The sequence below is a fragment of the Pseudooceanicola aestuariicola genome (assembly GCF_045763785.1).
In the GTDB taxonomy this organism is placed as follows: Bacteria; Pseudomonadota; Alphaproteobacteria; order Rhodobacterales; family Rhodobacteraceae; genus Pseudooceanicola.
The window spans coordinates 57,672-112,335 of sequence record NZ_JBJGSF010000005.1; the positions used below are offsets into that span (position 1 = coordinate 57,672).

General features: G+C 62.8%; 62 protein-coding genes (2 of these 62 only partly in view). 14 read left to right on the forward strand and 48 right to left on the reverse strand.

What is annotated here, in order from left to right; genetic code table 11:
- A protein-coding gene (locus tag ACI3GR_RS16170; RefSeq protein ID WP_407496042.1) for a metallophosphoesterase family protein crosses the window boundary here: on the reverse strand, positions 1-157 show its start. Its footprint begins 599 nt before the window's first position; the window shows 157 of its 756 coding nt (coding positions 1-157); its start codon is at positions 155-157; its stop codon lies beyond the left edge, outside the window.
- A 79-nt stretch (positions 158-236) separates the two neighbouring features.
- Between ACI3GR_RS16170 and ACI3GR_RS16175 the strand changes: the two genes are divergently transcribed.
- On the forward strand, positions 237-584 hold the full coding sequence (locus tag ACI3GR_RS16175) for an MmcQ/YjbR family DNA-binding protein (protein ID WP_407496043.1): 348 nt from the start codon (positions 237-239) through the stop codon (positions 582-584).
- 95 nt (positions 585-679) lie between these two features.
- Positions 680-1,495: an isocitrate lyase/PEP mutase family protein gene (locus ACI3GR_RS16180; protein WP_407496045.1), complete on the forward strand. Its 816-nt coding sequence runs from the start codon at positions 680-682 to the stop codon at positions 1,493-1,495.
- Positions 1,496-1,511: 16 nt separating this feature from the next.
- Here ACI3GR_RS16180 and ACI3GR_RS16185 read toward each other — a convergent pair whose 3' ends face one another.
- A complete protein-coding gene (locus tag ACI3GR_RS16185) occupies positions 1,512-2,486 on the reverse strand; it encodes a DUF3179 domain-containing protein (protein ID WP_407496046.1) in 975 nt (324 codons plus the stop codon).
- Between the two features lie 81 nt (positions 2,487-2,567).
- On the opposite strand from ACI3GR_RS16185, the gene ACI3GR_RS16190 reads away from it, so the two are divergent.
- Positions 2,568-3,026: a DUF4174 domain-containing protein gene (locus tag ACI3GR_RS16190; RefSeq protein WP_407496047.1), complete on the forward strand. Its 459-nt coding sequence runs from the start codon at positions 2,568-2,570 to the stop codon at positions 3,024-3,026.
- A 157-nt stretch (positions 3,027-3,183) separates the two neighbouring features.
- Here ACI3GR_RS16190 and ACI3GR_RS16195 read toward each other — a convergent pair whose 3' ends face one another.
- From ACI3GR_RS16195 to pdhA, 4 genes are all read right to left on the reverse strand, one after another.
- Entirely contained in the window at positions 3,184-4,545 is a 1,362-nt protein-coding gene (locus ACI3GR_RS16195) for a pyruvate dehydrogenase complex dihydrolipoamide acetyltransferase (protein ID WP_407496048.1), read from the reverse strand.
- 102 nt (positions 4,546-4,647) lie between these two features.
- A complete protein-coding gene (locus ACI3GR_RS16200; protein ID WP_407496050.1) occupies positions 4,648-6,036 on the reverse strand; it encodes a pyruvate dehydrogenase complex E1 component subunit beta in 1,389 nt (462 codons plus the stop codon).
- A complete protein-coding gene (locus tag ACI3GR_RS16205; protein WP_407496051.1) occupies positions 6,026-6,424 on the reverse strand; it encodes a VOC family protein in 399 nt (132 codons plus the stop codon). The genes ACI3GR_RS16200 and ACI3GR_RS16205 overlap by 11 nt, the downstream gene beginning before the upstream one ends.
- Position 6,425: 1 nt before the next feature.
- Positions 6,426-7,457, reverse strand: a complete 1,032-nt coding sequence (gene pdhA / locus ACI3GR_RS16210; protein WP_407496053.1) for a pyruvate dehydrogenase (acetyl-transferring) E1 component subunit alpha — start codon at positions 7,455-7,457, stop codon at positions 6,426-6,428.
- 130 nt (positions 7,458-7,587) lie between these two features.
- Between pdhA and ACI3GR_RS16215 the strand changes: the two genes are divergently transcribed.
- Positions 7,588-7,881 (forward strand): DUF6958 family protein, encoded by a 294-nt coding sequence (locus ACI3GR_RS16215; RefSeq protein WP_407496055.1) that lies wholly within the window; start codon positions 7,588-7,590, stop codon positions 7,879-7,881.
- Here ACI3GR_RS16215 and ACI3GR_RS16220 read toward each other — a convergent pair.
- Together ACI3GR_RS16220 and ACI3GR_RS16225 are read right to left on the reverse strand one after the other, a co-directional pair.
- Positions 7,871-8,170, reverse strand: a complete 300-nt coding sequence (locus tag ACI3GR_RS16220) for an FtsB family cell division protein (protein WP_407496056.1) — start codon at positions 8,168-8,170, stop codon at positions 7,871-7,873. The two genes, ACI3GR_RS16215 and ACI3GR_RS16220, sit on opposite strands and share 11 nt — an antisense overlap.
- A 119-nt stretch (positions 8,171-8,289) precedes the next feature.
- On the reverse strand, positions 8,290-8,598 hold the full coding sequence (locus ACI3GR_RS16225; RefSeq protein WP_407496057.1) for a hypothetical protein: 309 nt from the start codon (positions 8,596-8,598) through the stop codon (positions 8,290-8,292).
- Positions 8,599-8,675: 77 nt separating this feature from the next.
- Here ACI3GR_RS16225 and ACI3GR_RS16230 point away from each other — a divergent pair, with 77 nt between their 5' ends.
- Entirely contained in the window at positions 8,676-9,077 is a 402-nt protein-coding gene (locus tag ACI3GR_RS16230) for a VOC family protein (RefSeq protein ID WP_407496059.1), read from the forward strand.
- 411 nt (positions 9,078-9,488) lie between these two features.
- On the opposite strand, the gene ACI3GR_RS16235 is transcribed toward ACI3GR_RS16230, so the two are convergent.
- Entirely contained in the window at positions 9,489-10,382 is an 894-nt protein-coding gene (locus tag ACI3GR_RS16235) for a fructose bisphosphate aldolase (RefSeq protein WP_407496060.1), read from the reverse strand.
- 145 nt (positions 10,383-10,527) lie between these two features.
- The gene (locus ACI3GR_RS16240; protein WP_407496061.1) at positions 10,528-11,724 is read right to left on the reverse strand and encodes a phosphoglycerate kinase; all 1,197 of its coding nucleotides are present in this window, start codon (positions 11,722-11,724) and stop codon (positions 10,528-10,530) included.
- Between the two features lie 600 nt (positions 11,725-12,324).
- Between ACI3GR_RS16240 and ACI3GR_RS16245 the strand changes: the two genes are divergently transcribed.
- Both ACI3GR_RS16245 and ACI3GR_RS16250 read left to right on the forward strand, forming a co-directional pair.
- The gene (locus ACI3GR_RS16245) at positions 12,325-12,831 is read left to right on the forward strand and encodes a peptidylprolyl isomerase (RefSeq protein WP_407496062.1); all 507 of its coding nucleotides are present in this window, start codon (positions 12,325-12,327) and stop codon (positions 12,829-12,831) included.
- The gene (locus ACI3GR_RS16250) at positions 12,824-13,384 is read left to right on the forward strand and encodes a peptidylprolyl isomerase (protein ID WP_407496063.1); all 561 of its coding nucleotides are present in this window, start codon (positions 12,824-12,826) and stop codon (positions 13,382-13,384) included. Before ACI3GR_RS16245 ends, ACI3GR_RS16250 begins: the two co-directional genes overlap by 8 nt.
- Before the next feature lie 147 nt (positions 13,385-13,531).
- Here the strand turns inward: ACI3GR_RS16250 and ACI3GR_RS16255 are convergent, their stop codons facing one another.
- From ACI3GR_RS16255 to ACI3GR_RS16380, 26 genes are all read right to left on the reverse strand, one after another.
- The gene (locus ACI3GR_RS16255) at positions 13,532-13,867 is read right to left on the reverse strand and encodes a hypothetical protein (RefSeq protein ID WP_407496064.1); all 336 of its coding nucleotides are present in this window, start codon (positions 13,865-13,867) and stop codon (positions 13,532-13,534) included.
- A 204-nt stretch (positions 13,868-14,071) separates the two neighbouring features.
- On the reverse strand, positions 14,072-15,103 hold the full coding sequence (locus tag ACI3GR_RS16260; RefSeq protein WP_407496065.1) for a sensor histidine kinase: 1,032 nt from the start codon (positions 15,101-15,103) through the stop codon (positions 14,072-14,074).
- A 215-nt stretch (positions 15,104-15,318) separates the two neighbouring features.
- Entirely contained in the window at positions 15,319-16,137 is an 819-nt protein-coding gene (gene cysE, locus ACI3GR_RS16265) for a serine O-acetyltransferase (RefSeq protein ID WP_407496066.1), read from the reverse strand.
- A gap of 489 nt (positions 16,138-16,626) precedes the next feature.
- Positions 16,627-20,514 carry a baseplate multidomain protein megatron gene (locus ACI3GR_RS16270; protein ID WP_407496068.1) on the reverse strand — a complete coding sequence of 1,296 codons (3,888 nt, stop codon included), beginning with the start codon at positions 20,512-20,514 and terminating at the stop codon, positions 16,627-16,629.
- Positions 20,515-20,517: 3 nt separating this feature from the next.
- Positions 20,518-20,931, reverse strand: a complete 414-nt coding sequence (locus ACI3GR_RS16275) for an NlpC/P60 family protein (protein ID WP_407496070.1) — start codon at positions 20,929-20,931, stop codon at positions 20,518-20,520.
- Positions 20,928-21,809 (reverse strand): phage/gene transfer agent baseplate hub protein, encoded by an 882-nt coding sequence (locus ACI3GR_RS16280; RefSeq protein ID WP_407496072.1) that lies wholly within the window; start codon positions 21,807-21,809, stop codon positions 20,928-20,930. The genes ACI3GR_RS16275 and ACI3GR_RS16280 overlap by 4 nt, the downstream gene beginning before the upstream one ends.
- Positions 21,806-22,438, reverse strand: coding sequence for a phage distal tail protein, Rcc01695 family (locus tag ACI3GR_RS16285; protein WP_407496073.1), 633 nt, complete (start codon positions 22,436-22,438; stop codon positions 21,806-21,808). Before ACI3GR_RS16285 ends, ACI3GR_RS16280 begins: the two co-directional genes overlap by 4 nt.
- A gap of 177 nt (positions 22,439-22,615) precedes the next feature.
- The gene (locus ACI3GR_RS16290) at positions 22,616-23,278 is read right to left on the reverse strand and encodes an RcGTA-type gene transfer agent tail tape measure protein (RefSeq protein ID WP_407496075.1); all 663 of its coding nucleotides are present in this window, start codon (positions 23,276-23,278) and stop codon (positions 22,616-22,618) included.
- A gap of 3 nt (positions 23,279-23,281) precedes the next feature.
- On the reverse strand, positions 23,282-23,497 hold the full coding sequence (locus ACI3GR_RS16295; RefSeq protein WP_407496077.1) for a rcc01693 family protein: 216 nt from the start codon (positions 23,495-23,497) through the stop codon (positions 23,282-23,284).
- Positions 23,494-23,823: a gene transfer agent family protein gene (locus tag ACI3GR_RS16300; RefSeq protein ID WP_407496079.1), complete on the reverse strand. Its 330-nt coding sequence runs from the start codon at positions 23,821-23,823 to the stop codon at positions 23,494-23,496. Before ACI3GR_RS16300 ends, ACI3GR_RS16295 begins: the two co-directional genes overlap by 4 nt.
- Entirely contained in the window at positions 23,823-24,236 is a 414-nt protein-coding gene (locus tag ACI3GR_RS16305; protein WP_407496081.1) for a phage major tail protein, TP901-1 family, read from the reverse strand. Before ACI3GR_RS16305 ends, ACI3GR_RS16300 begins: the two co-directional genes overlap by 1 nt.
- 22 nt (positions 24,237-24,258) lie before the next feature.
- Positions 24,259-24,669 (reverse strand): DUF3168 domain-containing protein, encoded by a 411-nt coding sequence (locus ACI3GR_RS16310; protein ID WP_407496083.1) that lies wholly within the window; start codon positions 24,667-24,669, stop codon positions 24,259-24,261.
- Complete coding sequence (locus ACI3GR_RS16315) at positions 24,666-25,001, reverse strand: head-tail adaptor protein (RefSeq protein ID WP_407496084.1); 336 nt, start codon at positions 24,999-25,001, stop codon at positions 24,666-24,668. The genes ACI3GR_RS16310 and ACI3GR_RS16315 overlap by 4 nt, the downstream gene beginning before the upstream one ends.
- Positions 24,998-25,594, reverse strand: a complete 597-nt coding sequence (locus ACI3GR_RS16320) for a head-tail connector protein (protein WP_407496085.1) — start codon at positions 25,592-25,594, stop codon at positions 24,998-25,000. Before ACI3GR_RS16320 ends, ACI3GR_RS16315 begins: the two co-directional genes overlap by 4 nt.
- Before the next feature lie 158 nt (positions 25,595-25,752).
- Positions 25,753-26,943 carry a phage major capsid protein gene (locus ACI3GR_RS16325; protein ID WP_407496087.1) on the reverse strand — a complete coding sequence of 397 codons (1,191 nt, stop codon included), beginning with the start codon at positions 26,941-26,943 and terminating at the stop codon, positions 25,753-25,755.
- 17 nt (positions 26,944-26,960) lie between these two features.
- On the reverse strand, positions 26,961-27,497 hold the full coding sequence (locus ACI3GR_RS16330) for an HK97 family phage prohead protease (protein WP_407496089.1): 537 nt from the start codon (positions 27,495-27,497) through the stop codon (positions 26,961-26,963).
- Between the two features lie 45 nt (positions 27,498-27,542).
- Positions 27,543-27,791: a GTA head formation protein, RCAP_rcc01685 family gene (locus ACI3GR_RS16335; protein WP_407496091.1), complete on the reverse strand. Its 249-nt coding sequence runs from the start codon at positions 27,789-27,791 to the stop codon at positions 27,543-27,545.
- Entirely contained in the window at positions 27,784-28,968 is a 1,185-nt protein-coding gene (locus tag ACI3GR_RS16340; RefSeq protein WP_407496093.1) for a phage portal protein, read from the reverse strand. Before ACI3GR_RS16340 ends, ACI3GR_RS16335 begins: the two co-directional genes overlap by 8 nt.
- Positions 28,969-29,048: 80 nt before the next feature.
- Positions 29,049-30,305, reverse strand: a complete 1,257-nt coding sequence (locus tag ACI3GR_RS16345) for a DNA-packaging protein (RefSeq protein WP_407496095.1) — start codon at positions 30,303-30,305, stop codon at positions 29,049-29,051.
- Between the two features lie 19 nt (positions 30,306-30,324).
- Positions 30,325-30,666 (reverse strand): hypothetical protein, encoded by a 342-nt coding sequence (locus ACI3GR_RS16350; RefSeq protein WP_407496097.1) that lies wholly within the window; start codon positions 30,664-30,666, stop codon positions 30,325-30,327.
- Positions 30,667-30,899: 233 nt separating this feature from the next.
- A complete protein-coding gene (locus ACI3GR_RS16355; protein WP_407496099.1) occupies positions 30,900-31,115 on the reverse strand; it encodes a hypothetical protein in 216 nt (71 codons plus the stop codon).
- Positions 31,116-31,293: 178 nt separating this feature from the next.
- On the reverse strand, positions 31,294-32,040 hold the full coding sequence (locus ACI3GR_RS16360; RefSeq protein WP_407496101.1) for a class I SAM-dependent methyltransferase: 747 nt from the start codon (positions 32,038-32,040) through the stop codon (positions 31,294-31,296).
- Positions 32,037-32,642 (reverse strand): hypothetical protein, encoded by a 606-nt coding sequence (locus tag ACI3GR_RS16365; RefSeq protein WP_407496103.1) that lies wholly within the window; start codon positions 32,640-32,642, stop codon positions 32,037-32,039. Before ACI3GR_RS16365 ends, ACI3GR_RS16360 begins: the two co-directional genes overlap by 4 nt.
- Positions 32,643-32,876: 234 nt before the next feature.
- Positions 32,877-33,659, reverse strand: coding sequence for an FkbM family methyltransferase (locus ACI3GR_RS16370; RefSeq protein ID WP_407496104.1), 783 nt, complete (start codon positions 33,657-33,659; stop codon positions 32,877-32,879).
- 273 nt (positions 33,660-33,932) lie between these two features.
- Complete coding sequence (locus ACI3GR_RS16375) at positions 33,933-35,168, reverse strand: CoA transferase (protein ID WP_407496106.1); 1,236 nt, start codon at positions 35,166-35,168, stop codon at positions 33,933-33,935.
- Complete coding sequence (locus ACI3GR_RS16380; protein ID WP_407496108.1) at positions 35,165-35,995, reverse strand: HTD2 family dehydratase; 831 nt, start codon at positions 35,993-35,995, stop codon at positions 35,165-35,167. The genes ACI3GR_RS16375 and ACI3GR_RS16380 overlap by 4 nt, the downstream gene beginning before the upstream one ends.
- A gap of 271 nt (positions 35,996-36,266) precedes the next feature.
- On the opposite strand from ACI3GR_RS16380, the gene ACI3GR_RS16385 reads away from it, so the two are divergent.
- Entirely contained in the window at positions 36,267-36,788 is a 522-nt protein-coding gene (locus ACI3GR_RS16385; protein ID WP_407496110.1) for a GrpB family protein, read from the forward strand.
- A 1-nt stretch (position 36,789) separates the two neighbouring features.
- On the opposite strand, the gene ACI3GR_RS16390 is transcribed toward ACI3GR_RS16385, so the two are convergent.
- Positions 36,790-37,641: a helix-turn-helix domain-containing protein gene (locus ACI3GR_RS16390; RefSeq protein ID WP_407496111.1), complete on the reverse strand. Its 852-nt coding sequence runs from the start codon at positions 37,639-37,641 to the stop codon at positions 36,790-36,792.
- Positions 37,642-37,765: 124 nt separating this feature from the next.
- On the opposite strand from ACI3GR_RS16390, the gene ACI3GR_RS16395 reads away from it, so the two are divergent.
- The 4 genes from ACI3GR_RS16395 to msrB all read left to right on the forward strand — a co-directional run bounded on the left by ACI3GR_RS16395 (position 37,766) and on the right by msrB (position 40,516).
- Positions 37,766-37,969, forward strand: coding sequence for a DUF2061 domain-containing protein (locus tag ACI3GR_RS16395; protein WP_407496113.1), 204 nt, complete (start codon positions 37,766-37,768; stop codon positions 37,967-37,969).
- A gap of 80 nt (positions 37,970-38,049) precedes the next feature.
- Positions 38,050-39,165, forward strand: coding sequence for an alkane 1-monooxygenase (locus ACI3GR_RS16400; protein WP_407496115.1), 1,116 nt, complete (start codon positions 38,050-38,052; stop codon positions 39,163-39,165).
- A gap of 249 nt (positions 39,166-39,414) precedes the next feature.
- Positions 39,415-39,966, forward strand: a complete 552-nt coding sequence (locus ACI3GR_RS16405) for a fasciclin domain-containing protein (RefSeq protein ID WP_407496117.1) — start codon at positions 39,415-39,417, stop codon at positions 39,964-39,966.
- Between the two features lie 94 nt (positions 39,967-40,060).
- On the forward strand, positions 40,061-40,516 hold the full coding sequence (msrB, locus tag ACI3GR_RS16410) for a peptide-methionine (R)-S-oxide reductase MsrB (protein ID WP_407496118.1): 456 nt from the start codon (positions 40,061-40,063) through the stop codon (positions 40,514-40,516).
- Between the two features lie 109 nt (positions 40,517-40,625).
- Here the strand turns inward: msrB and mltG are convergent, their stop codons facing one another.
- The 7 genes from mltG to ACI3GR_RS16445 all read right to left on the reverse strand — a co-directional run bounded on the left by mltG (position 40,626) and on the right by ACI3GR_RS16445 (position 50,674).
- A complete protein-coding gene (gene mltG, locus ACI3GR_RS16415) occupies positions 40,626-41,783 on the reverse strand; it encodes an endolytic transglycosylase MltG (RefSeq protein WP_407496120.1) in 1,158 nt (385 codons plus the stop codon).
- The gene (gene fabF, locus ACI3GR_RS16420; RefSeq protein WP_407496121.1) at positions 41,784-43,046 is read right to left on the reverse strand and encodes a beta-ketoacyl-ACP synthase II; all 1,263 of its coding nucleotides are present in this window, start codon (positions 43,044-43,046) and stop codon (positions 41,784-41,786) included.
- A gap of 270 nt (positions 43,047-43,316) precedes the next feature.
- Entirely contained in the window at positions 43,317-44,369 is a 1,053-nt protein-coding gene (speB, locus tag ACI3GR_RS16425) for an agmatinase (protein ID WP_407496122.1), read from the reverse strand.
- A 61-nt stretch (positions 44,370-44,430) separates the two neighbouring features.
- Positions 44,431-44,916, reverse strand: coding sequence for a cupin domain-containing protein (locus ACI3GR_RS16430; RefSeq protein WP_407496123.1), 486 nt, complete (start codon positions 44,914-44,916; stop codon positions 44,431-44,433).
- A 260-nt stretch (positions 44,917-45,176) separates the two neighbouring features.
- Positions 45,177-45,410, reverse strand: a complete 234-nt coding sequence (locus ACI3GR_RS16435) for an acyl carrier protein (protein ID WP_407496125.1) — start codon at positions 45,408-45,410, stop codon at positions 45,177-45,179.
- A gap of 312 nt (positions 45,411-45,722) precedes the next feature.
- Positions 45,723-47,486, reverse strand: a complete 1,764-nt coding sequence (locus tag ACI3GR_RS16440; RefSeq protein WP_407496247.1) for an ABCB family ABC transporter ATP-binding protein/permease — start codon at positions 47,484-47,486, stop codon at positions 45,723-45,725.
- 374 nt (positions 47,487-47,860) lie between these two features.
- Positions 47,861-50,674 (reverse strand): LysM peptidoglycan-binding domain-containing protein, encoded by a 2,814-nt coding sequence (locus ACI3GR_RS16445; protein ID WP_407496126.1) that lies wholly within the window; start codon positions 50,672-50,674, stop codon positions 47,861-47,863.
- A gap of 107 nt (positions 50,675-50,781) precedes the next feature.
- On the opposite strand from ACI3GR_RS16445, the gene ACI3GR_RS16450 reads away from it, so the two are divergent.
- On the forward strand, positions 50,782-51,342 hold the full coding sequence (locus ACI3GR_RS16450; RefSeq protein WP_407496127.1) for an LOG family protein: 561 nt from the start codon (positions 50,782-50,784) through the stop codon (positions 51,340-51,342).
- Between the two features lie 4 nt (positions 51,343-51,346).
- Here the strand turns inward: ACI3GR_RS16450 and ACI3GR_RS16455 are convergent, their stop codons facing one another.
- The 4 genes from ACI3GR_RS16455 to ACI3GR_RS16470 all read right to left on the reverse strand — a co-directional run bounded on the left by ACI3GR_RS16455 (position 51,347) and on the right by ACI3GR_RS16470 (position 54,138).
- Complete coding sequence (locus ACI3GR_RS16455) at positions 51,347-51,799, reverse strand: host attachment family protein (RefSeq protein WP_407496129.1); 453 nt, start codon at positions 51,797-51,799, stop codon at positions 51,347-51,349.
- Positions 51,799-52,026: a hypothetical protein gene (locus tag ACI3GR_RS16460; RefSeq protein WP_407496131.1), complete on the reverse strand. Its 228-nt coding sequence runs from the start codon at positions 52,024-52,026 to the stop codon at positions 51,799-51,801. Before ACI3GR_RS16460 ends, ACI3GR_RS16455 begins: the two co-directional genes overlap by 1 nt.
- A 149-nt stretch (positions 52,027-52,175) precedes the next feature.
- Positions 52,176-53,300: a Hint domain-containing protein gene (locus ACI3GR_RS16465; RefSeq protein WP_407496133.1), complete on the reverse strand. Its 1,125-nt coding sequence runs from the start codon at positions 53,298-53,300 to the stop codon at positions 52,176-52,178.
- A gap of 238 nt (positions 53,301-53,538) precedes the next feature.
- Complete coding sequence (locus tag ACI3GR_RS16470; protein WP_407496135.1) at positions 53,539-54,138, reverse strand: superoxide dismutase; 600 nt, start codon at positions 54,136-54,138, stop codon at positions 53,539-53,541.
- A gap of 218 nt (positions 54,139-54,356) precedes the next feature.
- Here ACI3GR_RS16470 and ACI3GR_RS16475 point away from each other — a divergent pair, with 218 nt between their 5' ends.
- A protein-coding gene (locus ACI3GR_RS16475; RefSeq protein ID WP_407496137.1) for a DUF1801 domain-containing protein crosses the window boundary here: on the forward strand, positions 54,357-54,664 show its 5' portion. Its footprint extends 97 nt past the window's final position; the window shows 308 of its 405 coding nt (coding positions 1-308); the start codon lies at positions 54,357-54,359; its stop codon lies beyond the right edge, outside the window.

Consider the following 54,664-nt stretch of genomic DNA (forward strand, 5'->3'; position numbering starts at 1 on the left):
CCCCCGCAGGGTCCAACGGCCCGCTGAAGACATCGCCAAGGTTCACCACCTGGCTGATCCCCAATGCCTCGATATCTGCCAGCACCGCCCGCAGCGCCAAGGCGTTTCCGTGGATATCGGCAATAACCGCCAAAGGCTTATCAACTGTCAGGGTCATGTCACCATTACCGCCCCGGACCACCCGCATAACAAGCGCAAACCTTGCGCCCCATCCCGACAATCAACAAACTCACCGCATGAGCCGCGCTTTTGTGCAAACCGTCTGCGCGCCCCTGCCGGGGGCCGAGGTCTCCGATCCTTGGGGCGGCGGCCATGACGCTTGGAAAATCAACGGCAAAATGTTCGCCTGTATCGGTTCACAGGATCAGGGCGTCGCAGTCAAAACCTCGGACCCAGAATTCGCGGCCATGATGATCGGCGCAGGCGACGCCCAGCGTGCGCCCTACTTCCACGCCTCTTGGGTGCTGCTGCCTTGGGGCACGGACGAAAGCCTGATGCGCGACCGCCTGCTGGTGTCGTACGACATCATCCGCGCGGGCCTGACGAAAAAGGCGCAAGCCGCCCTGCCGCCGCGCGCGGATTGATCACATCCTTCGTCGCCGACCGAAACATCGCGAATTTCCGTTGCCTCCCCCCGGCTCTTGGCCAATCCTTCCCCCACAAGTTCAAGGAGCCCCCCATGACCGACATCGGCGAAACCTTCCGCGCCCTGCATCAGCCCGGCAATCCGTTCATTCTGGCAAACTGCTGGGATAAAGGCTCTGCCCGGATGCTGGCCGCGATGGGGGCACAGGCTCTGGCGACCTCTTCGGCCGCTTTTGCCTTTACGCTTGGCGTGCCCGATGGTGACATCACCCGCGATCAGGCGCTGGCCCATGCGCAGGACATTGTCGCTGCAACGCCCCTGCCCGTCTCGGGCGATTTCGAAGACGGTTTTGGCAGCGATCCCGACACCGTGGCGGAAACGGTGAAACTGGCGGCTGAAATCGGCCTCGCCGGGATCTCGGTCGAAGACAACCGGGCCCCTCCCGGCGCGCCCTATGACGCCAAGCTGGCCGCCGAACGCATCCGCGCCGCCGCCTCTGCTGCCCGCGCCCTGCCGCGTGACTTCGTTCTGGTGGCGCGTGCCGACGGGGTGATGAACGGCCACTACGACATGGCAGAGGCGCTGGCCCGACTGAAATCCTTTGACGAGGCCGGGGCCGATTGCCTTTACGCCCCCATCCCGCCCAGCTTCGACGACCTAGAGGCGATCTGCAAAAGTACGACCAAACCGGTCAACGCGCTGGCCTCTGGCCCCTTCGCCTCCTATACGCACGACGATTTCGCCCGCATCGGTGTCGCCCGTATTTCCCTTGGCGGCAGCTTGGCCCGCATCGCGCAACGCCGGATCATGGACGCTTTTGCCGAGATGATCGAAGACGGCAGCTTTGCCATGCTGAAAAAGACCGTCAGCGGCGACAAGGTCGACGATATGCTGCGGCAATACATGTGATGGGATCGCGCGGACCTTAGCGCGCGCCTGTCATCCACTCCCCCTCGGGCCAGAACGCGTGAAATGCAAAGGCGAACATCACGTCATGCACCACGTCGCGGGCCTGCGCGTCGCGCACCCGCACCGACCCGACATCACGTCCCTGCGCCATCTCGCCCGCGTCTAGGGCCGAGGCCTGACCCGCCTGCCAGCTCAGCACCACCCCCGCCTCTTCGATCCGCCCCGCCTGTGCCAGACGCGCCAGCGGCCACGCCCGATCCCCCACGCGCACGACCCGTGACAGCGGCGCAATCCCATCAGGCGGCATTTCGCCGGAATACAGGAACGGTCGGTCTGAACTGTCGTACCGCTCATACGGGTTGCGCCCATAGGGCCGCGCATGGGTCGGCTCGGCCATGATCAGACCATCGGGATGGGCTTTGCGAAACTGCGAATAACCTTCCAGCCAGGATGGCAGCTGCGTCAGCGCCTGCCCGGTCATCTCGCCCACGATCCCCTGACCCAGCGCCTGCTGCCACCAGCTCTCTGTCTGGTGGTCATACATCACCATATCGGAATGACGCAGCTTGCCGGTGACGCCAAAGGTCAGCTCCTGCCCGTTCAACCGCCCGTCAAAAGCGATGGCCGAGTTGCACAAAGGACAGAATGTCACCGTGACCGGCACGCCGCCGATCCGGTCATTCACGATCTCATGCCATGTCATGTAGCGCAGCGGATAGGCCCGCGCGGGCTGTCCGTCCAAGGCAACCGTCAACACCGGCGCCGTGTCGGGCAGATCGGCCTGTACGACAGGGACCATGACCGGATCGCTCAGCGCCGGTATCCCATCCTTGCCCGGCCCGCCCGAAAGGATCTCAGTCCAGCTCTCGACCGCCCGTATGCTGAAATCCGTGTTGGGCCATTCGGTCTTCCAAAACGGCGGCTCAGCCAGGGCCGCGCTCCTGCTCAAAAGCAAGATCACCGCCAGCCAACCGGCCAATCCCCGTCGCATGACACGCACCTCCCTGCCGCCCGCAATGAACCAAACGCCCGCTTGGGTCGTTGGTCTTACATGACCACAGACGGAGGCTCCATGACCAGACGTACCCTTCCCGCTCTCGCAGCTTTGATCCTGGCTGGCACGACGGCGCTGCTAGGCTCCGGCCCCACGAACGCCACCACCCCGGCCACCGGCGCGGATTTTCAAAACCTCGCCCCTGACACTTCCGATCTGTCGGAATATCGCTGGTCGCACCGCCCCGTGATGATCTTCGCCCCGTCCGAGAATGACGACCAATACGAACAGGCCATGGCCGCGCTGCAACTGGCTCAGGCCGGTCTGGCCGACCGCGACATCATCGTGCTGACAGACACCGATCCCAGCGCCAACGGCGCATTGCGGCAAGACCTGAACGCCCAAGGCTTTACCATGCTGCTGGTCGGCAAGGACGGCGGCGTCAAACTCCGCTCTGACGACATCATCCTGCCAGAAGACCTTTTCGCCACCATCGACCAGATGCCCATGCGCCAGCAGGAAATGCAAAGCAACTAAGGCAGCCGCTTGCACGCCTCCCCTCGTTCTTCTGGTCCATAAATACCCTCGGGGGTCTGGGGGCAGCGCCCCCAGCGATTGGTCATAAGCCCCAGCCCCAAACGAAAAAGGCGCGCCCCTCAGGGACGCGCCTTTTTCATTCCGTATAACCAGCGTTTTACGCCAGCATCGCCATCGGGTTCTCCAGCCCCTCGACAATCGCCTGCAGCAACTCGGCCCCAAGCGCGCCGTCGATCACCCGGTGATCCACCGACAGGGTCACCGACATCACCGTCGCAACGCTCACCTGCCCGTCACCATCGACCACAGGCTTCTTCACGCCCGCACCCACGGCCAGAATGGCCCCATGTGGCGGGTTGATGACCGCGTCGAAGTTGTCGATGCCGAACATCCCAAGGTTCGAGATCGCGAAGGACCCGCCCTGATATTCATGCGGCGCCAGCTTCTTGTCGCGGGCGCGCGCAGCCAGATCCTTCATCTCGGACGACAGGGACGACAGCGACTTGCTGTCCGCGTCTTTCAGCACCGGCGTGAACAACCCGCCCTCAATCGCGACGGCCACCGCCACGTCCGACGGCTTTAGCTGCAACACCCGGTCACCGGCCCACACGGCGTTTGCCGCAGGCACCTGCTGCAAGGCCAAAGCACAGGCTTTAATGATGAAATCGTTGACCGACAGCTTCACGCCCCGGCTTTCCAACTGCTTGTTCAACTGACCGCGGAAGGCCATCAGGTTGTCAATCTTGATATCGCGGCGCAGGTAGAAATGCGGGATGGTCTGCTTGGCTTCGGTCAGGCGGGCGGCGATGGTTTTCCGCATCCCGTCCAGCTTGATCTCTTCGAAGTCGCGCCCCTCGTACATCTTCAGCACGGTGTCGGTCGACGGACCCGCAGGCGGCATCCCACCCCCGGTCGAGGCCGCCTTGGGCGCCTCTTCCGCCGATTTCGCGGCACTTGCGGCAGGCGCGTCGGACGCCTTCGCGCTTTCCACATCCGCCTTCACGATCCGACCCCGTGGGCCAGACCCTTCGATCTGCGACAGGTCCAGTCCCTTCTGATCCGCAATCCGCCGGGCAAGAGGAGAGGCAAAGATACGCTCCCCATCCTTGCCCTTGGGCGCGGCGGGCGCAGTGCCGCCCTGATCCTTGACCTGTTCCTCACCGGCGTATCCGCCCGCGGGCTTCTGACCGTCAGCGGGGGCCGCCGGTTCGGTGCCAGTATCGCTGTCGACATCGCGCGGCCCGTCCGACACCTCACCAATGTCATCCGCCGACTCGCCGTCCTCCAGCAGCACCGCGATCGGAGAGTTCACCTTCACCCCCTCGGTCCCGGCCTCGACCAGTAGCTTGCCGATCACGCCTTCGTCCACGGCCTCGAACTCCATCGTGGCCTTGTCGGTTTCGATCTCGGCCAGCAAATCGCCCGAAGAAACGGTATCCCCTTCTTTCACCAGCCATTTCGCCAAAGTGCCCTCTTCCATCGTGGGGGACAGGGCGGGCATCAGGATTTCTGTTGGCATTGGGTCAGCTCCTGTCGTCAGCGCATGTGGAACGGGCGGGAACGAGGGGCCAGCCCCTCGCGCTCCCCGCGGTATTTTCAACCAGAAGAAGAACGGGGCCAATCATCGGTACGTCACCTTATGCACAGCCTCGATCACCTCGTCGGTGGTCACCAGCGCCAGCTTTTCAAGGTTCGCCGCATAGGGCATCGGCACGTCCTTCCCGGCACAGTTCAGAACCGGCGCGTCCAGATAATCGAAGGCGTTGGTCATGATGTAGGCCGACAGGTGGTTGCCGATGGACGCCACGGGGAAGCCCTCTTCGACGGTGATGCAGCGATTGGTCTTCATCACGCTTTTGATCACGGTGTCATAGTCGATGGGCCGCAGGGTCCGCAGGTCGATCACCTCGGCGCTGATGCCATCCTCGGCCAGCTTTTCTGCCGCTTCCAGCGCATAGGTCATCCCGATGCCCCAAGACACGATGGTCACATCCTCGCCTTCGCGCCAAACCTTGGCCTTGCCGAAGGGGATGGTGAAATCCTCCAGCACCGGCACCTCGAAGGATTTGCCGTAGAGGATTTCGTTCTCAAGGAAGATCACCGGGTTCGGGTCACGGATCGCGGACTTCAGCAAGCCCTTCGCATCCGCCGCCGAATAGGGCTGCACCACCTTCAGACCCGGAATATGCGCATACCACGCGCCGTAATCCTGAGAGTGCTGCGCCGCCACGCGGGCCGCAGCCCCGTTCGGACCACGGAACACCATGGGCGCGCCCATCTGACCGCCGGACATATACAGCGTCTTCGCGGCCGAGTTGATGATCTGGTCAATCGCCTGCATGGCAAAGTTGAAGGTCATAAACTCGACAATCGGGCGCAGCCCGCCGAAGGCCGCGCCAACACCGATGCCCGCGAACCCATGTTCGGTGATCGGCGTGTCGATCACGCGCTTGCCGCCGAATTCGTCCAGCAAACCTTGGGTCACCTTATAGGCACCCTGATATTCTGCGACCTCTTCGCCCATGACAAAGACGTTGGGATCGGCGCGCATCTCTTCGGCCATCGCGTCGCGCAAGGCTTCGCGGACGGTCTGGTTCTTCATCTCCGTGCCTTCGGGCCAGTCGGGCGTCTGGTCAGGTTCCGGCGCAGGCGCGCTGTCCTGAACACCGGACTTGGGCTTAGCGGGGGCCTTATCGCTCTTGGCCTCGCCCTCATCCGCCTTGGCCTCGGCCTTGGGCGCGGATGTGTCGATGTCGTCGGCGCTCTCGCCCTCTTCCAGCATGACGGCAATCGGCGTGTTCACTTTCACGCCTTCCGTGCCCTCGTCCACCAGCAGCTTGCCGATGGTGCCTTCATCCACGGCTTCGAATTCCATGGTGGCCTTGTCGGTTTCGATCTCGGCGATGATATCACCCGAGGAGACCGTATCCCCTTCTTTCACCAGCCATTTCGCCAGCGTGCCTTCTTCCATCGTCGGCGACAGCGCGGGCATCAGTACTTCAGTTGGCATGTTGCGCCTCCTCCAGCGGAGAGATCATCCCCACGATATTTCCTTCCCCATCCTCGACATAGGCACAGCGGCCCACACCGGGGTAATCCATCGGCGGCAGCGCCTCGGCCCCGCCATTCGCCAGCGCCCAGGCATAGCTTTGATCGCAATCGGCGACGTCAAAGGTCATGGTCCCGCCACGTACCGGCGATCCGGCGTCGGGCACCGGGCCCATCCGCTTCATCATGCCGCCGGTGACACCGTGATCCATGCCAATGTCAGACCCTTCGATCAGAGCATATTCCATCTCTTCTCCGCCGGGCATGGCGCTGAACGACCAGCCGAACAGCCCTTTGTAAAAGCTCTGCGCACGGCCGCTGTCCGTCACATGTATCTCGAAATGCGGCACGTCAGGCGTCCTCGGTCTCGATGGCATCGCCCTGTGGCAGCACGTCGGCATAGATGTCGGTCCACAGCTCGCTGACATCCGGTTCCGGGCTGTCCTTGGCGAACTCGGCAGACTTGTTAACGATGTCCTTGATCTCTTTATCGATGGCCTTCAGATCATCCTCGGACGCATGGCCACCATCCAGCAGCATCACGCGCACGCGTTCGATGGCGTCCTTCTCTTCGCGCATCTTCTGCACTTCTTCGCGGGTCCGGTACTTGGCCGGGTCCGACATCGAGTGTCCACGATAGCGATAGGTCTTGATCTCAAGGATATACGGCCCCTTGCCCGCGCGGCAGTGCCCCACGGCCTTTTCGCCCGCCTCCTTGACGGCCAGAACGTCCATTCCGTCGACAACCTGACCGGGGATACCGAACGCCTCACCGCGGGTGTAGATATCAGGGGTGGAGGTCGAGCGCTGCTGCGATGTCCCCATGGCGTACTGGTTGTTCTCGATCACGAAAACCACCGGCAGCTTCCACAGCGCGGCCATGTTGAAGGTCTCATAGACCTGACCTTGGTTCGCGGCGCCATCACCGAAATAGGCAAAGGTCACGCGGCCATTCTCAAGATACCGATCCGCAAAGGCGAGGCCTGCACCAATCGGCACCTGCGCGCCCACGATGCCGTGCCCGCCATAGAAATGCTTTTCCTTGGAGAACATGTGCATAGAGCCGCCCTTCCCCTTGGAATAGCCGCCCTCGCGTCCGGTCAACTCGGCCATCACGCCGTCGGGGTCCATGCCGCACGCCAGCATATGCCCGTGATCGCGGTAGGATGTGACGCGCTTGTCACCTTCCTCTGCTGCGGCCTCAAGGCCGACAACCACCGCTTCCTGCCCGATATACAGGTGACAGAAGCCACCGATCAGGCCCATGCCGTAAAGCTGCCCGGCCTTCTCTTCGAAGCGGCGGATCAACAGCATGTCACGATAATAGGATTTCAACTCATCCGCTGAGACATTGCTCTTAGCGGCGGATTTACGGGTCGCCATGGGCCTCCTCCGATCCGATAGTTTAACGTTGAACTATCTCTTAAAGCATTTCGTCGCGTCATGCGAGAGTCAATTTGACAGCTAAGGCGAAAGGCGCTGAAATCGACGCAGATCAGGGGGAATTTGCACAATGTCTGACAAGATCGCCGTGGAAAACGTCAATTCGCCGGGCAAGACCACCAATGTGGACGCCGCCAAATACACTGCCATGCGCGACGCGATGATGACCGGCATGGCCCCCGACACGCCGATGACGGTCAAGGAAATCCGCGCGGGCCTAGACCCGCATCTGGATCAGACACTGTTTCCCGGTGGGGACAAGGCGGGCTGGTGGCTGAAATGCGTGCAACTGGACCTAGAGGCCAAAGGCATCCTGAAACGCGCCCCCGGCAGCCCGGTCAGATTGTCGAAGATCAGCGGATGACGATTTCGTCGGCGCGCATCAGGCCCAGCACGTCGCGCGCCTGCTGATCCAGCAAATCAAGGTCGAGATAATCGTCCGACAGACGGCCCGTCAGGTTTTCCATCCGCGCGATCTGGTCTTCCAGCTCGGTCAACTGCGCGGTCAGGGCATCGCGGTCGGCAATGATTTCAACGCGTCGAAACAGCCCCATCTCGCCCTGCACGGCCGAGAAGGTGAAGTACAACCCCACGCAGAAAACGATTGCGAAATAGATCAGTCCCGAAAACGCGGGATTGCCCGAATTGCTCATGATGCCCCTTCAGACCGCCTCTTCTCGGGCGGTGTCAGCACTATGCCACAAGTGATTCGCCGTGTGAATCCCCTCAATTTACAGCGTTAATCACTTCTGCGTTGTGTGGTGCAGAAGACTCAGGTCCGCGCCTCGTCGCGCTCTTGCTCAGTCTCTGTCTCCGTCTCACCGTCCTGCTCTGATGGCTCATCAGACGCACTGGCGATCTCGGGGTCGTTGTAGTCGCTGGGATCGAAGGTTTCCACGTCATAGGCCTCTTCCCCCTCGGGAATGCCGGTGACATGGGTGGTGCCCGTCTCTTCGTCAAAAACCAGCCCGTAGCTGGCTTTGCCGTCCGCCTTGTAGCGTCGGAACTCGTGATAGCCCGCATAGACAAAGGCGATGACGAAGGGGGTTAGGATTATGGCGGCAAGGACCTGCGCGCTCATGGGATTGGCCTCCTTTCCGGATGTTATGTAGGCTACCTAACGCAATCCCGCGTCCATGCCACCCAAGGACCGCCCCGATGCAGCAATCCATCGCCCATATCGCCTTGGTCGTGCGCGACTATGACGAAGCAATCGACTGGTACAGAAGGACGCTCGATTTCGATCTGGTCGAGGATACCTATCAACCCGACCAAGACAAGCGTTGGGTGCTGATCGCCCCGCCCGGCGGGTCCGGCACCACGATCCTTCTGGCCCGCGCCAGCACCGACCATCAGGCCCGCTATATCGGCGATCAGGCCGGGGGCCGCGTCTTCCTTTTCCTGCAGACCGATGATTTCTGGCGCGATTACACTGCCTACACCGCCCGAGGCGTCACCTTCACCCGCCCCCCGAAAGAGGCCGACTACGGCACGGTCGCCGTCTTCCAAGACCTCTACGGCACCCTCTGGGACCTCGTAGAGTTCAAACCCCGCCCCTGATCATCCTCTGGCAGGAAATATTCCTGCGGTGGTGTGGGGGTGCAAAACCTCCACCAGCTACCGCAAAAGCGGGGTGTCGAACGGATCGCGACCTCGCCGCTCGCTCTTGTCTCGGGCGACCAGCCCGAGACGCGCCCGACCCTCCCCCCGGGAGGGCGCATTGGCGATGTCAGTCGCCGCTCAGCCGACCGAAAATGCTCTTGAGATAAAACGCAGACCACAAGCGCAGCGAAGCGCCCACCCAGGGTCGGGCGCGTCTCTAGTCACTTAATATTAGACAGGCAGGGCTCCGCCCGTTCGCGGCTGAAACTCTCCCCCGGAGAGTTTCCAAGACGCCGCCTACCCCCGGGGCTCCGCCCGTTCGGCCCTCAAATGATCCCCCGGATCATTTGCCGCTGCGCGGACCGGGCCTCACCCCGAAACAGACGCCTGGTAGATCTCGTCGATCGTCCCGGCCAGCGTCGCGTCGAACTCCGCGTCCGACTGCTGCGCCGACAGCCCTTCGGTCAACGCCCGCGAAAACGAAGCGATCATGCCAGTCTGACGGGACAGACGATCATTCGCCTCTTCCCGAGAATAGCCGCCCGACAGCGCCACCACCGTGATCACCCGCGGATGATCCACCAGCGGCTTGTAGAGGTTGTCCACCTCCGGCAGCGTCAGCTTCAGCATCACGTTCTGATCGTCCGACAGCGCATTCAGCTGGGCCAAGATCGCATCGCGCAACATCTCTTCCGCCTCGGCCTTGTCGGAAATGGAAATCGTCACCTCGGGCTCGATAATCGGCACCAGCCCGTGGCCGAGGATCTGCTTGCCCACCTCGAACTGCTGCGCCACGACGCGGTCAACCCCGGCTTTGTCGGCCTTGGAAATCACCGACCGCATTTTGGTGCCGAAAATCCCCTTGGACACGGCCTTTTCCAGCAGCGCATCCAGATCGGGCATGGGCTTCATGACCTGAACACCGCCCTCTTCGTCGGCCAGACCCTTGTCGACCTTCAGAAACGGCACCACGCCGCGCTTGTCCCACAGGTACTGGGCGGTCGGCATGCCGTCGATGTCACCGTCCATGGTGCGTTCAAACAGGATCGCGCCAACAACCTTGTCGCCGGTAAAGGCGGGCGATTTGATGATCCGGGCACGCATCTCGTGGATCAGGCCGAACATTTCATCGTCACCGGAATAGGCGTCTTCTTCGATGCCATAAAGCTTCAGCGCCTTCGGGGTGGACCCACCCGACTGGTCCAGCGCGGCGATGAACCCTTTGGCGCTGGCGATCTGGTCTGTCTGGCTGGTCTTAGTCATCGGCGTGGCCCCGTCCCTGATAAATCTGATGTCTTTTGGCCGCGGCAGTCCCCCGCCCGGCGTCGCAAATGGTTTAGGCGACTGCCTGTCGCCTGACCAGCCCCAAGCGCCTGATCCGGCGCAATCCGGGCTGGCAAATAGGATGTCAGGCCATCTCGCGGGCAGTCAGCGCTGCAACACCGGGCAGCTCTTTGCCTTCCATCCACTCAAGGAACGCGCCCCCGGCGGTCGAGATATAGGTAAAGCTGTCGGCCGCGTTGGCCCCGTTCAGCGCCGCGACCGTATCGCCCCCGCCCGCGACGGAAATCATCTTGCCCGCCTGCGTCAGTTTGGCCGCGCGTGCGGCGGCGGCGTTGGTGGCGATGTTGAACGGCTCGATCTCGAACGCACCCAGCGGGCCGTTCCAGATCAGCGTCTTGGCCTTTTCCAGCGCCTGCGTGATCCGCGCGACGCTTTCGGGCCCCGCATCAAGGATCATCGCATCCTCGGGGCAGGCATCGACGGCGACCGTCTCATTCTCGGCCCCGGCTTTGAATTCCCGCGCGACGACCACGTCGACGGGCAGGATGATCTCGCAGCCCGTCCGCTTGGCCTTGGCCAGAATGTCCCGCGCGGTGTCGGCCAGATCGTGTTCGCACAGCGATTTGCCCACATCCACGCCCTGCGCCGCCAAGAAGGTGTTGGCCATGCCGCCACCGATCACCAGCATATCGACCTTTTCGACAAGATTGCCCAGCAGGTCCAGCTTGGTCGACACCTTGGCGCCGCCGACAACCGCCAGCACGGGACGTGCCGGTTTGCCCAAAGCGGCTTCCAGCGCCTCAAGCTCGGCCTGCATCAGGCGGCCTGCGCAGGACGGCATGTACTGCGCCACCCCCTCGGTCGAGGCATGGGCCCGGTGCGCCGCGCTGAAGGCGTCGTTGCAGTAGACATCGCCCAGGGACGCCAGACGGCGGGCAAAGTCGGGATCGTTGGTTTCTTCGCCGGGGTGAAAGCGGATGTTCTCCAGCATCATGACAGGCGCGGCGTCCTGTTCTTCGGTATGCCGTTCCGCCGCGTCCAGCGTTTCGACAAAGGCGACGCGGTGGCCCAGCTTTTCCGCCAGCACCGGCACCAGAGGCCGCATGGACAGATCCAGAACCACCTTGCCCTTGGGCCGCCCGAAGTGCGCCAGAATAATCGGCTTGCCACCCTGCGCCAGAATGTCCTGCACCGTCGGCACGATCCGTTCGATCCGCGTCGCATCGGTGACACGCCCGTTTTCGACCGGCACGTTGATATCCACCCGCAGCAGCACGCGTTTGCCCTTCAGGCTCATATCATCAAGGGTTTTCCATGCCATGGCAGCGGCTCCTGACTATACGTCCCCGGGCAGAAAGGGCGTTTCGCGCGCCTTGTCGTATGGGGCGGCGGGGGCGTCAACACTGGTAGCGCCCACATGTGACAGATTGATTGCATGGTGGGACAAAGGGCGATGCTGCGTTGAGGATCTGACGCTACATCTCCGCTCGCCCCTATCTAGGGCGACCAGCCAAAGGCGCGCCCCGTTTCCCCGGCAGGGGATCGCACAGCAATCGCCCGAGAGGCGCTGCCGCGGCAGGGGCTTGCAAAGCAAGCGCCCGAGAGCGGGGGACCCTCCCCCCGGTAACAGCCACCTCTCCGCTTACCCCTGTCTCGGGCGACCAGCCCGAGACGCGCCCGACCCTCCCCCCGGGAGGGCGCATGGCGATGTCAGTCTCCGCACAGGCCTCGCTAGATGATTTTGAGATAAAACACAGACCACAGACCGGACGAAGCGCCATCCCAGGATCGGGCGCGTCTCTGTGCACAGACCTCAACCGCCCCCGAGCTCCTCCCGTTCACCCCTATTACCATCCTCCGCTTCACATTTCCCCGCATGCCGCATACACCTTCGTCAAACCTTAAGACCAAAGGACACGACATGGCTGACATCAAAGACCCCGAAAACACCATCCTGATCGAACTGAAGGACGGCACCGTCACGATCGAGCTGCTGCCCGACGTCGCCCCCGAACACTCCAACCGGATGAAGGAACTGGCCCGCGCAGGAGCTTACGACAACGTCGCCTTCCACCGCGTGATCGACGGCTTCATGGCGCAGACCGGCGACGTCCAGCACGCCAACATGGAGAAGGACTACAACCCCCGCATGGCGGGCACCGGCAGCTCTGACCTGCCCGACCTGCCGGCTGAATTCTCCAAACTGCCGCATGACCGCGGCACTCTGGGCGCGGCACGGTCGCAGAACCCCAATTCTGCAAACAGCCAATTCTTCATCAACTTCAGCGACAACCACTTCCTGAACGGTCAATACACAGTCTATGGCCGCGTGACCTCGGGCATGGAACATGTGGATGCGATCACCCGCGGTGAACCGCCTGCGAACCCCGATCGCATGATCAGTGTCAAGGTGGCAGCAGATGCGTAAAACGCCGCTGTCATATCTGGCCCTAATCGCAACCCTCGCCGGTGCGCCTGCACTGGCCACCGGTCTGGACATCCAGATCGAAGGCGAGGCCAACGGCACGATCCACATCGACCTGTTCGAAGACGTCGCGCCCAAGCACGTGGAACAGATCACCGCGATCGCGGAATCGGGCGCCTATGACGGCGTCTGGTTCCACCGCGTGATCGAAGGCTTCATGGCCCAGACCGGCGATGTCGAACACGCCCGCGACGGCGGCGACGCCCGTCGCGCTGGCACCGGCGGCTCCAACCTGCCCGACCTCCCGGCCGAGTTCTCGGACAAGCCCTTCGACCGTGGCGTCGTGGGCATGGCCCGGTCGCAGAACCCCAATTCTGCCAACAGCCAGTTCTTCATCATGTTCAAGGAAGGCTATTTCCTGAACGGCCAATATACGGTCGTGGGTGAAGTCACCTCTGGCATGGATGTGGTCGATCAGATCAAACGCGGCCGTGGGCAAAGCGGCGCGGTCGCTGGCCGCCCCGACCGCATGGTCAAGGTCACAGTGACCGACTGACCCTTTGAAAGGCGCGGGCCCACCCCGCGCCTTTGTTGTTTTATTACGTATTACTCTGGGTCCCGCGCAGTATTTTTCACCGGATAAACCCCTATGTCGTCCAATTTGACCCGGGTCAGCCGCGCCCACTAACACCAACCACCCAGCTTAGTCCTGAATGCGGTCCCACGCGCGGAAACACCATTCTCGGCCGCGGTCCTCCATCATGTAACACCGCTCGAACCCGACGCCGTCGCCGCCACCGTCCGTCACGCGCCGCTGACAGGCGATGCGGGCCTGACGCACACGGGAAATACACTGCCCCAGCGATACGTTCCCCGCGCCATCCCGGTCACGCTTCAGACCAACGATGAAGTCTTCCCAGAAACTGATGTCCTCATCGATGTTCGACGACCGCGACAGGTCTTTGGGCATGGCCTCGTCATCGGCTTGGACGATGGTCGCGGACAAAAGAATGCAGCACAGGGCAGTACGGATGATCACGTAATCTCTCCTTGATATGACGTGCCCACAGCCTAACAGATTACCCGTTCGCAAGGGAGAGTGTCGGCCATCACCCCGATGCGCCACACCCGCAAGCCTCACGTCTTGGCGCCTCCGGCAATGCCTCAATCCCCTGTGAAACAACGAAAAAAAGGAGGCTGAACGCCCCCTTTTCCCAATCGCATAGACCTAAACCCAAGCGCTTTAAATCTGCGTCACATCGAACACGATGACCGTGCCATGCGCCGCGCGGGTGACGCTGATCGACCCGCCCAAGCCGTCGATCAGACCCATCACGATGCGCGATCCCAGACCGCCTTCGAAGGGCCAGTTCACATCGTCGGGGATCCCGATCCCGTCGTCCGAGATCGTGATCCGCAGGTTGTCGTTGTTGGTCTTCACCACCCGGATTTCGACCAACCCGGTTTCCTGTTCGACAAAGGCATGCTGCATGGCGTTGGTCAGGATCTCGGACACCACCAGCCCGATCCGCGCGGCCTTGTCGGTGGCGACCTCCATGGCGGCCACGTCGATGTTCATGCGCACACCCGCGCGCCCGTCCAGATGCGAAATCGCATTGGCCACACGGCCGATATACGCGCCCAGATGGATCGTATCTTCGTTGCCATACCGCTTGGCCGACGACATCTCTTCGTACAGCAACTGCAGGCTTTCGATGCGGCGCGACAGATCGTTCAGCGCCTCTGTATCCTGCAATTGGCGTGCCTTCAGGCGGATCAGCCCAAGGATCATCGCAAGGTGGTTCTTCACCCGGTGCTGCACCTCGGCCATGTTGGTTTCAAACGCGGCAAGCTGATCGGCCTCTTTGTCCGCCTCGACCTGGCGCTGCATGCCTAGGAAATAGCGCGGCGGCGCGCCCTCGGGGTCGCCCTCGCCAAAGATCGGGGTGACCACCAGCGCGTTCAGAAAGACCGATCCGTCGGCCCGCTGATTGCTGACCACCACGGCTGCATCCTTGTGGCTCTCGATCGCATCGCGCAGCTTGTTCAGCGGCACGGGCGTCGTGCCCTCGTGCTGCAGGAACCGGCAATTGCGCCCCACGGCAGCCTCGGCGGCATAGCCCGTCAGCTTTTCGAAGGCGCGGTTGACGTAGATGATCGGGTTGTCGTCTTTAGTCGGGTCAGTCAGGACGAAAGCAACGCTGGATGCCGAGAAAATCTCGGCTGCGCGCTGATCGTCGATGGCCTGGGCCAGGCCTTCATGGCGTGCACTCATCGTTCACTCTTTAAAGTCGCTGTTGTCGAATAACGCGAAAAACTATGGACAGAATGATCCTGCGCAATGGCTTGGGCGTCAATCCATTGCGTCAACCAGATTAATCCGGCGCTAAAATTTACATAGGTTAATCCAAGGCCAGAAAAGTCCGTAAATCTGCCGCTACGAACTCTGACAAAACGCCCGCCCGGGCGGGCGAGCGCTGTTGTGCACGCTCAGGTCGTGCTCGCCTCACCGCCGAAAAGGTGGTCCATGGTCATCGACGGCTGATCGCAGCCCGCCTCTCCGACCACCCGCGCGGGCACGCCCGCCACGGTCTTGCAGGGCGCCACGTCATGCAGAACGACAGACCCGGCCGCGATGCGGGAACAATGGCCGATGCGGATGTTGCCCAGCACCTTGGCCCCCGCCCCGATCAGCACGCCATCGCCGATCTTGGGGTGACGGTCGTCGTCTTCCTTGCCGGTCCCGCCCAGCGTCACAGAATGCAGCATCGACACGTTGTTACCCACCACGGCGGTTTCACCGATGACGATGGAATGCGCGTGGTCGATCATGATCCCCTTGCCGATCCGGGCAGCGGGGTGAATGTCGATCCCGAAAATCTCGGACGACCGCATCTGGAAGAAATAGGACAGATCACGCCGCCCTTCGGTCCACAGCCAATGCGCAACGCGATAGGCCTGCACGGCCTGAAAACCTTTGAAATACAACAGCGGCTGGATAAAGCGGTGGCAGGCCGGATCACGCTCATAGGTCGCCACGATATCCGCGCGCGCCGCAGCCGCAAGGCCCGGATCAGCCGCATAGGCTTCATCACAGATTTCGCGCAACAGCTGTTCCGACATCTCGGAATTGGCCAGCTTCATCGCGATGCGATAGGCCAGAGCATTCTCGATCGACGGATGGTGCAAGAGCGCCGAATGGATCTGCCCGCCCAGCAACGGCTCATCCCGGATCGCCTGTTCGGCTTCTGTGGTCATCCGATCCCAGACCGGATCGACCGCTGCCACTTTCGGCTGCCGTTTTGCCATGGCTCGTCCTTTCACGTTTCCGTCCTGAGTGTAGCAGATAGCCGCATGATCCGAAAACGCAATGGTGTGATCATGCTCATCACGGGGTTAAATGCGGGGTTGCGGGTGTGAAAATGGCGGCGAGAGACGCGCCCGACTCTCGGATGGCGCTTCGTTCCGCCTGTGGTCTGCGCTTAATCTCAAAGCATTAAGCGAGCCCTGAATGGTGACTGACATCGCCAATGCGCCGTCCCGGGGGGAGGCCCCCTTTCGGTGTTTGCAAGCAAACTTCTATCGGGCAACGGGGCGCGTCTCGAGCTAGTCGCCCGAGACAACGGGCGTCGGAAAACGAACGCAGTCAATCAAACCGGCTGACACGCGGTCTACCGTTAAAACAAAGGGCAGCGCCGACCCGGGGTGGCGCGATAGCGCCGCCCATGGGGCGGGTCGGCGCTGCCCGGCGTAGCCGCCGGGCGGGACATTTGATCAGCCTAGCGCCCGGCAACTGAATTAAAACGCCACCACCCCGACAGCCCCCGCGCCAAACAGCCCAGACACCTGCGCCACCTCAACCCGGCGCCCCGCAACGCCCCCGTCGGCCAGCTGATCCCCCGCCGAATACACCCATTCGGGCGTCGACACCGTCGCCTCTCGTACCAACTGCCCCGCCTGCATGACGCGCACACGATAGGCCTCGGTCTCCTCGCCCAAGGGCACTTCGGCCCCTTCCCAGCCGTCGCCACCGATCCGTGTCCGGCGCACCCATGTCACGGCCAGATCGCCGCCCTGATCCGCCACCCGCAGATGCACAGGCGCGTAGGGCCGCAGCCCGATGCCAGAGAACGCATGCACCTGATGCTCGTAACTCGCGTCCGTATAATCCCGCCGCGCAGGGCCGATCCGGTAATGCCGCGACAACAGCCGCTGCGCGGGCGTCAGGCCGATCTGCTCTGGCCCGCCGTCAATGGCGACCACATAAGAGCCGACAGGCCAGACATCCGGCATATCCGCATCCGTCCCCAACTGCCCGCGCAGCCGATGCGACAGCAGGAACAGCCCATCGCCCCCCGGCACGGCGTCACGGAACTGGAACAGCTCCCACCCCTCGGGCGTCCCATCGCCGATCGCCATCAGGTTCTTGCCCGACAACAACGCCTCATCCCCAACCGACGCCAATGCGCCCGAGGTCAGCCGCACCGCCAGCGCCTCTCCCCGGTCCACACGGCCTGATGCGGCGCGCAACAACGGCGACTCGGTCACGCCGATCACCGACCGGCGATCCAGAACGCGGTCCAAGGCGTAATCGTCGTCCGACGACGACCCGTAAACCGCCACCGTTCCCGGCCAAGGTTGCGCGGTCACGGCGATATGGGGGGCATGCGGCGCCTCGTCCCCGCGCATCAGCGGCAGGTCCAGAAATAGCGGCAAGACAGGCACCGGCGGCACGAATTCGGCCTGCGAGGGCGTGTCTTCGGCCACCGTCACGGGCGCATAGGCTTCGGCGTCGATGCGAACGGCCTCGACCAATTGCGACGCCCCGCGCTCGACCCAGTCGATGCGGTACGACCCACCGTCGCCCGCCACACGCACCACGTCGCCCGCGCCCAGATCCATCCGGGACGGAGGCAAAGCAAACCGCACCGTATCCCGCGCGGCCAAGGCCTCGGCCAGCCAGCGTTCGGCGACCTGACGCCCCTCCCCGCGCAGCATCGACAGGTTCATCTCTTGCCCAGTCACGATGTCTGCGTTGTCCCCCGGTCGCACGGCCTCTTCCGACGCCACACCAAAATCTGCGCCCTGTTCGACGAATTGCACCCGGACCCGGCCCGCCATCTCGGCCTCGGCCCCGCGGACCTCTTGGAACACCGCGTCCTGCCCTTTGACCACGGCCATCGCGTCCTCGGACACGACAGCATCCACCGCCCCGTCCCGCATGACGAACCGCAAGACCCCGTCGCGATCCACCGCATCGAACCCATAACGCAGCATCAGGGGCTGCAACGCCTGCCGCCCCGTGCCGACCGTCTGGTCTGCATAGCCCCAGACCACGCCGCGCAGGTCCGACACATCCACCGGACCGACGCCGCACCCCTCGCAAATCTCAGCCACAACCCCGGCCAAGGACCGCGCAGACGCCCGCCCATTAACCCAATGCCCCCGCGCATAATTCGCCCCGTCCGACCAGACAGACCGATTGTTCGGAAACCAAGGGTAAGGCCGCGCGTCCCACGCCCAGACATGCGCGCGGTCCATATCCACCATGGGCGCCCCGTAAACCGCCGACACCGGATTGCGCGCCGTGTCGCCCCAGTACGACAGCATGGCCCGCAGATATTGCATCGCCATCACGTCATCACGCTGGCCGGTCGAATAATACGGCAAGGCCGATTCCGACGACTTCGGATCGACAAACTTGTTGGGCTGGTTCGCCCCCTTATCGACCGCCGCACAGCCCAGTTCGGTGAACCAGATCGGCTTGGACTGAGGCTCCCACGCGGTCGGCTCCTCCTGCCGGACACCATTGATGCGTTCGTAATGCGCATGGGTCCAGAACGACCGGATGTCCTTTGTCCGCCAAATCCACGGCTCACCTTCCCCATCCGTGATCGGCGTCCGTATCTGCGCGTCCCGCGCCTGATCGGAGTGGTAGTAGTAATCAAAAAGCTCCCCGCCCTCGATCTGGGACCGCAGGTAATCGAGGTTGTGGATCGACCCCCAATCCGCATCCAGATGGTCGTCACCCTCGCGCCAATCCGCGATGGGCAGGTAGTTGTCGATCCCGATGAAATCGATATTGGCCGAGGCCCAAAGCGCATCCAGATGAAACCGCCGGTCCGCCGTGCCATAGGGCGTGAAGCCCGCGTATTCTGTCCAATCCGCCGCGTATCCGATTTTGACCTCTGGCCCTAGGATCGCCCGCACCTGTGCCGCCAGTTGGATCATCGCCTGCACGGCGGGAAAACCTAGGTCATCCCTGATCTGCGTCAGCTTCACCATTTCCGATCCGATGCAAAAGGCGTCCACCCCGCCCGCCGCCTTGCACAAAGCCGCCTGATGCAGAATGAACCGTCTGTAGCCCCAGTCGTTCGGGCCGTAATAGCTGACCGTGCCATCGCCGATCGAAAAATCCCCCGCGCTGACCTGCCCAAAGAACCCCGCCACGTCGAACCCCGCCTGCGCGGTCCCGTCGGTCGACGCATCCGTCCCCGGCGCGCCATCCAAGGTAATCCGCCCGCGCCACGGCAGCGCCGCCTGTTCGTCCCCGCCATAGGGATCGGGTAACCCATTCCCCGCCATCTGCGTCATCAGGATGAACGGGTAATAAGTCACCTTCTGGCCCCGCGCGTTTATCTCCCGGATCGCCTCGATGACGGAGGCATCACAGGGCGTCCCGCCATAAACAGGCCGGTCCCCATCCTGAGGCACCAGCCCCGCCGTCGCCCGCGTCATCCCCGACACCGACCACGGCATCACGTCGCCGTCGCGGTCTTTGCGTTCCACCAAGGGCCGGATGGAACACGAGCCACAGCGCAGATCGTCCCCGAACCAAGACACCACCAAGGACACGTGATCGCACCCCGGCAATTCCACGGCCATCTGGTCTAGGGACGTCGGCAAATCCGCTTTGCCCGAGGGCGCGTGCACATTTACCATCTGCACCTGACCGGCCCCATGGCGGAACGCCACCTGAGAGGTCGCCAGAGCATATTCCCCGCTGCCCGGGATCATCGCCACCGCGCGGACCGCATGGGCCGGATCGTCCGGCGCGATCTCCTTTGGTGCGGGGCGGATGACCTCGAACGCGAATTGGGGCACGCGGTTGTGCCATTGGTCCAAGGACAGATCTTCGATCACCACATAGGCCGTGCCGCGATAGGCGGGCACCGCGCCCGCGCCCTCGAACGCTTCGATCAGCGCATCGGGCAATTGATCTTTTGACCCCGGATAAACACGCATATTCAATTGGTTGGTCGGCACCTCGACCCCGTCCGCCCAGATGCGGCCAACGCCTGCGATCTCCCCTTCGCACAGGGCAATCGCTACAGACACGCGGTAGGAATAATCCCGCACCACGGGCTGACGCGGCGCGCCTTTGCCACCGCCCGATTGGGTCATGACCTCGGTGAAGCGTGACGCCCAGATCACATGACCCGGAACTTTCATTCTGCCGTAAACCCTTGCAATCGCGTCCCCTTCGCCCGCGTTCATGATCCGCAGGCGGTCCACGCGGCCCGTTTCCACCGGGTCAGATCCCTGCCCCAAGACGCGGTTGTCGATGGCCCGCCCGATGACCGCGCCCACAAAGCGCCCCGCCACGACCGAGGATAGGCCAAAGACCGTCCCGCCAAGCGATCCGCCGATGGCCGCACCGGCGGCAGAGAGAAGTAAGGTTGCCATGGGTCAGACCTCCGGAAAAGTGAACCGCGCCACGATGCGCCGCGCCCAAGGGGTGCTGAGCGCGCTTTCCACGACCCCGTGGCCGGAATAGGCGTGGATGAAAGTTGTTGGCGTGGCCGACACGCCCAGATGTTTCGCCACCGCCCCGTCGCGCATGCGGAGCAACAGCACCTGCCCCGGTTCAGGGCTGTGAGCAGGCGTCAGATGCCGCAACGCCGCGCGCCACAGGCGTTCGTCCCCCTGCGGTTCAGACCAGTCGAGCGTGTATGGTGGCACCGCCTCGGGTTCTGCCCCGTAAAGTTCGCGCCAGATGCCGCGCAGCAGGCCGAGGCAGTCGGTGCCCGCGCCCTTGACCGAGGCTTGATGCAGATACGGCGTGCCGATCCACGTCCGGGCGATATGCACCACCCGGCTCATCTGCGGCTGCCGCCGTTGGTGCTGCCCGATTGGTCGGGGGTGATGGCCAGCCAGTCTTCGCCGGGGATGTCCGGGAAACCTTGGTAATTCAGCAAGTTATTGAACTTGAAGCGGCAGGTCTCCATCCGCTTGTCACAGCCTGCGGTCAGCCGGATCGTATCGCCGGGGGCCAGGGGTGCGCGTAACGCCTGCCACAGGTCGATCCGTCGGGTATCGCCCGTCCCGTCCCGTTTGATAACGCCTGTCAGACCCTCAGCCGCCCCATCCAGAACAAGCAATCTGCCACGCGTGAACCAGTCGGGTTCAAAATCCGGCTGAGGCGCGATATGCACCGAAGCGCCCTCTGCCGAAACCACTGAAGTGTCTACAAAATACCCCGGCGCACCCAGATCGACACCGCAAGCCGCGTCGCCCAGCACCGCCGCACAGGTCTTCTGATAGACCCGCCCCCGAGGCTGGTTCAGCCCCTCTGACAGTCCGCGCAACTCCGCGGTAAAGGCCCCACCACCGCGCGTGATCTCTCCGATCGTGCCGCGGAACATCACCTGCCGCTGCGCCACGTCCTGCCAGTTGACCAGCCAGGCGCGCACCTCGGCCCCGTCGAACCGGCCCGCGTCGATGTCGGCCTCATTGATGGCCGCATCGGTCAGCGCACCGATGGCTTCGGAATTGTCGACCGACAGCCCGGTGCCCTGTTGCAACGCCATGGCCGACAACCCACTGTCGGCGCGAAAGGTGATGCCATCGAAGGTCAGCGCCCGGTCGTGATCGGTGAACCCCATGACCACTCCGTCGCGCCGCGTGATCGCCCAGGCGTGGCAGGTCGTCGTCACACCGCTGGCCAGATGCGCGGCGAGGTCTGCGTGAAACCCGCTCATACCCGGATCTCCACCACCGGGACGTTCGGCATATCGCCCGCTTCGAACGACGCCACGGAGGTCGCGATCCGGTCCGTGTCGAACCGCACGGGCACGTCAAATTCGAACCCGGCGGTCACCTCGGCCTCGTGCACCGGCGCGTCGTCCAGCGTGATGAGGCCCGTCGTCAGATCGACGGAATAATCCGGACCTTCCTGCAACTCGGCCCCGTTGACGCCGATGCGCACAGTGCCGGCGACAGGTTTGGTGATCGTGCGGGTCGAGAATTGCAGACCAGACCGATAGGTCTTGGTCAGATGGAACTGCGTCTGATGCCCGTCGCCCCGGCCTAGCAATTGATCGGTAAAGGCGATCTGGGCCGACGGCGCGCAGGATTTGTAATCAGACCAATCCTTCCAGCGGAACCCATAGAGCTGCCCCTGCCGCGCCTCGAAGAAGGCCAGCAGCGTTTCGATATCGTCGAGCGAGCGCATCGAGACGCCCGCGTCATAGCGGCGGCGGGACTGGGACCAAGGGGCGTTACGCTCTTCGTACCCGTTGGCGAGGGTCACGATTTCCGTGCGCCGTTCAGGTCCACCGGAGGAGCCGAATGAGAGCGCAGCGGGAAAGCGGGTGTCGTGGAAGGACATGGGTTTCTCCTCATATTCATAGTCGCTTAGGGCTGCGCCGACCCGAGGGGTGGCGCATATGCGCCGCCCGTCACGCCAAAGGCGTGCCTTCAATTCAGTGGCGCACCTTCGGTGCGACGGGGCGGGTCGGCGCAGCCCGGCGTAAACGCCGGGCGGGTCCTTTGATCGACGTGGTCGTCACCTGTTCCGCTGCCCCAAACTCAGCGCGCGGCTCATCTGCGCGGCGATCTGGGACCGGGACCGCGCGAAACTCTGGGCATCCGGCGTTTGGATGTTCATCACGACGTTCACGCCACCGCCGCTAGAGGTGCGCACCCCCAGCTTGCCGTCGGCGCCGCGCGTCAGCGGCATGATCGCCTCTGGCCCCGCCTCGCCCATCAGCCCGGTCGCGCCGCGCATGGGAAACGTGGTCGGCCCGCGAACCACGCCACCATCGGCAAAGGGCATCACGCGGCCCTGAGACACCGCCCCGCCCTTCGCAAAAGGCAAAACGTTCTGAAACAGCCCGCCGACGCCCTGCGCGATCATCCCGCCAAAGTGGTTGGTCACCGGCTTCACGGCGGCATTATACGCCGAGGAGATCACCGAATTCGCAACGATCTCAAGGGCATCCGACAGTTTCGCACCATCCATCACGACCCCGTCCAGCGCGCGTTTCAACCCGCGCGACAGGCCCCGCTCCAGTGTCTGGACGTCCTTGCCCGTCTCGGCCAAAGCGACCCGCATCCGGCGTAATTCGCTATCGAACCCTGCGGCCATGCCAGCCGCACCGCCCAGAGACACTTCCAAGGCATCGACCTGCGCCTGCAGATCGCCCATACCGTCAAAATCTTCGATCATCTGTCACCTCCTGTGACTTTCGGGCTGTGACTTTCGGGCTGTGACGTCCGGAAAGGCCGCCAACATCTCGTCCAACCGGGCGCGCCCCATGGCGGCGGGCGCGGTATCGCCCAGCATCAGGCGCAATTCCGCAGGGGTCAGGCGCCAGAACTCGCAAGGCTTCAGCCCAAGGCCCTGCACCCCGACCCGCAGCAAGGACGCCCAATCCAGACCACTCATTCCGCACCCTCTGGCAGGGCAAAAGCCAGCGTCAACAACCGCGCGGCGGCGCGAGAGGCTGCCATCGGACCGCCCTCGATATCCGCCTGCATCAGGTCCTCGGCGCGGCCCTGCCAGCCGCCACCGCGCAAGCCAGCGACAATCAACGCCAGCACGTCGCGGGTGGAAAACCGAGCGTTCTCAAACCGCTGCACCAAATCCATCAGCGATCCTGCCTGCATCCCGGCCTCTAGCTCAGCCAAGGCCCCAAGGGTCAGGCGCAGCACATGCCGCTGGCCGTCGATGACCAACGCCACCTCGCCCGCGTATGGGTTTCCCGCCTGCATCACAGCGCCGTAAAGCCAAGCGCCCCGGCCGAGGCCATGGCGATTTCATACGTCGCCTCGCCATCATGGGTGCCCGCGTATTCGATCGACGTCACTTGGAACGCGCCTTCGATTATGCCGAAATCGGGGATGACGACCTGAAAATCCGGCGTCAGCCCGTCAAAGAAAATCTGCCGTGCGCGTTCGTCCGAGCTATCGTCCCGGAACACCCCCGCGCCGGAAATCGAGGCTGAGCGGACGCCCGCGCCGCCCAAGAGTTCGCGCCATCCCCCCTGGCTTTCCAGCGACGTCACATCCACCGCTTCGGCGTTAAACGAAATCCGTGTGGCCCGCAGACCGGCCATGGTCTGAAAGGTGCCGTCGTCGGACATATCGACCTTGATCAACAGGTCCTTGCCATTCTGAGCTGCCATTTTATCGTCTCCTGTTAAGGGGTTATGCGTCATCCAGCAGGGCGCGGAAGACCATGTCGATGCGCCGTTGCTGCCCGGCCTCGTCGCGGCGTGCGCGCGCCTTGAGGAAATTCAGCGCCACCACGCGGCCCCGCGTCAGCGGGCCGATGGACTGGACCAAACGGTCTGAAATCGCGGCGGCCACCTGTTTGGCCTGATCGAACCCGCCCGCGTCGGTGACGACCGACAGGGTGAAGTCATGCCGCGCGCCAGAAGTGCCCGCGTCGGACCGATCCCGCGCGACCTCGGGGCCAAGCGAGACATAGAGCGACGGGATCGACCCTGCCGGGGGCGCGTCGAAAATTGCCGTGCCCACAAGGGCTTGCAGCGTCGTGTCACTGCTCAGCGCGGCATAGACCGCCTGTTGCAGCGCAAGGGACAGCGCGTAACTCATGCCGCCACCTCTTCGCTTGCGAAACAGACCAGATACCGACCCTGCGCATCGCGTTCCGATACGGCCTCGATCCCGTAGAGGCGGTTGCCTTCGCGGAACCTCTGCCCCGCTGCGGGCCGCGACGGATCGCCCACAGGCGCGCCGCGTACGATGATGCGATAGGACACCCGGCCAGTGGCCAGATCGCCATAATCGGTGCCGCGGCCAGAACGCATCTGCACCTCGGCCCAGAGATCACCCAGAGACATCCAAGCCTCTGAATACCCGCCAGAATTATTCGGCGTGCGGTCGCGCTGTTCCAGCGTCAGAAGGCGGTTCAAACGAAAGGTCATGCCCGCCCCCCGGAAAACAGCCGCATCGGGCGATAGCGTTCGATCAGCGACGTCACGCCAAAGGGCATGCACCCCTGACCCAAGCCCGTCGCTTCGCGGTTTTCGTAATAATGCGCGGCCAGCAGCATGACAGCCTGCGCCAGATCGGCCGGAATGTCGGACCACCCAGGCCCGAACCCTGCGGTGAACCGCACCCGGATCGACCCGTCGGCGGACGGCTGTGGCAACCCTGCCGACCGTCCGTAAAGCGCCGGGAAATGCAGATCGCGTTCCACCCGAAACCGCGCCGGGTCCACCACCGTGACCGCGCCGTCGGCATCCAGCAGAGCCAGTTCATTGACCATGACCAGCGGCCCCACGGGCAGCACCTGCCGCGTGTCCCCTGTCCAGTCGGGCACCGTCCACGTCAGGTCGCGGGTCAGCAGAACCTTGCCCGTGCGGCCTTCGACGGCCGATAGGGCGGCGCGCAGAAACCCTTCTAAAACAGCGTCCTGCACCGTATCGCCGGTAAAGCCCCGGCCCAGTCGCAGATGCGCTTTGAAATCCTCGACCGGCAGCGCCTCCGGCAAAATATCACTGTCGTCTATCAACATATCCAGACCCCTTTCGCCGTGATCCCGGTCTTGCTTGACCCCCGTGGGTAACGCGTGCCCGCCATCGCTGATGCGGACGGAGGGAGCAGCTGGTCAGCGCAAACTGACAGGCACGCGCCGCCGAGGGGGGTGAGACCCCCGGCGTCTTGGTCAGGGCCTCAGGAGGCCCCGAATTTCAGCAGCTTGATCGCGGCAAAGTCGGTCACATCCCCACCAACACGCTTGGTCGCGTAGAACAGAACGTGCGGTTTGGCGCTGAAGGGATCGCGCAGGACACGCAGGTCCGGGCGTTCTGCAATGGTGTAGCCCGCGTGGAAATCGCCGAACGCGATGGCAAAGCTGCCGGATGTGATGTCGGGCATGTCTTCGGCCAGCAGGACGGGATAGCCCATCAGGCGCGCAGGTTCGCCAGCGGCAAGGCTGTCGGTCCACAGGAACCGCCCTTCCGCGTCCTTCAGCTTGCGCACGGCCCCGGCGGTTTTGGAGTTCATCACGAAGGTGCCGTTGGCCCGGTAGCGCGCGCCCAAGGCGTAGACGAGGTCCACAATCGCATCGACCGGATCGTTCAGGTCAAACGCGCCGTCAGCGCCTGTGGCGATATACCCAAGGTTGTCCCAGGCCCAGCTGTCGTTGACGATCTTTGTGTGGGTCATGAAGCCTGTGGGCTTGTCGTTGCCATCGCCCGAGATAAAGGCCGCCGCCTCGCTCCGCGCGAATTTGTCGGCGATGCGTTCGGCCAGCCAGGCCTCGATATCAAAGGCGCTGTCGTCCAACAGGCGCTGCGACGCCTTGGGCAGCGCGGCCAGTTCGAACAGGGGGATCGAGATGCGATCCATCGCGGCGGTCGACGTCTCGGACACCGTGCCCGTTTCCGTCACCCAGCCAGAGCCGATGTCGGTCGTATCGACCAGCACGTCATAAGACGTCGCCTCAACGCTCACCACGTTGGCCACCTGACGCAGGGAGGCGGCGGAATGCAGCACGCCTTTCACGGCCTCGGAGGTCTGCGGATCGACGAGATAACCGCCGTCTGCGGCGACAGAGGAGTTCATCGCCTTGCCTTCCAGTTCCAGCCCGCGCAGGCCGTCGTCGTCGCCCGACCGGAGGTAGGCGCCAAAGGCCTTTTGGTGGGGCGCTTCGGCGGTTGCATCGCTTGCCAGCGCAGGGCGGTGCCCGGTCATCATCTTTTGGGTCAACATGGTCATACGGCCTTCCTGTTGTTTCATGCGTTCCGTTAAATCGTCCCGGAAGTGTTTGAACTCCGTCACGAATCCCGCCACGGCGGTCTTGACCTCGGCCACGGGGGACAGATCTTCCCCGTGCCGAGAATTGCTCTCGGGTGTGCTCATCAGCTTGTCCCTTTCGTTTAGCCGGGGGTGCGCCCCGCCAGTGTCAGCCGCGCGTCGTCAAAGACCGCCGCCAGATCGCGCATCGTGGTCGTCAGGGCGTCGCCCTTGGCCGCCACGCGCGCACTGGGCAGCATGGGGAAGGTCACCAGCGACACCTCCCACAGCTCCAGTTCGGTCAGGGTGCGGGTGCCGGTGTCGGACTTGGTCGCGCGGCGGGTGCGATAGCCGACGGACAGCCCGTCGATCGCGCCTGCGCGGATCAGTTCCGCCGCCTCGCGGGCCTTGGCGACGCCGTCGAGCAGACGCCCCTTAACCCACAACCCCTGATTGTCTTCCTTGATCTCCTCCCAGACCCCGATGGGCTGGGCTGGATCGTGTTGCCACAGCATTTTCACATTGCGCTGCGTGGCCAAGGACGCGGCAAATGCGCCTTTCTGAACCACGTCGCCGCCCTGATCCTCCGCCCCAAAATGGGATGCGTAGCCTTGGATCGTCAGATCGTCGGTGATTTTCACCGGTAGTTCTGTGTTACAAAATTTTCGTTCTAATTCCATAGGTTGAATCCCTTTTCTGAGTCCCTATCTGAGCGAAGCGCAGCTTTACGGTAGCTGGACTAAGAAGCTTTGGAAGGCTTCCGCAAGTATCACGGCAACGATGCCGTAGACGGTTAACCAAAGACGCCTTTCCAGCCGTTCGATCACCGCTTCCAATCGCAGCAGACGGTCCTGCAACCCTTCGATCTGCAACCTTGAGACGCGTTCGTGAGCCTCTAGCCGCAAGGCGGGCGCGCAGTCGAACGCCTCGAACCCATAGCGTTGGCGGGGCGGTATGGGGCGTTGATCAGACATCTGTTGCGCCCGTGTCTTCCGCCGGAAGGCCCAGCATTTGGCGTTTTTCGGCCCGCGTCAGGAAGTCCGCGTTGGCCACGCGCGACCATTGCGCATCGCGTTCTGTCGAGAGCGCGGGCACTTGGTCAAGGTCGGGCCTCCACACCACCGGATCGTCGGTAAACCCCTGCAACCAAGCAGAAATCTGCGCCGTGACGCGGGTCGCCAGCGGGAGCACCGTCAGGCGGAAGAACGCGCGGTGGGCTTCGGCGTAATTGGCGTAGGTCGCCTCTCCGGGGATGCCCAGCAGCATGGGCGGCACACCGAAGGCCAGCGCCACGTCTCGCGCGGCGGCTTCTTTGGTGCGGTGAAATTCCATGTCCGAGGGCGAGAAGCCCATGGGTTTCCAGTCCAAGCCCCCTTCCAGCAGCATCGGGCGGCCCGCATTACGCGCACCCATATGATGCGCCTCCAACTCATTGGAAAGACGATCGAATTGTTCAGTGGTCATGGTCGTGCCATCCGCCGCGCCATAGACCAGCGCGCCAGAGGGCCGCGCCGCGTTGTCCAAAAGCGCCTTGGACCAGCCAGAGGCGGAATTGTGCACGTCAATCGCCTGCGCTGCGGCTTGCAGCGGGGACAGGCCGTAGTGGTCATCCTGCGGGTGAAACGACTTGAGATGCAGCACAGGCGACCGCAGGGGCGTCACCGCATAGCGATGTTTGCGGCCCCCAACGGCGTATTCATAAGCAACCGGCCAGCCATCTGCGCCCGGCACCACCGACATGCGGTCAGACCGCAGGACGTGGAGTTCGACCGGCGCACCGTCCTCCGGCGCGACGGCCTCCAGATAGCCATTCCCGGTCAGAACCAACTGACCATAAAGGGATTCCAGCAATTCCGCCCGCCCCTGCGCCGCGTTGGGGCGCGCCATCAGGTCGATCAGCGGGTGGGTGTCATAGCGCGTCGCGCCGTCCTGAAGGACCAGCGGCAAGGCGGCGGCGGCTTCGGCGATCAGCTTGACCGCGCGGTGCACCACTGGGTTGCCTGCAAACCCCGTGCGGGTCAGCGACGCCACATCGCGCGGCGACCAGACCACGCGGCCCGCCGAATGATAGGAGATCACCGGCGCAGAGGCCGAGGCTTTGACCTCGGGCGTCTGCGCGGTGTCCTTGCGGAAGTAGTCTATGACTGACATGGCCTCTCCTTTCGCCGTTCTGGCTGACGTGTTTGGCGTCACGGGAAAGAATGTCTCACCAAACGGTTAACGATGGCTTCCTAGACCGTACGCACCCTCGGCCCTTTGGAATTGCTGCGTTTTTCCAGCATCAGGTTGGTCAGCGCCCAGACGAGCGCATCGACACGGTCCGGGCTTCCCTTGCCTTCGAACCCGCGCGTGGTCATCAGACAGAGCTGATCTTCAAGCGGACCAAGCCCGCGCAGGTGCTGCACCCTGCCCTGTTCGTAAAGCGCCGCCACAGGTTCGGCCCGCGCGACCTTGCCGACCGAGGCGCGGACCTTGGTGAAGGGCACATCCCCATCCACTTGCCGCACGACGGCCTCGACCAGATCACCGCCCTGGTTCACCTCGGCCACGATGCGGTCGGCGTTGTGGCGATGGAACGCGGCGACGGCGGCTTCCGCCCATGCCCGAGGGCTGGCGGCGTGGACGGTGGCGTCCTCCAGCACATAGCCGCGCGACGGGCCGTCCGGCGGCGTGACGACGCCCGCCACGATGATCCCGCAGGCGTCCGAGCCCTTGTGCCCCGTGACAGGCGGGTCCACGGCCACGACCACGCGATCCAGTTTGGGCGGCACGGCGATCTGCGCGGCCTCCAGCATCGCCATCGTCCACAGCGCCCCTTCGGCCGCGTCCAGCATCACGCCGTCCAATTCCTGCCGCCCCAGCCATGTGCCCGCGTAACGATCCCGCACCTCGGCCAGAAAACTGTCGGCAAGGTTGGCGCGGTTGGCTTCGGTCGGGGCATGGGTGGTGACGGTGGTGGGAAGTTCCAGCAATTCCTTCAGCACGCCGACGTTGCGGGGCGTCGTGGTGATGCAGGCGCGGGGGTCGTCGCCCAGCCGCAGGGCAAACTGCAGCATATCCCATGTGTCACGGGCCTTGCGCCATTTCGCCAGCTCATCGACCCAGGCCGCGTCGAACTGAGGCCCGCGCAGCCCGTCCGGGTCCTGGGCCGAGAACGCATAGGCCACCGCCCCGTTGGGCCAGACCAGCCGTTTGCGCGTCGCCTCCCACGTGGGCCTGCGGTCGGGGGGCGAACAGGCCATGATCCCGCTGTCGCCAAAGATCATAACCTCGCGCACCTGATCGATGGTTTCGCCCACCAGCGCCAGCCGTTTCGCGCACCCCGCATCCAGCGGCCTGTCCCCTTCGACCATCGAGCGCACCCATTCAGCGCCCGCGCGGGTTTTCCCCGCGCCGCGCCCGCCCATGATGATCCACGCGCGCCACGCGCCCTCGGGCGGCAATTGGTGCGGCATGGCCCAGAAATCGAAAAGATAAGGGAGAGCCATCAGCTCTCCCTCGCTCAACTCATCCATAAACAACTGTTGTGCCAATGCACTCTCTGAGGCGATCCAGCTTGCCTGCGATTGCAGCGCGCGCTTCGCCCAAGTCGAATCCAAAGTCCCCGGCGATCCCGAGGTGTTTGCGTTGTTCGTCATGATATTTCGCCTCCACGTCATAGGCATGTTTGATGAATTGGCGGACGTCCCCCGCCGCCCGGAGCGCTTCGCGCACATGGCCGGGTTCTTCGCTTTGGACGTATCCCTGCACGCGCGTCAGGTCGGTTTTCAGCAGTTTTAACTGTTCGACGATTTCTTCGACGTGACCCGAGAGTGCGCTGTCGGTTTGCTCATGTGTAATCAGAGTCATTTTTGATTGCCCTTATTGTTTTTGTTGGCCCGTCCTGTTGGTGCCTCAGGGGCTTAGGCACGAAAAAAGGCCCCAAGGGCGTGAGTGCCCGGGGCCTTTGGTCATGCCTGTTCCAGCATAGGGTTACTTATACGTTAAACCGTGCGGTGGGTCAAAAATGGGGGTGTGGGGGTGCGTACGGTGGGGGGGGCATTACGCGGCGATACGGATGGAGGCCGCAATTTTGCGGTGGTCTACCAGTTTGCGGCGATCTCGCTTTCGGCCCATTGCGGACAGTCGAGCCAGGCGCAGCAGAAGGCCGCTACCAGCATTTGCAGGCATTTGTGCATGGCGCAGCGCGACGTGGTGCGCCGATAGGACGGGCAGGATAGAACGTTCGTTACCGTAGCAAAAGAACGTTTCGAAGAAGCAATATCCTTCGCTTGGGCCGCGCCCTCGAAGTAAGCCATTCAGCTACTCAAAACAGCCTTTGGAAGGCAGCGCCTATCTGAAAAGAACCAAATACGAAAGTGGGATATTGAAGCCACCACCATCCGAGACTTTTCATCAAGCCTCAGCGAAGTCGGCCAACCCCCAGACGAACTATTGTTAGCAGAAATAGGCGCGATTAGGGTTTTGGGCTCCATGTCATTTCACGACCTCTATCGATAGGTATCGCGGGTAGCGGTTCAGAACTTGCGACTTAACCGCAACTCCGGAAATTTCCCTAATATTAAGGCTCTCAACTCCCAAACTTGTCAAGTCCGAGAGGTAGTTTGAAAGTGGCCGGTGAAAGTATATCGTTTTTGATTTACTCAATCCAGTTGATGACGTTCTGAAGTTTGATTGTATCGCGAATTCTGATCCGTAGTTGAACCATCCATATTTTTCGAATCCCCAATATCGTGGCCAGAAAAATGGATGACAAAGCGTAAAAATCATTTTGCCACCAGGCCTTACCATGAGATGGCAAGCCTTCAAAAACTCTTTGGAGTTGGGGCAATCCATCAAGACCATGCTGGAAATTAGCGCATCATAGTCATTGTGACCTTTCGAGAAATCTTCCGCAGAGGAATGAAAATACCGAATATTTGGTGCGAAATTTTTGGACTCGCCAAGGGCAATAGAGGCCTTGCTTGGATCGACAGCATCGACCGATTTGAAGTGGCGAGCGGCAACCTTAGAACCGAACCCGACGCCACAGCCAGCATCCACAAGCTTTGAGCCGCTCGTTTTGGCGGAAAACTCTTCCAGAAGTGGCAATAGCACTTCTGTATAAGACCTGTCCTTCCCACTGTCGATGTCCTGATACCGCACTGGTGCCAAGTCATCCCAGATCTTTGCTACATCTGAAATTTGAACGTCTTCGATTTTTTGAAAATTTGTGCCGTTCACGCTTTAGCCTCAAGAATATGAACCAGATCCTCGGCGAGACGCAGCGTCACGTCATCTTTTTCCGAGTGCCTGAAGATGACGTGCCTATCAGCGGAATCCGCTTTGGCTATGTAGAGTCGTGAGTTTGCCCCCTTATGGCCTTTAATGGTGAACCTACACTTTGGTATTACCCCTCCATAGACCAGGATTTTCGCCCCTCGCCCCTTTAGAGTTTCGGAAGTCCCATTTTCCTCACTCACCAGAACCGTCAAATCGCCGCTTTGGGCTTTCTTATTGAGTGATTCCATAATAATTTTCCCGCTTGCCCAAGATAAGTTTCGAGAAACGATACACGTATTTCCGGGTTCATTTATAATCGAAAGCATCTTCTTATTGATACTAATTTCGCCCTTGCAGACCGTCACGCTTCTGTCAATAAGAAGAGTGCACAATTGCCAAACGCTTAGGATTATTGCAATCGCAACCAGAAGCCAGGCGAGGTTGGCAACCCACTGCGGGAGCTTCTCAAACAATCCGAGACTATCTTCATAAATAAAGACGGCCATCGTCGGGAGGCCTAAAAGCGCGATCAGAATATTGTTCACTTGAAATGTTTTTTTCATTACACACCAAAATCATTGCCTGACGTCACATCCATTCAATGGATTGATACTCATGCATAACCCAATCGTGCGTACCGAGACCAGAGGTAAGGCTGCCCGTCACATCTCGGCAGTTGGTATGGCTGCATCCTGAAAAACTACGGCTGGAGTTTTTGACAGTCCTTCATAGCTCGTTCGTGGAGCTGCCGTTCAGTCCGGACGCAGCGAATGTCGGCTACCCGCCCACCCCGCCCCTCACCTCACCACAATCTCCCGATACCCAAACTTGCCCTTCCCGGCCACCTCCCGCACCTGCGCCTCAACCAACGCGGCCCCGTCGGGCTGCACGATCTCGCGCGTCCATGGCAGGGCGCCAACGAACCTCTCAAGCACCTCGATATGCTCCCCGGCCCATGTCGGGGCCTGATCGTGTTTCTGTTGCAGCGCTTTCTTCAGGATGCGCGGGTGGACCGAGATCATGAAGATGATGTCGGGATCGGCCAGCAGATCGGGGATATCGGGGATCAGATCGTATTCTCCGCCCTCGATATCCATCTTGACCAACACGTGTTTCAACGCGCCGCGGTGGCGGGCGATCACGTCCTGAAGCCTCTCGGTTTCAATGGTCCAGCTTGCGCCCGGCGTTTGCAGCAGCGCGGTCGTCATTGAATCGCCGCCGTCCATGCTGCCCGAGATGGTGATCGGCTGGCCCGAGGGGTGGATGCCTTTGTCGGACAAGCTCAGGCGCGCGGCCCAGGGGGCGTCTTGGTTCAGCGCGACGTTGCGTTGAAGCTCGTCATAGGCCACGCGATCCGGCTCCATCGCGACGCAGGCCCCGGCGCTTTGCACGGCATAAAGGGCGGTCGGCCCGATCCATGCGCCAAAGTCCAAAACCAGCGTGTCCTTGGTGACGTAGGTATCGAAGGATTTGAACGTCTCAGGTTCCCACAGGCCGCGGTTCACGCGTTTCCAAAAGCCGTCGAACCGTCCGGCGTTCACGTTGAAGGACCGTCCGTTGACTGTGATCTGGTGGGTCATAAACCGGTACTCGGTAAGGAACTTGAAGAAATGTGCAAAAGGTTTGTGACGCGTAATGGCGCGCATACTGACTGTGGCGGAGGCTGTCGTGGAACTCAAGCCTATCGCGCGCCTCACGCGGGCGGTGTCGGTGGCCGCGTGATTTGTGGTGCTGAGGCGTCCCGAGCAAGAGGCCGCCAATCAACGGTGCTGTCGGCGCTTCCTTGGGTAGCGCTGCACTGTCCCGAGGGGGCGGGACTTATGATCGATGTGGTACTGCCTGGATTGTGCCGTCTACGCCGCCACGCTGCCCCACCCGTCGGGCACATCGACAACGCGGCGATCCAGCAGCCCGCCGATCTGGGCGTCGGTCAGTCCGACGACGTCGGACAAGATCTCCTCGGTATTCGCCCCCAGCACGGGCGCAGGCACAGCGGGCAGACGGCCCGAGGCCGAGAACAGCGCGGGGTGCGCGGGCGTCAGATAGCTGCCGACGCCGGGAGACATCACCTTCGAAAACATGGGGTTGTCCGTCGACAGATCGGGGTCTTGGGCCATAGCCTCGCGCACCGTGCGGAATTCGGACCACGTCAGGCCACGGTCGTTAAACATCGCGGCAAAGTCCGACACCTTGCGGGCGGCAAACCATGGCTTGAGCACCCCGGTGATAAGGTCGCGGTGCTGCCAGCGCTGGCCTTCGTCCGACAGGTCCGCGCCAAGGCTGCGTTCCAGCGCGGCCATTGCGTCGCCCGTGCCCGTCGCCTTGACCAGCCCGCGCCACTGGCGGTCGGTCAGGCCGATCACCATCACGCGGCGGCCATCGGCACAGACGAAATCCTGACCGTAAGCGCCGTACAAAGCATTGCCCGCCTTGCCACGGTCGCCGCCGTTCAGCGTGGCGTCCCCGATCATGCCCAGATGGCCAAGGGTCGCGGCGGCGACGTCTTTCAACGCCAGCTCGACCTCCTGCCCGCCGCCGCCGCGCAACCGATGCCGTTCCGCCGCCAAAAGGGCCGAGACGCACATATGCCCCGCCACCAGATCCCATGCGGGCAAGGCGTTGGCGACGGGATCCTCCGACCCCTCGGGCCCGGTGATATGGGGAATGCCCAAAGCGGGGTTCACGGTGTAATCGACCTGAGGGCGTCCGTGGCGGTCGCCCATGAGGGTGACCATGATCAGGTCTTCGCGCCGTTTCGACAGCGTTTCATAATCCATCCACCCGCGCACCCGCAGGTTGGTCAGGAACAGGCCCGCATCGTCACCGCGGGCGGTGATGATTTCGGAAATCAGCTCTCGCCCCTCGTCGGATTTCATGTCGACGGCGATGGATTTCTTGCCCTTGTTCATGCCCGCCCAAAAGAGGCTCTGCTTCGTGGGGGCCAGCGGCCAGCGGCCCGCGTCCAAGCCGCCACCGATGCGGTCAAAGCGGATCACCTCGGCCCCCATCTGCGCTAGCGTCATCCCCGCCAAAGGCACCGCCACAAAGGCCGACCCTTCGACGACGCGCATCCCCTTCAGCACGCTCATTGCGTTTCCTCCCAGGTGGCGGTGGCGGTCATGCACTGATGCCCGTCTTGGCCCGTCCAAAGCCGCAGGCCTTCGTCCGTCGCCTCGGTCGCGATGTCACAGGTGCCACCCGCGAACATCGGGTGCACGCTGCGAAAGCTGAAGTAGATCGGGTTGCGGCCTTTTTCTCGCACGGCGGCGCGCATCAGCAGGCTGGCCTGTAGCGGCCCGTGGACCACCAGCGCCGGATATTTCTCGACCTGCTGCGTATAAGGCAGGTCATAGTGAATGCGGTGCGCATTGAAGGTCAGCGCGGAGTAGCGGAAGAGCAGCGTTTCCGGCGTCGGCACCTGTTCGCTGACGGCGGGAATGTCGCGTTTCGCGGGCGGGGCGAAGGTGTCGGGGATATCGAGATAGACGATGTCCTGCTGTTCCTGGATCGCCAGACCACGCGCGCCATAGATGCTATGTTCGACCGAAACGAGCACCATCGGCCCGGTCTTGCCCTCTTTCTCGACCACGGATTTGACGCGGGACATGCGTTCGATCGGTTCGCCCACACGCAGCGACTGGTGGAACGACAGCGACCCGCCCGCCCACATGCGCCGATCCAGACGGACGGGCGGCAACAGCGACGATCCGCGTTCATGCCCATCCCGGCCAAGGTTTTCCATCGGGGCCGTCGGCGGGAAAGCACACCAGTGCCAGAGCAGCGGCAGAGGGTCCAATTGGCCGGGGGCTGCGCCCTCTCCAATCGTGGCGTGGATCAGCCGCGCCTGATAGTCCGTGATGCAACCTTGGGTGCAGGTTTCGCGGCCCGTCCAGGCCTGAGCGTTCAGTTTATCCATCGGTCATGATCCTCCCCTTGGCGCTGACCATGCGCGGACGGATTCTAAAAATCAAGCAATTTGAATGACTTAGCGGGATACCGCGGTATACACTGGGCGGTGTTCGCACCTGCAGCGTCTGAAACCTTTGGCTTTTTTGCGGATGCTGCAGATGCAGCTTGATCCGTTTTGTCGCAGGGGGATGGCGGGTGATTTGGTCGGTGTTTAGGTCGGCGGTCCGGTCGGTTTCTGGGGAATTGCCAAGCCCGGTTGGCTGGCACACTCTTGCATCATGACCATCCGCCTATGCCCTTATGATCCGCGATGGACCGCGGCGTTCGCGGACGAAGCCGACGCCATTCGTCGCGCTTACGGAGCCACGCCGATCCAGTTGCATCACATCGGCAGCACGGCGATCCCCGGCATCGTCAGCAAGCCAATCATCGACATTCTGGGCGAAGTGCCAAACCTATCGGCGGCGGAGGCCAAGGCGGCTGCGCTGGCAGGCCTTGGCTACGAGTCCATGGGGGCTTACGGCCTCAACGACCGCCGATATTTCAGAAAAACCGACGCCAGTGGGGCGCGCACCCACCACCTGCACCTGTATGTGAATGGCTCTGCTCACGTGACGCGCCATATCGCGTTCAGGGACTACCTGATTACACATTCTGACGCGGCGGACGCTTATTCGACGCTCAAGGCGCAGTTGGCCCAAGGTGGCGGGGCGCAATATCAGGACGGCAAAGCACCCTTTGTCCGCCGGGTCGAAGCCGTGGCCGTCGAATGGGCCTCGACCAGGACGATCATGTCGTGACCTAGCCCCCCTCCCCGTCGATCCGCGACCGGATATAGGCCGCCACGTTGCGCGCATCGACGACCGCCTCTTTGACCAGCCAGTCGAAATGCGCCGAAAGAGAGCGGACGCGTTCGACCTCGCGGAACGCCAGATAGCACTGGCCGACGTAGATCACCGCAAGGTTGGGGCCGAACACCGTGACCGGAGAGCTGAAGACCCGGTGTGCGTTGAACAGAAAGACGCGCAGGCGTGGAAACATCTCGTCGCATTGCTGGGCGATGAAGTCCAACTGCGCGTGCCGGATGTCCCGGTCTACGCCTTCGTAATAGGCCGTCCCCGCCGCACAGGCGTCAATTTCGTGGATCGGCAGCGCGATTTCGTAGTCCGATACGCCAGAGGTGAGCCACGCCAGTTGATCTTGGATGGCGCTATAGGCCTCGGACAGGCGCGGTTCCTGAATGTAATCGTATTCCCAGTCCAGCATCTTCTTGGTCTTGAGGATATCCGGCAGGGTCGCGGGCACGTGGCGCACCTTGTAGCCTGCGGCCTCATGGTGCCAGTCCAGCAATTGGTCATCCGCCGCCGACCGTTCCGCCGGGCTAAGCGACAGGGCCGCCGCCACGATGTCGCCGGGCGTTTCGGGCCGATTGGTCAGGCCCAGCAGCCAATCGGTGCTGACGCCAAGAGCGCTGGCCGCATCAGCCGCAAGCTGCGCGTTGGGCAGCCGTGGCTGATCGTCCTTCAACAATTGCCCGACGGTGGATCGGTCCACCCCAGCTGCCCGCGCAAGGCCCGAGCGGGTCATGTTCTTGGTCGCCATCGCCTCGGCCAGCCTGTCGCGGAACAGGCCCGCGCGGTAGCGTTTGTCCATTCGGATCACCAATGTTGCGAAAAGTCTGCAAAACGGATTGTACGCAGCAAATTCGCCTAATGTCCATGATCCCCGGGCTGGGATAGCAGCGTGGATATCCAAACATTTTCACTGAGGACAAGGAATGGAAAGCAAGATCAGGCTGTTACTCAAATCCGCGACTTGGCAGGCGGCGGGTATCGTGACGATGACAGTGATTGGTTATGTTTTCACCGGATCGGTCGCCGCAGGCAGCGGAATCGCCGTGGCCGGGGCGGTCACGGGGTTCGTGGCTTATTTCGTGCATGAACTGGCGTGGTCCAAGGTCAGCTGGGGCCTGCGCCGCTAGCCCCTCTGCGGTCTATGAGAAAATTAAACTGCATGATATCGTCGGCGTAATTTTAGACGCATGACTTTCAGGATATTCTCGTGGACCGCATCAGTACCCACTCTGTCGACCCGCGCCGTGTTCTTTGGCCTGCGGGCCTGTCGATGCCCATGGTCGTGCCCGCCTGTCTGGCCGCGCTGGCCCTAGGCGCCCCGACATGGGCAGTAGCAATCACGCCGCTGATCTTGCTGTTCGGCGTCTGCACGGCGCTGGATCACGTCTTTGGCCGCGATCACCGCAACGTGTCGCTTGAGATCGTGATGGAGCTTGAGGAAGACCCCTATTACCGCCGCCTGCTTTTCATCGTGACGGGGCTGTTCGCGGTGTCCCTGCTGGTGGCCTGCTGGATCGTTGCGTCCGGCGTCTTTGGCCCGGTGCAGATCGTGTTGTTCGGGCTGGGTCTTGGGCTGATCCACGCGCCGCTTGTGCTGATAGGGCATGAACTGGGCCATGCGAAATCCCTGCGCGACCGGCGGGTGGCGCGGGTGGCCCTGGGGCTGATCGGCTATGGCCATTTCTCGATCGAACATAACAGCGGGCATCATGTGCATGTGGCGACGGTGCGCGATCCGGCCTCGGCCCGATATGGCGAAAGCATCTATCGCTTTGCCCTGCGCGAAATCCCCGGCGTGCTGATGAACGCGCTGGTGGCCGAGAAGGCGCGGCTGACCCGCAAGGGCTTTGGCTTCTGGCACTGGCGCAACACGATCCTGCAAAGCTGGCTGGTGACGGCGGGGATGGCGCTGGCGGTGGTGCTGGCCTTCGGACCCGTGGCGCTGGCCTTCTACGTGCTGCTGTGCGCGTCGGTCTGGTTCACCATCACGATGGCCAATTACACGGCGCACTACGGTCTGGCCCGGCGCATGATCGACGGCAAGCGCGAACCCTGCCGGCCAGAGCATTCGTGGAACTCCAGTTTCTTTTTCTCGAACATCCTGTTCTTTAACCTGCAGCGCCATTCGGACCACCATACCAATGCGCAAAAGCCGTTCCAGACCCTGTCGGACGTGGATGGCGCGCCAGAGCTTCCCTCGGGCTATCCCGGCGTCTTCGCGCTGATGCTGGTGCCGCCACTGTGGTATGCGGTCATCCATCCGATCCTGTGGGACGCAATCGACGGTGATGACACGCGCCTGAATACCGGTCTACAGGCTTAAGGCGCATTTTCCCGCTAAAATGATGGTCTGAAAAATCAGCGCCCAAGGGGTGGCGGCACCACGGCGCGACTGCCTTGTTTTATTAAGAGAAACGGCACTCTGCCGGTTCCGGCCTCGGCATCACTCGACGACACTCCACACGCCATTTTTGAAAAGAAAATCAGTTTAACCTGAAACTTTCAGTCCATGCGCCCCCGTATCTCCTACATCGCAAGGCCAGCAAGCCTTGTCCCAACAAGGAGAACTACCATGACCTTCAAGACCCTGATTGCATCCTCTGCCACCGCCATCGCCATGGCCACTGCAGCCTTTGCCATGAACCCCACCGTGGGCGGCGCGCCGATGCTGGAAGAAAAGAACATCATCGAAAACGCCGTGAACTCGCCCATCCACACCACGCTGGTGGCCGCCGTTCAGGCCGCTGACCTTGTGGAGACGCTACAGGGCGAAGGCCCCTTCACCGTTTTTGCGCCCGTCAACGATGCCTTTGCCGCCCTGCCCGCTGGCACGGTCGACACGCTGCTGAAACCTGAAAACAAGGCGATGCTGCAAAAGGTTCTGACGGCGCATGTCGTCGCCGGTGACTGGTCCGCACAGGACATCATCAACGCCGCACGTTCCAGCCGTGACGGGTTCTATCACTTCAACGCCGTGTCGGGCGACGCGCTGTCGGCCAAGGTCGTGGGCAGCAACGTCTACATCTTCGACGAAAGCGGTAACGCGGCCAAAGTCACCACCGCGGACGTCAACCAGTCGAACGGCGTGATCCACGTCGTGAACTCGGTCCTCGTCCCCAAATAAGGCGTGCTGACGTAAGTCAGGCGTAAACCACGCCCCCTAGCCCCGCCCTCTTCGCCCCGGCGAAGGGGGCACCCCCACCGGAAAGGAGCCCACCATGCAACGCCGTACGATGATTGCCGGACTACTTGCCTGCACCGCCGTCCCCCTGCGCGCGACGGCCGCCACCTATGAAGTCACCCGCAGCAAAGCCGAATGGCGCGCGATGTTGACCGATTTCGAATATGCCGTGATGCGGGAAGAGGCGACCGAGAAGCCTTACACAAGCCCCTTGAACGATGAAAAGCGCAGCGGCACCTATCTGTGCAAAGGCTGCGACCTGCCGCTTTATAGCTCGGCCCACAAATACGACAGCGGCACCGGCTGGCCCAGCTTTTACAAAGCTTTGCCGAACGCCATCGGCACCAAGCCGGACAACAAGCTGTTCGCCCAACGGACCGAGGTGCACTGCCGCCGCTGTGGATCGCATCTGGGCCACATATTCGACGATGGCCCCCAGCCGACGGGCAAACGCCATTGTCTGAACGGGGTTAGCCTGACGTTCAAAACCTAAGGGCAACCGGCTCTAGCCCCCAAAAACGACTGCGGCCCGGCTGGGGTCATGCACACACAGGCATGACTCCAGCCGGGCCGTTTGTCATTCAGCTAGTCGTTCAGCGGGCTTAGTTGTTCGACCGCTCTGCTTCGATCTGGCGCCAGCGGGCGACGTTCTCGTTATGCTCGGCCAAGGTCACCGCGAAGGCGTGACCGCCCGTACCATCCGCCACGAAGAAGATGTAATCCGTCTCGTCCGGGTCCAGCGCGGCCTCGATCGAGGCGCGACCGGGGTTGGCGATGGGGGTCGGCGGCAGACCGTCGATCACATAGGTGTTGTAGGGCGTTTCCCCGCGCAGTTCCGACTGGCGCAGACCACGGCCCAGAACCCCCTGCCCGTTGGTGATCCCATAGATCACCGTCGGGTCGGTTTGCAGGCGCATCCCCTGACGCAGACGGTTCACGAACACGCTGGCCACCTGACGGCGTTCTTCGGGCTGACCCGTTTCTTTTTCGATGATGGAGGCCATGATCAGCGCCTCATCAATCGAGTCGTAGGGCAGGTCTTCGGCCCGGTTGGCCCAGGCGTCGGCCAGCAGCAGCTCCTGCTTGGACTGCATCTTCTGGATCAAGGCCAGACGGTCGTCGCCCACCCGCACCTCATAGCTGTCGGGGGCCAGCGATCCTTCTTCCGGAACGCCGGGCAGCTCACCCTCCAGCACGTCGATGCGCGCCAAGGCGTCGACCACCTGCCACGAGGTCACACCTTCGGCCACCACCACGCGATAGGCGGTGTCGTTCAGGTTGCGCAGGCGGGTGAAATCTTCGGGCTTGGCCGCGTCCGAAGTCAGGTCAAACTCGGCCTTTTCCACGTAACGCCCTGTTGTGGCGTCAAAATCCCGTGCCTCGGCCACGGCGGAATTGATCCCGATCCGATAGATGATCTGGCTGCCGCAGGAATTGGCCCCACCCCGGGTGATGATGTCGACGATGTCTTCCATCGAGGAACTTGGCGGCACAAGGAAAGACCCGGCCTTCAGCTGGTCGGTCTTGTCGGCGTAATCCGCCCCGATCCGCATGATCGAGGCCGAAGTGACAGCCCCCTGCTCGGCCAGATTGTCAGCCACACGCCCCATCCGCGATCCCGGCTCAACCCGGACGCAGACCGCCTCGGACAGCGGACCGGGGCCGGTGTATTGTTCCTTGCCCCACATCACGAGGCCGCCCAGCAGGAACAGCCCCACGATCAGCAGGGTCAAAGCATTCGAGGCAATGGCCTTCCACATTTAGTCGCGTACCTTCCCGAAGATAATCGAGGCATTGGTACCGCCAAACCCGAAAGAGTTCGAGAGGGCCACGTTGATCTCGCGCTTTTCCGCCTGATTGGCCGCCAGCGACAGCTTCGGCGCGACCGCCGGGTTATCAAGGTTGATCGTCGGCGGGGCGACCTGATCGCGGATCGCAAGGATCGAGAAGATCGCCTCGATCGCGCCAGCGGCGCCCAGCAGGTGCCCGGTGGCGGATTTGGTGGACGACATGGTCGCCTTTTCCGCCGCATCGCCCAGCAGGCGTTCCACTGCCCCCAACTCGATCGTGTCGGCCATGGTCGAGGTGCCGTGCGCGTTGATGTAATCGATATCCGCAGGGGTCAGCCCCGCGCGGTTCAGCGCGGCGGTCATCGACCGGAAACCGCCGTCGCCGTCCTCGGAGGGCGCGGTGATGTGATAGGCGTCGCCCGACAGACCATAGCCCAGATATTCGCCGTAGATCTTGGCGCCACGCGCCTTGGCGTGTTCGTATTCCTCAAGGATCACAACGCCCGCGCCTTCGCCCATGACGAACCCGTCGCGGTCGCCATCATAGGGGCGCGACGCCTTGGTCGGATCATCGGTGAACTTGGTCGACAGCGCCTTACAAGCGTTGAAACCTGCGATGCCGATCTCGCAGATCGCGGCCTCGGCCCCGCCTGCGACCATCACATCCGCATCGCCCCATTGGATCAGACGCGCCGCATCGCCAATGGCATGCGCCCCCGTCGAACAGGCGGTCACAACGGCGTGGTTCGGCCCCTTGAACCCATAGCGGATCGACACCTGACCCGAGATCAGGTTGATCAGCGCGCCGGGAATAAAGAACGGCGACACGCGACGCGGGCCCTTTTCGGCCATCATCAGCGTGGTCTGTTCGATCGACTGCAGCCCGCCGATGCCCGAGCCGATCATGACCCCGGTGCGCAGCTGGCCTTCTTCGTCCTCGGGCATCCAGCCCGCGTCGCGCACGGCCTGTTCCGCCGCGGCGATCCCGTACAGGATAAAGTCGTCCACCTTGCGGCGTTCCTTCGGCTCCATCCAGTCGTCGGGATTGAAGGTTCCGTCGGTTCCGTCGCCATAGGGGACTTCACAGGCGTATTTCGTCGTCACCCGCTCTGGGTCGAACCGGGTGATCGGCCCTGCACCGGATTGCCCGTCCAGAATACGGCTCCAGGTTTCCTCGACCCCAGAGGCCAGAGGTGTGACCAGCCCAAGCCCGGTAACAACGACACGACGCATGACTTATTCCCCTCATGATTTCGTCAGATGCTCTTACCGCGCGGGGGCAAGGTGGGGCAAGAGGCAGAGGCACATGAAAGCCCGATCAGCGGGATTGACCCGTCGCAGGGGGGGCGCTGCCCCCTACCGACAAATGCAAGCATTTGTCGGCCACCCTCGGGATTATTTCGGGCAAGAGGATGCATCAGCGCGCGCCCTTCCGCGATCCTCTTGCCGGCATTTGCCTGGGGTGAGGCCGCAGGCCGAGGGGCAAAACCCCTAGCCTTCCCCTTACTCTGGCGCCCGCGTCGCAGCCAAACAGGCCAGTTCAAACAGCATCTGCGCCGCCGCCTGCGCGGTGTTAGAGGTCGGATCGTATGACGGCGCGACCTCCACCACGTCCCCGCCGACCATGTTCAGGCCTTTCAACCCGCGCAGAAGCATCATCACCTCGCGCGGCTCCAGCCCGCCAACCTCGGGCGTGCCGGTGCCGGGCGCATAGGCCGGATCAAGGCTGTCGACGTCAAAGCTTATGTAGGTCGGGCCCTGACCGATGACCTCCAACGCGCGGGCGATGACGGCCTCGATCCCCATGGCCTGCACCTCTTCGGCGTGAATCACCGTCATCCCGCTGGCATAGGAAAACTCCCACAGGTAATCGCCGCCGCCGCGGATACCGATCTGGATGGTGCGGGTGGGATCCAGCGCGCCCTCAAGCACCGCCTGCCGGAACGGGCCGCCGTGATGGAATTTCGCGCCCTCGTAGACGCCCGAGGTATCGGCATGGGCGTCGATATGCACCATGCCCACGGGTCCGTGTTTGCGGGCCAGCGCGGCGATGATCGGGCGGGAAATCGAATGGTCGCCACCCACCGACAGCGGGAACAGCCCCGCCGTGACCAGCTTGTCGTAAAACGCCTCGATATCCTCGTGGCAAGAGGTCAGATCATAACGCGACCGCATCGACACATCTCCCAAATCCGCCATGCGCAAGACCTGCCCCGGGGCGACGTCCAGCACACGGTTCCACGGACCGATCCGTTCGATTTCGCGCACCGCCTTGGGGCCCCGCCGCGATCCGGCGCGGTTGGTGACGCCCAGATCCATCGGCACGCCGACCAGCGCAACATCCAGATCGCTGATCTGCTGGCCCGCCTCGACAGCCCGCATGACGTCCGGACGATAAGGCGCATCCAGCAGGGTCGAGACACCAGCAAAGGGCCAAGCCCGACGCCCCCCTTCGCCGAACTGCCCGTCGGCGACCGCCTTCAGGCGCGGATCGTAAAACGCCGTGCCCTGATCGTTGCCATAGAGCGCGCGCAGCTCGTCCAGTGATTTTGCCATGTCAGACCCCTGTTGTTTGCGCCACCTCAGACCACCGGGGCCGCAATGGCAAGGGGGGCCGTCACTTCTTACCCGCGCCCTGAGGGGTCACGATGTTTTCGTGATCAACCAAATTCCACGGCTGGCCAGCGTTGCGGTAAATCCGCTTACCCAGATCGGGATAATCCCCCACGTCATGCGCCAGCCGTTCGCCCACAACGATGCACCGAAACGGCCCGTCGCCCGTGTTGCGGATCGTATGGGCCAGCCCACCCTTGCGGTAGCCTATGAAATCGCCGGGGCCGATTGCGTGCTCCTCATCCCCGATCACCGCCGTCGCCTGTCCTTCCAGCACATAGACGCATTCGTCCTCAAAATGATGGAGATGCTTTTCGGTGCTCTCACACCCCGGCGGCACCTCGATCAGGTGAAAGCCAAAGCCCGTCAGCCCCGTCAGATCGCCCAGTGATTTGTTCACCCGCCGCGCGTTGTCGTTGAGGAAATGAACCTTTGGCAGCCCTTCCATCGCGGCGATGTCGGCGGCTTTGACAAGATAGGTATCGGACATTTTCAGACCTCCTGCGGTAACAGGACCACCCTACCGCCGCGTCGCCGCAAAGCGATACCAATCCTTCTTTGGTCAGAAAAATATCCCCGCCGGAGGCACCCCGCCGCGTCAGCGGCAAATAATAAAGCTCCGCGTCAGCGGCAAACAGAAAAGGCCTCGCGTCAGCGGCACACAATCAGGGCCGCCTGCCCCGCCCAAAAGCAAAAACCCCCGGGCCGGGCCCGAGGGTTTCGCAATCTCCACTCAAGAGAGCCTGTGGATCAGGCTGCGTTCTTGATGAAGTTGACGGCGTCGCCGAACGTCTGGATGTTCTCGGCGGCGTCATCGGGGATCTCGATGCCGAACTCTTCTTCGAACGCCATGACCAGCTCAACGGTGTCAAGGCTGTCTGCGCCCAGGTCGTCGATAAAGGACGCGTTTTCCGTCACTTTGTCTTCTTCGACACCCAGGTGCTCAACGACGATCTTCTTTACGCGGTCTGCGACATCGCTCATGGGATTTCCCCTCTATCTGTGTTGGGCCTGCGCCCGGTTCTGCCCTCGCCCCAGTCCGACAACGGCGGGGTCGTGCTGTGATGCCCCGGATGGGGCGGCTGATACCCGCGTGTTGCGGGACACCGCGCAGCCCAAGGGCAACCCGGCACATCTGGAGCCGCCTATATCATAAGCGACCGGGGACGCAAACGGTTTCAACCCTGCCCGCGTCCGGCTGTCATATGACCATACCGGGGGGATTTTTCCAGCCCCCAGTTCCGGTCGCCAAGTTCGGTCGCCAGTTCCGGGCTACACGTCGGCGTCACATATTGCTCAGGCCGCTTCGGCCTCCTGCCGCGCCCATAGACCGGCATAACGGCCATGCTTCTCCAAAAGCTCGGCATGGGTGCCGTCTTCGACGATCTGGCCCGCCTCCAGCACCAGGATTCGGTCCGCATCCGCGATGGTGGACAGCCGGTGCGCGATGGTCAGAACCGTGCGGCCTTCGCCTGCGCGTTCCAGCGCCGTCTGAATGCCGCGTTCGGTTTCCGTATCAAGGGCCGAGGTCGCCTCGTCCAGCAGCAGGATCGGCGGGTTTTTCAGCAAGGTCCGCGCGATGCCGACACGCTGCTTTTCCCCGCCCGACAGCTTCAGCCCACGTTCACCCACCGTGGTGTCGTAGCCATCGGGCAGCGACAGGATGAAATCGTGGATCTGCGCGGCGCGGGCGGCGGCTTCGATGTCTTCTTGGCTGGCCCCGTCGCGGCCATAGGCGATGTTGTAGCGGATCGTATCGTTGAACAGCACCGTATCCTGCGGCACCACACCGATCTGATTGTGCAGACTGTCCTGCGTCACGTCGCGCAGGTCCTGCCCGTCGATCCGGATCGCGCCGTCGGTCACATCATAGAACCGGAACATCAACCGCCCGATGGTCGACTTGCCCGAGCCTGAAGGGCCGACAATCGCCACCTTCTGCCCCGGCTGCACGGTCAGGGAAATGTCGCGCAGGATGGGGCGTTCTTTTTCGTAGCCGAAAGAGACATGGTCAAATTCAATCGCGCCGCCGTGGACGTCGATGGCCTTGGCACCGTCGCGGTCCTGAATCTCGGCCGGTTGTTCCAACAGATCGAACATTTCGCCCATATCCACCAAGGCCTGTCGGATTTCCCGGTAGACCGAGCCCAAGAAGTTCAGCGGCATGGTGATCTGGATCATATAGGCGTTGACCATGACGAAATCGCCCACGGTCATCGTGCCGTTCTGCACACCCATCGCCGCCATGACCATCACGATCACCAAGCCGGTGGTGATGAAAAACGATTGGCCAAAGTTCAGGAAGGCCAGCGAATAGGCGGTTTTCAACGCGGCCTTCTCATAGCCTTCCATCGCGCGGTCGTACCGGGCGGCTTCGCGCTGCTCGGCGCCGAAATACTTGACCGTTTCAAAGTTCAGCAGGCTGTCGATGGCCTTTTGGTTGGCGTCGGTGTCCTGATCGTTCATCTCCTTACGAAGCTTCACGCGCCATTCCGTGACCTTGAAGGTGAACCAGACATAGGCCCAGATCACCACCGCCACGACCAGCAGGTACCAGAAATCGAAGGCCCACCAGAGGACCACGGCGACCATCAGAAGTTCCAGCACCAGCGGGCCAATGGAGAACAAAAGGAAGCGCAGCAGGAAGTCGACGCCCTTCACACCACGTTCGATAATGCGGCTCAGCCCCCCGGTGCGGCGGGTGATGTGATAGCGCATCGACAGGCGGTGCATGTGCTGGAAGGTCTCAAACGCCACCTGCCGCAGGGCTTTCTGGCCCACGGGCGCAAAGACCACGTCACGCAGCTGGTTGAACCCCACGGACATCAGCCGGGCCAGACCATAGATCACCGTTAGCGAAATCGCCCCAAGCGCCAGCATCCATGCGGCGCTGTCGCCGTCCCCGCCCAGTGAGTCCACGGCGGCCTTGTACAGAAACGGCGTGCCCACGGCGACCAGCTTGGCCACGAACAAAACCGCCAGCGCGATGACCACGCGGCGGCGCACCCACGGCTGATCCTCAGGCCAGAGATAGGGCAGCGCGCGGCGCACGATCTGCATCCCGTTGTCAGGGATTTCGGTGGTGGTAAGCTTCGTCGGACCGCGTCCTCGCATGGGCATGTTCCTTGGATTGGCTGGCCGACAGAACGTTGGCTGGCGCGGCCCCGCGAGCAACGTCGTGGCGCCGAGAGGTAGAGGTAAGCGCAGCGGCGCCGAGGCTCAACCCCGGTAAGAGGTTTTGCGATGGTTTTGGAGTGTGCGCGAGTTGGCAGGGCTATGGCGACATGACGGGGTGCCCCCCGTACTACGGGGTGGTCTAGGTGGGGTACAAACCCACCCTACGCGGGATGTAGGGTGGGTTTGCACCCCACCATCCGCGCACCCGATTCCGCGTAGGGCGGGGGTCACCCCGCCCTTGCCAAACGGGCGCGCCTTTACTCCGGCAGATTAAACACCTGCCCCGGATAGATCAGGTCCGGGTCGCGGATCAGGTCCTTGTTCGCCTCGAACACACGGACATACATGATCCCGTCTCCGTACCGATCGCGTGCAATCGCCCACAGGGTAGAGCCTTTTTCCACCGTCACCTGACCCGCAGGCAGGGTCGCGACATTGACGTTGCCAGAGGCCAGTTCCTCGGTATTCCCGCGCACCGTCACACTGGCCGCCGGATCGCCGCTCGCGTTGCCGCTGGCCGAGGCCATGGTGGACGCGTCAGAGTTGGTGCTCCCGGATGCCGCGCTGGCATCGCTGCCGGAGGTCGCTGACGTATCGGCATCCGCCGCAGAGTCACCCGCCATGTCAGCACCAACAGTCCCAGAGCCCGCCGCATTGGCATCGCCCGTCGTCTGAGCCGTCGTCTGAGCCGCCGTCGCCCCATCCGCAGAGCCTTGCGCCGCATCCCCGGAGGTCTGTGCCATGGCCGCCGATTGCCCATCGGTCCCAGAAGTCCCGGTCGACGCCGTTTCGGCTTCTGCAGTAGAGCCGCCGTCATTCGCCATCGCAGCGCCAGAGGTTCCAGTGCCCGCCCGATCATCCGATCCGGTGGTCGTCGCCGCTGTCTCGGACCCACCCGCCGATGCGGTCTGGTCATTCGATGCCGCATCGCCGCCCGCGTCAGCCATCTGTGTGCCCGCGTCAGCCTGCGTCCCCGTGTCAGCGCCACCGGCATCTGCCATGCCCGTATCCGCCGCACGGTCGAACTCTGTCTCGACGCGGGAATAGACCTTGCCGGCCTCGTCCACGACGTCCAGCCGCAGCGTGCCTGCGTCCAGACCTTCGATAGAGGTGCTCCAAGTGCCGTCCTCGCCGATCTCGGCCAGACCGACCGGCTCTCCGTCGACGTAGATACGGACGAAACGGCCGGGCTCTCCCTGCCCCGACATCTGCACCGCGCCCTCGGCGCTGTAGCTCATTGTGCCAAGGGGCATTGCGCCCTCCGCGCCGCCCGGCATCTGCAACACCCGCACGCCGCTGGCGTCGGACATCAGAACCGTCGGGCTGCGCGTGACCGATGCCACCGCCCCAGAGACTGCACCAGAGACTGCGCCCGCAACAGCACCCGCCGCCGCCCCGGCGGCATCGCCAGCCGCCCGCGCCGCATCACCGGCCAACTGGCCCGCCGCATCAGCCGTTTCACGGCCAGCATCGCCTGCGGCCTGCGCCATATCCGTTGCCGCAGTGCCTGCACTATCCGCCATCTGGCCCGCCGCATCCGCAGCTGCGGTTCCCGCATCGCCTGCGGCCTGCGCCATATCGGTTGCCGCAGCCCCCGCATGATCCGCCATCTGGGAAGCGGTATCGGAGGCCGTGGACGCCGCCTCTGCCCCCGCGTTGGCTGCATCCGTCGCGGCGCCTGCCAGCTTATCCGCCGCCGCGCGCAGTGATGCGGCGCCGGTCGGGCCTACGATGACCTCTTGATCTGACGCCAAAGCGCCCTCTTCCCCGTCGACCATCAGCGACAGCACGCGGGCGTCACCACTGTCGGGCAGATCGACGAAGGCGGCGAATTTGCCGTCAGGGCCTGCGGTTTCTTCGGCCAGAACCTCTCCGTTCAGCATCATCTGGACGATGGCCCCCGGCGCCGCGATTCCCGCGATCAGCGTCGATCCATCCGGTTCAACCCGCACCACGTCGATGCTGGGCTTGGTGCCGGTGATGGCGTCCGTGAGGGCCGAGGCGACCTTGTTCGCCGCATCGCCCGCCGCTGTCGCCGCACCAGAGGCCGCGTTGCCTGCCGCCGTGGCCGCGCCGCTGGCAGCCGCCCCTGCAGCCGATGCCATCGCCCGCGCCGTGTCTCCGGCCTGACCAGCCAGTTGGTTTGCCGTATCGCCAGCCGCGTTCGCAGCATCGCTGGCCGCCGCGCCCGCTGCCGTCGCAGCTTCCCCCGCAGCAGAGGCCGCGGAATTAGCTGCATCATTTGCCGCAGTCGCCGCACCGGTCACCGCATCGCCCGCAGCGGTGGCCATCTGGTTGGCCGCGTCGCCCGCAGCAGTTGCCGCGCCATTGGCCGCGTCGGTCGCCGCGCCCGCTGCTGCGTTCGCCGCATCCCCGGCTGCCGTCGCCGCGTCACGGGCCGCTTCGCCCGCCGAGGCCATCGCAGAGCCCGCAGCCTCGCTAGCCGCGCCCGCCGCGTCACCTGCTGCCGTTGCGGCGCTGCTGGCTGCGTCACCCGCCGCTGTCGCGGCCTGATCCGCAGCACCAGCCGCTGCATCCGCAGCCTCCGAGGCACCATTCCTGATATCGTCGCTTAACCGGTTCAGCGCACCGGCAATCCCGTCCGACGCAGTCCGGGCCGCATCACCAGCAGCGGCTGCCGTGTCAGAGGCCGCACCAGCCACCTGATCCGCCGCGTCGCGCGCCGCACCTGTGGCCGTGTCTGCCGCATCTTTGGCCGCAGTGGCGGCACCCTCTGCCGCGTCGCGGATTGTCGCGCTGGCCCCGGCCGCGGCTTCACCCGCCGCAGTCGCCGCATCGGACGCCGCCTGGCCCGCTGCAGCAGCGGCATCGCTCGTAGCCTGCGCCGCCGTATCCACCGCCTGTGATGCCGCACCTGCCGCCTGATCGACCGCATTCGACACACCGTCGCTGGCCTTTTGTGCGGCCTCTTCCACTGCCGTGGCATCGATGCGGGGCAAGCCGCCATCACCGTCGAACCAGCCACCGAAATAGCCGCCCAAAGCCGCGATGATTGCCGCAACTGCACCACCGGCCAACAGGCCGGATTTGCCGTTCAGATTGAATGCCACCCCAAGTTCCCCTTCTAGACGCCAGCTCAGCACTGGTCCGCACCGTTGCGCAGGTATATCAACTGACGAAACTTTGGTCAAAAACAACGACTCATTGGGGGTTTCTCATGTCAGGGACAGGCACCGACTATTCCGTGTGCGTCTATTGCGGATCGCGCCCCGGCACCCTGCCCGCCTACGCCGATGCCGCCAAAGCGTTGGGCGAGGCGATCGCGCAGGCCGGATGGCGGCTGGTCTACGGCGCGGGCGACGTCGGCCTGATGGGCATCACGGCACGCGCGACCCAAGCGGCCGGCGGCGATACGTTCGGCGTGATCCCCACGCACCTGCTGCACGCAGAGGTCGGCAAACGCGACCTGACCCGGTTCATCGTGACCGAGAATATGCATGAGCGGAAAAAAGTGATGTTCATGAACTCGGACGCGGTGGTCGTGCTGCCGGGCGGTGCGGGCAGTCTGGACGAGTTCTTCGAGGTGCTGACCTGGGCACAGCTGGGCCTTCACGCCAAGCCGATTATCCTGATGAATGTCGAAGGGTTCTGGACCCCGCTGATCGGCCTGATCGACCACGTGATCGCGCAGGGGTTTGCGGATGCGTCGTTGAAAGACCTGATTACGGTCTGCGACACCCCGGCAGAGACGATGACGACCCTGCAGGGATGCCGCTAAGGCTTTAGGCGGCGATGTCGCCTGAAAGCTGATCTTCGATTTCGTTGATCGGATGGTTGGTCAGGTTCTTGGGGATCTCTGCGATCACCTTGGCCTCAACCTCCTTGTGCAGCTTCTTGCGCAGCTCACCCAAGGTATCCGGCGACGCGACCAGAACGATTTCTTCGAACTTGTGCTTATGGGCCTGCTTGTAGAGCAAGTCGGCCAGATCATCGGCAAAGCGTTCCTTGGCCAGTTCGTGCCAGTCGGTGTCGTCCATCGCCGACATCTGACCCGGCCCCGTATCGGGCATCCGGCCCGGACGGTTGGCCGACTGGTCGATATCCTTGGGGTTCTCCTGCTCTTCTTTGCGGACAACCTCTAGGTTCGGGTCTTCGGAATCGGTGATGTTCTTCAAAAACAACGCCTTTTCACCGTCGGCGATCAACACCCAGGCGTCATGAGAAAGTTTGGCCATCACACCTTCTCCTTGTCGCCGGAACTGTCTTGGTCTTGGCCCAGCGGACGGGTCGCCCCGGCCGAGGTTTCGTCAAGGCGCTTGCGCTCATCACGCTTGCCAACCTTGCGCTGAAGCTCTCCGCCTTTTGCGCCCTGATGATCGGGGGCTTCAAGGTTTTCAGGCTTTTCACCCAGAATTTCTTCGGTTTCGCGGGTGCCGTCTTGGGATCTGTGACGATCGGCCATGGTATCCTCCTATAGTGTCTGGAAAACCAACGCCGGATGGGTCGTGGCGGTTCCTTCCACGGGGGCGGGATCTGTGGGGCGCCAGATGGTCAGCGCCGCAGCGTTGAAGGGGGACTGGCGCAGCATGTCGTTGCGGGCTTGGGCTTGGGTTAGCCCACCACCCGCAGTGTCTGTCGGGACCACGCAACATCCTGAAAGGACATGACTTCCAACCGGCGCAGGTCATGCTGACCAACCGCGACGGGGATCGTGCTGCGCGACAGGTCCAGAGCCTGTTGGCAGGGCATGATCTGGCGCGCGGGGGCGCTGTAGGTCTGCATCGGCAGCGCGCGATCAAGGCGTTTGCGGTCCTTCTGCGCCAAGGCGCGCACGGCCATGGGACCGGGATAAAAGCTTTCCGTCGCGACCCCTTCGGCGGACAGGATAGCGTGGTTTTCCAACAGGATATGAACGTAGTCGACCGTCGGCACGCCGCGCATGATGCGAACCCCGGGCAGACGCAGCAACCCACGGGCGGGCGTCAGGTAGGTCTGCGGGGCGGCGTGACCGCGCGGCTGGGCAGTGACAAGCACCCGATGCTGCGGCGACACCATCAGATCGCGGCTGGGCAACCCCTTGCCCAAAGCGTCGCGGGAAATGACCACGGGCCGCGTATCAGCCTGCGTCGTATCAAAGGCAATGCTGCTGCGCGCGGTCCACAGGATCGGCTGCGGGCCGTCGTCTGCCGTCAGAACCAGATCGCCCGGACGAAGCTGCCCTGCCCGCACCTCTCCGTTCGGGGTGGCGATCCGGGTGCGCGGGGCAAAACAGATGATCGTAGAATAGGGCGAGTCACTGGCGACCCCGTCGCTGCTGTTCGAGGCATTGGCGCTGCGCGCTTCGGTCGGCGTGTAGGTTAAGCCTGCGGGGATCGTGTAATAGGGCGTCTGCGGGGAAAATCCCACATTCTCGCCATTGATGCGGATGACGTAGACTTCGACCCCGCTTGCATCCACCAGCGAGAATTCATTTTCGACGACCGAACCGGCGGTATAGGTCGTGCCATTGATAACCACGTCTTCCGCCAGAACAGCGGCAGAACCCGTTTCGGCGATGCCATCTTCGAACTGGCTGTCGTCGTCGATGATTTTGATCTTGGTGGGGCTGCCGCCGTTGAACGTATAGGTCTTGTCCGTCCAACTGGGGTTGCCGGCATTATAAGTCGACGAATTGGGATCGTTCCCCTCAACGTCATACGCGAGGTTCGCCGCCGTCAGCTCGGGCGGAGTGGTCACCTGTGACCAATCATAGATGCCTAGTGAATACACGCGACCCGCGCTTTAGGACTGCTCAATTACATTTTTCGTTATTGTCTTTCTGAGTAGCGAAAATAGGGTTAATCGTCAAAGATTTAGCCAAAAAAGAGGTGTTTCCAAGGCGAATGCACGTCATGGTTGAAGTTGCCCTTGTCGCCCCTACCAAAAAAAAAAGCCCGCCATGCGGCGGGCTTTTCCGTAGGTCTTGAATCCGGGCTTACATGCGCGAGGCGACGTTTTCCCAGTTCACCAGCTTGTCGAGGAAGTTCGACAGGTAGGCCGGACGCTTATTGCGGAAATCGATGTAGTAGGAATGTTCCCACACGTCGCAGCCCAGCAGCGCGGTCTGGCCGAAGCAGACGGGGTTCACGCCGTTTTCGGTCTTGGTGACTTTGAGCGAGCCGTCGGTGTCTTTCACCAGCCACGCCCAGCCGGAACCGAACTGACCTGCACCTGCGGCAGAGAAGTCTTCTTTGAACTTGTCGACCGAGCCAAAGGCTTCGGTCAGCGCTTTTTCCAGCTCACCCGGCATCTTGGATTCGCCCGGGCCCATCATTTCCCAGAACTGGTTATGGTTCCACAACTGGCTGATGTTGTTGAAGATACCGGACTGTGCGACCGCGTTCGGGTCATAGGTGCCCTTGATGATCTCTTCCATGGACTTGCCGTCCCATTCGGTGCCCGAGATCGCCTTGTTGCCGTTGTCGACATAGGCCTTGTGGTGGATGTCGTGGTGGTATTCCAGCGTCTCCTTGGACATGCCCAGATCGGCAAGCGCGTCGTGGGCATAGGGAAGGTCGGGAAGTTCGAAGGCCATGAGGGGGCTCCTTTTCTTGAGAATTTCACTTGCCCTTAGATGTTACCCCATCCGGGCGAAGGTCAAGGGGGCGTGATCGGATTAGCTGTGCCGATCTGTGAAAGGCAGGTCTGCATCAGGGCACAGAGGGGCGATCAGGCATATCGCCCACATACATTGTCAGGAGACAGGCCGCCCCCACCGTCTAGCCTGCCCCCACCCCAAGACGGAGCGCCCCGATGACCCCCTGCCCCCCGGACGTGGCCCGCGCAATCGACGCCTGCCCGCCAAAGCAATCCGCGCGCCTATCGGAAGTGCGGGCGCTGATCTTGGAAACGGCGGCAAAGACCGATGGCGTCGGCCCGCTGACCGAAACGCTGAAATGGGGAGAGCCCGCTTACCTGACCGAGCGCAGCAAAAGCGGCAGCACCCTGCGGATCGGGCCCGTCAAAGGGCGCCGCGACCGTGTGGCTTTGTTCGTCAATTGCCAGACACGGCTGGCGGACAGGTTCCGCGATCAATTTGGCGATCGGCTGCACATCGAAGG

Excerpts from the sequence above, each read along its gene's own strand:
- ACI3GR_RS16175 (WP_407496043.1), top strand. The coding sequence starts at position 237 with ATGAGCCGCGCTTTTGTGCAAACCGTCTGCGCGCCCCTGCCGGGGGCC.
- ACI3GR_RS16180 (WP_407496045.1), top strand. The coding sequence starts at position 680 with ATGACCGACATCGGCGAAACCTTCCGCGCCCTGCATCAGCCCGGCAAT.
- ACI3GR_RS16185 (WP_407496046.1), bottom strand. The coding sequence starts at position 2,486 with ATGCGACGGGGATTGGCCGGTTGGCTGGCGGTGATCTTGCTTTTGAGC.
- ACI3GR_RS16190 (WP_407496047.1), top strand. The coding sequence starts at position 2,568 with ATGACCAGACGTACCCTTCCCGCTCTCGCAGCTTTGATCCTGGCTGGC.
- ACI3GR_RS16195 (WP_407496048.1), bottom strand. The coding sequence starts at position 4,545 with ATGCCAACAGAAATCCTGATGCCCGCCCTGTCCCCCACGATGGAAGAG.
- ACI3GR_RS16200 (WP_407496050.1), bottom strand. The coding sequence starts at position 6,036 with ATGCCAACTGAAGTACTGATGCCCGCGCTGTCGCCGACGATGGAAGAA.
- pdhA (WP_407496053.1), bottom strand. The coding sequence starts at position 7,457 with ATGGCGACCCGTAAATCCGCCGCTAAGAGCAATGTCTCAGCGGATGAG.
- ACI3GR_RS16215 (WP_407496055.1), top strand. The coding sequence starts at position 7,588 with ATGTCTGACAAGATCGCCGTGGAAAACGTCAATTCGCCGGGCAAGACC.
- ACI3GR_RS16220 (WP_407496056.1), bottom strand. The coding sequence starts at position 8,170 with ATGAGCAATTCGGGCAATCCCGCGTTTTCGGGACTGATCTATTTCGCA.
- ACI3GR_RS16225 (WP_407496057.1), bottom strand. The coding sequence starts at position 8,598 with ATGAGCGCGCAGGTCCTTGCCGCCATAATCCTAACCCCCTTCGTCATC.
- ACI3GR_RS16230 (WP_407496059.1), top strand. The coding sequence starts at position 8,676 with ATGCAGCAATCCATCGCCCATATCGCCTTGGTCGTGCGCGACTATGAC.
- ACI3GR_RS16235 (WP_407496060.1), bottom strand. The coding sequence starts at position 10,382 with ATGACTAAGACCAGCCAGACAGACCAGATCGCCAGCGCCAAAGGGTTC.
- ACI3GR_RS16240 (WP_407496061.1), bottom strand. The coding sequence starts at position 11,724 with ATGGCATGGAAAACCCTTGATGATATGAGCCTGAAGGGCAAACGCGTG.
- ACI3GR_RS16245 (WP_407496062.1), top strand. The coding sequence starts at position 12,325 with ATGGCTGACATCAAAGACCCCGAAAACACCATCCTGATCGAACTGAAG.
- ACI3GR_RS16250 (WP_407496063.1), top strand. The coding sequence starts at position 12,824 with ATGCGTAAAACGCCGCTGTCATATCTGGCCCTAATCGCAACCCTCGCC.
- ACI3GR_RS16260 (WP_407496065.1), bottom strand. The coding sequence starts at position 15,103 with ATGAGTGCACGCCATGAAGGCCTGGCCCAGGCCATCGACGATCAGCGC.
- cysE (WP_407496066.1), bottom strand. The coding sequence starts at position 16,137 with ATGGCAAAACGGCAGCCGAAAGTGGCAGCGGTCGATCCGGTCTGGGAT.
- ACI3GR_RS16270 (WP_407496068.1), bottom strand. The coding sequence starts at position 20,514 with ATGGCAACCTTACTTCTCTCTGCCGCCGGTGCGGCCATCGGCGGATCG.
- ACI3GR_RS16275 (WP_407496070.1), bottom strand. The coding sequence starts at position 20,931 with ATGAGCCGGGTGGTGCATATCGCCCGGACGTGGATCGGCACGCCGTAT.
- ACI3GR_RS16280 (WP_407496072.1), bottom strand. The coding sequence starts at position 21,809 with ATGAGCGGGTTTCACGCAGACCTCGCCGCGCATCTGGCCAGCGGTGTG.
- ACI3GR_RS16285 (WP_407496073.1), bottom strand. The coding sequence starts at position 22,438 with ATGTCCTTCCACGACACCCGCTTTCCCGCTGCGCTCTCATTCGGCTCC.
- ACI3GR_RS16290 (WP_407496075.1), bottom strand. The coding sequence starts at position 23,278 with ATGATCGAAGATTTTGACGGTATGGGCGATCTGCAGGCGCAGGTCGAT.
- ACI3GR_RS16295 (WP_407496077.1), bottom strand. The coding sequence starts at position 23,497 with ATGAGTGGTCTGGATTGGGCGTCCTTGCTGCGGGTCGGGGTGCAGGGC.
- ACI3GR_RS16300 (WP_407496079.1), bottom strand. The coding sequence starts at position 23,823 with ATGCAGGCGGGAAACCCATACGCGGGCGAGGTGGCGTTGGTCATCGAC.
- ACI3GR_RS16305 (WP_407496081.1), bottom strand. The coding sequence starts at position 24,236 with ATGGCAGCTCAGAATGGCAAGGACCTGTTGATCAAGGTCGATATGTCC.
- ACI3GR_RS16310 (WP_407496083.1), bottom strand. The coding sequence starts at position 24,669 with ATGAGTTACGCGCTGTCCCTTGCGCTGCAACAGGCGGTCTATGCCGCG.
- ACI3GR_RS16315 (WP_407496084.1), bottom strand. The coding sequence starts at position 25,001 with ATGACCTTTCGTTTGAACCGCCTTCTGACGCTGGAACAGCGCGACCGC.
- ACI3GR_RS16320 (WP_407496085.1), bottom strand. The coding sequence starts at position 25,594 with ATGTTGATAGACGACAGTGATATTTTGCCGGAGGCGCTGCCGGTCGAG.
- ACI3GR_RS16325 (WP_407496087.1), bottom strand. The coding sequence starts at position 26,943 with ATGAGCACACCCGAGAGCAATTCTCGGCACGGGGAAGATCTGTCCCCC.
- ACI3GR_RS16330 (WP_407496089.1), bottom strand. The coding sequence starts at position 27,497 with ATGGAATTAGAACGAAAATTTTGTAACACAGAACTACCGGTGAAAATC.
- ACI3GR_RS16335 (WP_407496091.1), bottom strand. The coding sequence starts at position 27,791 with ATGTCTGATCAACGCCCCATACCGCCCCGCCAACGCTATGGGTTCGAG.
- ACI3GR_RS16340 (WP_407496093.1), bottom strand. The coding sequence starts at position 28,968 with ATGTCAGTCATAGACTACTTCCGCAAGGACACCGCGCAGACGCCCGAG.
- ACI3GR_RS16345 (WP_407496095.1), bottom strand. The coding sequence starts at position 30,305 with ATGGCTCTCCCTTATCTTTTCGATTTCTGGGCCATGCCGCACCAATTG.
- ACI3GR_RS16350 (WP_407496097.1), bottom strand. The coding sequence starts at position 30,666 with ATGACTCTGATTACACATGAGCAAACCGACAGCGCACTCTCGGGTCAC.
- ACI3GR_RS16355 (WP_407496099.1), bottom strand. The coding sequence starts at position 31,115 with ATGGCTTACTTCGAGGGCGCGGCCCAAGCGAAGGATATTGCTTCTTCG.
- ACI3GR_RS16365 (WP_407496103.1), bottom strand. The coding sequence starts at position 32,642 with ATGAAAAAAACATTTCAAGTGAACAATATTCTGATCGCGCTTTTAGGC.
- ACI3GR_RS16370 (WP_407496104.1), bottom strand. The coding sequence starts at position 33,659 with ATGACCCACCAGATCACAGTCAACGGACGGTCCTTCAACGTGAACGCC.
- ACI3GR_RS16375 (WP_407496106.1), bottom strand. The coding sequence starts at position 35,168 with ATGAGCGTGCTGAAGGGGATGCGCGTCGTCGAAGGGTCGGCCTTTGTG.
- ACI3GR_RS16380 (WP_407496108.1), bottom strand. The coding sequence starts at position 35,995 with ATGGATAAACTGAACGCTCAGGCCTGGACGGGCCGCGAAACCTGCACC.
- ACI3GR_RS16385 (WP_407496110.1), top strand. The coding sequence starts at position 36,267 with ATGACCATCCGCCTATGCCCTTATGATCCGCGATGGACCGCGGCGTTC.
- ACI3GR_RS16390 (WP_407496111.1), bottom strand. The coding sequence starts at position 37,641 with ATGGACAAACGCTACCGCGCGGGCCTGTTCCGCGACAGGCTGGCCGAG.
- ACI3GR_RS16395 (WP_407496113.1), top strand. The coding sequence starts at position 37,766 with ATGGAAAGCAAGATCAGGCTGTTACTCAAATCCGCGACTTGGCAGGCG.
- ACI3GR_RS16405 (WP_407496117.1), top strand. The coding sequence starts at position 39,415 with ATGACCTTCAAGACCCTGATTGCATCCTCTGCCACCGCCATCGCCATG.
- msrB (WP_407496118.1), top strand. The coding sequence starts at position 40,061 with ATGCAACGCCGTACGATGATTGCCGGACTACTTGCCTGCACCGCCGTC.
- mltG (WP_407496120.1), bottom strand. The coding sequence starts at position 41,783 with ATGTGGAAGGCCATTGCCTCGAATGCTTTGACCCTGCTGATCGTGGGG.
- fabF (WP_407496121.1), bottom strand. The coding sequence starts at position 43,046 with ATGCGTCGTGTCGTTGTTACCGGGCTTGGGCTGGTCACACCTCTGGCC.
- speB (WP_407496122.1), bottom strand. The coding sequence starts at position 44,369 with ATGGCAAAATCACTGGACGAGCTGCGCGCGCTCTATGGCAACGATCAG.
- ACI3GR_RS16430 (WP_407496123.1), bottom strand. The coding sequence starts at position 44,916 with ATGTCCGATACCTATCTTGTCAAAGCCGCCGACATCGCCGCGATGGAA.
- ACI3GR_RS16435 (WP_407496125.1), bottom strand. The coding sequence starts at position 45,410 with ATGAGCGATGTCGCAGACCGCGTAAAGAAGATCGTCGTTGAGCACCTG.
- ACI3GR_RS16440 (WP_407496247.1), bottom strand. The coding sequence starts at position 47,486 with ATGCAGATCGTGCGCCGCGCGCTGCCCTATCTCTGGCCTGAGGATCAG.
- ACI3GR_RS16450 (WP_407496127.1), top strand. The coding sequence starts at position 50,782 with ATGTCAGGGACAGGCACCGACTATTCCGTGTGCGTCTATTGCGGATCG.
- ACI3GR_RS16455 (WP_407496129.1), bottom strand. The coding sequence starts at position 51,799 with ATGGCCAAACTTTCTCATGACGCCTGGGTGTTGATCGCCGACGGTGAA.
- ACI3GR_RS16460 (WP_407496131.1), bottom strand. The coding sequence starts at position 52,026 with ATGGCCGATCGTCACAGATCCCAAGACGGCACCCGCGAAACCGAAGAA.
- ACI3GR_RS16470 (WP_407496135.1), bottom strand. The coding sequence starts at position 54,138 with ATGGCCTTCGAACTTCCCGACCTTCCCTATGCCCACGACGCGCTTGCC.